Annotated in this window: 49 protein-coding genes, 3 tRNA genes, 1 rRNA gene and 1 pseudogene (1 of these 54 only partly in view); 30 read left to right on the top strand and 24 right to left on the bottom strand. The window is 67.3% G+C overall.

What is annotated here, in order from left to right; genetic code table 11:
- Positions 1-850, top strand: partial view of a saccharopine dehydrogenase family protein gene (locus tag BLR75_RS24160; RefSeq protein WP_084314591.1) — the 3' portion only. It extends 212 nt beyond the left edge of the window; only the last 850 of its 1,062 coding nucleotides appear in the window; the start codon falls outside the window, past its left edge; the stop codon is at positions 848-850.
- On the opposite strand, the gene BLR75_RS24155 is transcribed toward BLR75_RS24160, so the two are convergent.
- Complete coding sequence (locus BLR75_RS24155) at positions 847-1,740, bottom strand: LysR family transcriptional regulator ArgP (protein ID WP_090416162.1); 894 nt, start codon at positions 1,738-1,740, stop codon at positions 847-849. The genes BLR75_RS24160 and BLR75_RS24155 overlap by 4 nt on opposite strands.
- A gap of 95 nt (positions 1,741-1,835) precedes the next feature.
- Between BLR75_RS24155 and BLR75_RS24150 the strand changes: the two genes are divergently transcribed.
- The 3 genes from BLR75_RS24150 to BLR75_RS24140 all read left to right on the top strand — a co-directional run bounded on the left by BLR75_RS24150 (position 1,836) and on the right by BLR75_RS24140 (position 5,577).
- Positions 1,836-2,438: a LysE/ArgO family amino acid transporter gene (locus BLR75_RS24150; protein WP_084314593.1), complete on the top strand. Its 603-nt coding sequence runs from the start codon at positions 1,836-1,838 to the stop codon at positions 2,436-2,438.
- A 296-nt stretch (positions 2,439-2,734) separates the two neighbouring features.
- Positions 2,735-3,316, top strand: coding sequence for a superoxide dismutase [Fe] (gene sodB, locus BLR75_RS24145; protein WP_084314594.1), 582 nt, complete (start codon positions 2,735-2,737; stop codon positions 3,314-3,316).
- 179 nt (positions 3,317-3,495) lie between these two features.
- On the top strand, positions 3,496-5,577 hold the full coding sequence (locus BLR75_RS24140) for a putative bifunctional diguanylate cyclase/phosphodiesterase (RefSeq protein WP_084314595.1): 2,082 nt from the start codon (positions 3,496-3,498) through the stop codon (positions 5,575-5,577).
- On the opposite strand, the gene BLR75_RS24135 is transcribed toward BLR75_RS24140, so the two are convergent.
- Positions 5,553-6,461 (bottom strand): GIDE domain-containing protein, encoded by a 909-nt coding sequence (locus tag BLR75_RS24135; protein WP_084314596.1) that lies wholly within the window; start codon positions 6,459-6,461, stop codon positions 5,553-5,555. The two genes, BLR75_RS24140 and BLR75_RS24135, sit on opposite strands and share 25 nt — an antisense overlap.
- 7 nt (positions 6,462-6,468) lie before the next feature.
- A complete protein-coding gene (locus tag BLR75_RS24130) occupies positions 6,469-7,041 on the bottom strand; it encodes a LemA family protein (RefSeq protein WP_084314597.1) in 573 nt (190 codons plus the stop codon).
- A 178-nt stretch (positions 7,042-7,219) separates the two neighbouring features.
- On the opposite strand from BLR75_RS24130, the gene BLR75_RS24125 reads away from it, so the two are divergent.
- The 6 genes from BLR75_RS24125 to BLR75_RS24100 all read left to right on the top strand — a co-directional run bounded on the left by BLR75_RS24125 (position 7,220) and on the right by BLR75_RS24100 (position 17,037).
- Positions 7,220-8,557: an imelysin family protein gene (locus BLR75_RS24125; protein ID WP_084314598.1), complete on the top strand. Its 1,338-nt coding sequence runs from the start codon at positions 7,220-7,222 to the stop codon at positions 8,555-8,557.
- Between the two features lie 137 nt (positions 8,558-8,694).
- A complete protein-coding gene (locus BLR75_RS24120; protein WP_084314599.1) occupies positions 8,695-10,113 on the top strand; it encodes a di-heme oxidoreductase family protein in 1,419 nt (472 codons plus the stop codon).
- A gap of 15 nt (positions 10,114-10,128) precedes the next feature.
- Positions 10,129-11,190, top strand: coding sequence for an imelysin family protein (locus tag BLR75_RS24115; protein ID WP_084314600.1), 1,062 nt, complete (start codon positions 10,129-10,131; stop codon positions 11,188-11,190).
- 137 nt (positions 11,191-11,327) lie between these two features.
- Positions 11,328-12,422: a DUF1513 domain-containing protein gene (locus tag BLR75_RS24110; protein WP_084314601.1), complete on the top strand. Its 1,095-nt coding sequence runs from the start codon at positions 11,328-11,330 to the stop codon at positions 12,420-12,422.
- 444 nt (positions 12,423-12,866) lie between these two features.
- Positions 12,867-13,973: an efflux RND transporter periplasmic adaptor subunit gene (locus tag BLR75_RS24105; RefSeq protein ID WP_084314602.1), complete on the top strand. Its 1,107-nt coding sequence runs from the start codon at positions 12,867-12,869 to the stop codon at positions 13,971-13,973.
- A 1-nt stretch (position 13,974) separates the two neighbouring features.
- Entirely contained in the window at positions 13,975-17,037 is a 3,063-nt protein-coding gene (locus BLR75_RS24100; protein ID WP_084314603.1) for a multidrug efflux RND transporter permease subunit, read from the top strand.
- Positions 17,038-17,238: 201 nt separating this feature from the next.
- Here the strand turns inward: BLR75_RS24100 and hemH are convergent, their stop codons facing one another.
- A complete protein-coding gene (gene hemH, locus BLR75_RS24095) occupies positions 17,239-18,261 on the bottom strand; it encodes a ferrochelatase (RefSeq protein ID WP_084314604.1) in 1,023 nt (340 codons plus the stop codon).
- Positions 18,262-18,295: 34 nt separating this feature from the next.
- Positions 18,296-19,198, bottom strand: a complete 903-nt coding sequence (locus BLR75_RS24090) for a TIGR01777 family oxidoreductase (protein ID WP_084314605.1) — start codon at positions 19,196-19,198, stop codon at positions 18,296-18,298.
- Positions 19,199-19,455: 257 nt separating this feature from the next.
- On the opposite strand from BLR75_RS24090, the gene BLR75_RS24085 reads away from it, so the two are divergent.
- Both BLR75_RS24085 and BLR75_RS24080 read left to right on the top strand, forming a co-directional pair.
- Positions 19,456-20,439 carry an NAD(P)/FAD-dependent oxidoreductase gene (locus tag BLR75_RS24085; RefSeq protein ID WP_084314606.1) on the top strand — a complete coding sequence of 328 codons (984 nt, stop codon included), beginning with the start codon at positions 19,456-19,458 and terminating at the stop codon, positions 20,437-20,439.
- A gap of 184 nt (positions 20,440-20,623) precedes the next feature.
- A complete protein-coding gene (locus tag BLR75_RS24080) occupies positions 20,624-21,556 on the top strand; it encodes a MerR family transcriptional regulator (protein ID WP_084314607.1) in 933 nt (310 codons plus the stop codon).
- 243 nt (positions 21,557-21,799) lie between these two features.
- Here the strand turns inward: BLR75_RS24080 and BLR75_RS24075 are convergent, their stop codons facing one another.
- The 6 genes from BLR75_RS24075 to hemA all read right to left on the bottom strand — a co-directional run bounded on the left by BLR75_RS24075 (position 21,800) and on the right by hemA (position 27,145).
- Positions 21,800-22,321 (bottom strand): acyloxyacyl hydrolase, encoded by a 522-nt coding sequence (locus BLR75_RS24075; protein ID WP_084314608.1) that lies wholly within the window; start codon positions 22,319-22,321, stop codon positions 21,800-21,802.
- Between the two features lie 93 nt (positions 22,322-22,414).
- The gene (gene murI / locus BLR75_RS24070) at positions 22,415-23,209 is read right to left on the bottom strand and encodes a glutamate racemase (protein ID WP_084314609.1); all 795 of its coding nucleotides are present in this window, start codon (positions 23,207-23,209) and stop codon (positions 22,415-22,417) included.
- Positions 23,202-23,957, bottom strand: coding sequence for a molybdopterin-synthase adenylyltransferase MoeB (locus BLR75_RS24065; RefSeq protein WP_084314610.1), 756 nt, complete (start codon positions 23,955-23,957; stop codon positions 23,202-23,204). The genes murI and BLR75_RS24065 overlap by 8 nt, the downstream gene beginning before the upstream one ends.
- Positions 23,951-24,781 (bottom strand): peptide chain release factor N(5)-glutamine methyltransferase, encoded by an 831-nt coding sequence (gene prmC / locus BLR75_RS24060; protein WP_084314611.1) that lies wholly within the window; start codon positions 24,779-24,781, stop codon positions 23,951-23,953. Before prmC ends, BLR75_RS24065 begins: the two co-directional genes overlap by 7 nt.
- A 16-nt stretch (positions 24,782-24,797) precedes the next feature.
- Positions 24,798-25,880, bottom strand: coding sequence for a peptide chain release factor 1 (gene prfA, locus BLR75_RS24055; RefSeq protein WP_084314612.1), 1,083 nt, complete (start codon positions 25,878-25,880; stop codon positions 24,798-24,800).
- Positions 25,877-27,145, bottom strand: a complete 1,269-nt coding sequence (gene hemA / locus BLR75_RS24050; RefSeq protein WP_084314613.1) for a glutamyl-tRNA reductase — start codon at positions 27,143-27,145, stop codon at positions 25,877-25,879. The genes prfA and hemA overlap by 4 nt, the downstream gene beginning before the upstream one ends.
- 105 nt (positions 27,146-27,250) lie before the next feature.
- Between hemA and BLR75_RS24045 the strand changes: the two genes are divergently transcribed.
- The 14 genes and pseudogenes from BLR75_RS24045 (at position 27,251) to BLR75_RS23985 (ending at position 39,559) form a co-directional block, all read left to right on the top strand.
- Complete coding sequence (locus tag BLR75_RS24045; protein WP_174688585.1) at positions 27,251-29,044, top strand: tetratricopeptide repeat protein; 1,794 nt, start codon at positions 27,251-27,253, stop codon at positions 29,042-29,044.
- A gap of 4 nt (positions 29,045-29,048) precedes the next feature.
- Positions 29,049-29,678, top strand: coding sequence for a lipoprotein insertase outer membrane protein LolB (lolB, locus tag BLR75_RS24040; protein WP_084314615.1), 630 nt, complete (start codon positions 29,049-29,051; stop codon positions 29,676-29,678).
- A gap of 1 nt (position 29,679) precedes the next feature.
- Positions 29,680-30,528, top strand: coding sequence for a 4-(cytidine 5'-diphospho)-2-C-methyl-D-erythritol kinase (gene ispE, locus BLR75_RS24035; RefSeq protein ID WP_084314616.1), 849 nt, complete (start codon positions 29,680-29,682; stop codon positions 30,526-30,528).
- A gap of 31 nt (positions 30,529-30,559) precedes the next feature.
- Positions 30,560-30,634, top strand: a tRNA-Gln gene (locus tag BLR75_RS24030).
- A gap of 60 nt (positions 30,635-30,694) precedes the next feature.
- Positions 30,695-30,769 (top strand) — tRNA-Gln (locus tag BLR75_RS24025).
- Positions 30,770-30,822: 53 nt separating this feature from the next.
- Entirely contained in the window at positions 30,823-31,764 is a 942-nt protein-coding gene (locus BLR75_RS24020) for a ribose-phosphate pyrophosphokinase (RefSeq protein ID WP_084314617.1), read from the top strand.
- Positions 31,765-31,874: 110 nt separating this feature from the next.
- Positions 31,875-32,483 (top strand): 50S ribosomal protein L25/general stress protein Ctc, encoded by a 609-nt coding sequence (locus tag BLR75_RS24015; protein ID WP_084314618.1) that lies wholly within the window; start codon positions 31,875-31,877, stop codon positions 32,481-32,483.
- 38 nt (positions 32,484-32,521) lie between these two features.
- On the top strand, positions 32,522-33,106 hold the full coding sequence (pth, locus tag BLR75_RS24010) for an aminoacyl-tRNA hydrolase (protein ID WP_084314619.1): 585 nt from the start codon (positions 32,522-32,524) through the stop codon (positions 33,104-33,106).
- Between the two features lie 24 nt (positions 33,107-33,130).
- Entirely contained in the window at positions 33,131-34,231 is a 1,101-nt protein-coding gene (ychF, locus tag BLR75_RS24005; protein ID WP_084314620.1) for a redox-regulated ATPase YchF, read from the top strand.
- A gap of 415 nt (positions 34,232-34,646) precedes the next feature.
- Positions 34,647-35,165, top strand: a pseudogene (locus BLR75_RS24000) (isochorismatase family protein); the annotation flags it as partial.
- A 77-nt stretch (positions 35,166-35,242) separates the two neighbouring features.
- Positions 35,243-35,407 carry a putative antibiotic biosynthesis monooxygenase gene (locus tag BLR75_RS26830; protein ID WP_169720293.1) on the top strand — a complete coding sequence of 55 codons (165 nt, stop codon included), beginning with the start codon at positions 35,243-35,245 and terminating at the stop codon, positions 35,405-35,407.
- Positions 35,397-37,370: an amidohydrolase family protein gene (locus BLR75_RS23995; protein ID WP_084314622.1), complete on the top strand. Its 1,974-nt coding sequence runs from the start codon at positions 35,397-35,399 to the stop codon at positions 37,368-37,370. Before BLR75_RS26830 ends, BLR75_RS23995 begins: the two co-directional genes overlap by 11 nt.
- 31 nt (positions 37,371-37,401) lie before the next feature.
- Positions 37,402-37,959, top strand: coding sequence for an OprD family outer membrane porin (locus BLR75_RS23990; protein WP_084314623.1), 558 nt, complete (start codon positions 37,402-37,404; stop codon positions 37,957-37,959).
- 1 nt (position 37,960) lies between these two features.
- Entirely contained in the window at positions 37,961-39,559 is a 1,599-nt protein-coding gene (locus BLR75_RS23985; RefSeq protein WP_084314624.1) for an MFS transporter, read from the top strand.
- On the opposite strand, the gene BLR75_RS23980 is transcribed toward BLR75_RS23985, so the two are convergent.
- The 5 genes from BLR75_RS23980 to BLR75_RS23960 form a co-directional block, all read right to left on the bottom strand.
- A complete protein-coding gene (locus BLR75_RS23980; protein WP_084314625.1) occupies positions 39,556-40,545 on the bottom strand; it encodes a 2-hydroxyacid dehydrogenase in 990 nt (329 codons plus the stop codon). The genes BLR75_RS23985 and BLR75_RS23980 overlap by 4 nt on opposite strands.
- Before the next feature lie 11 nt (positions 40,546-40,556).
- A complete protein-coding gene (locus BLR75_RS23975) occupies positions 40,557-41,849 on the bottom strand; it encodes an MFS transporter (protein WP_084314626.1) in 1,293 nt (430 codons plus the stop codon).
- A 68-nt stretch (positions 41,850-41,917) separates the two neighbouring features.
- On the bottom strand, positions 41,918-42,868 hold the full coding sequence (locus tag BLR75_RS23970; RefSeq protein ID WP_084314627.1) for a sugar kinase: 951 nt from the start codon (positions 42,866-42,868) through the stop codon (positions 41,918-41,920).
- Entirely contained in the window at positions 42,861-43,640 is a 780-nt protein-coding gene (locus tag BLR75_RS23965) for an AP endonuclease (protein WP_084314628.1), read from the bottom strand. The genes BLR75_RS23970 and BLR75_RS23965 overlap by 8 nt, the downstream gene beginning before the upstream one ends.
- Positions 43,641-43,706: 66 nt before the next feature.
- Positions 43,707-44,729: a LacI family DNA-binding transcriptional regulator gene (locus tag BLR75_RS23960; protein ID WP_084314629.1), complete on the bottom strand. Its 1,023-nt coding sequence runs from the start codon at positions 44,727-44,729 to the stop codon at positions 43,707-43,709.
- A gap of 220 nt (positions 44,730-44,949) precedes the next feature.
- Between BLR75_RS23960 and BLR75_RS23955 the strand changes: the two genes are divergently transcribed.
- Positions 44,950-45,026: transfer RNA gene (locus BLR75_RS23955), tRNA-Met, on the top strand.
- Between the two features lie 147 nt (positions 45,027-45,173).
- On the opposite strand, the gene can is transcribed toward BLR75_RS23955, so the two are convergent.
- The 4 genes from can to BLR75_RS23935 all read right to left on the bottom strand — a co-directional run bounded on the left by can (position 45,174) and on the right by BLR75_RS23935 (position 47,833).
- On the bottom strand, positions 45,174-45,818 hold the full coding sequence (can, locus tag BLR75_RS23950; RefSeq protein ID WP_084314630.1) for a carbonate dehydratase: 645 nt from the start codon (positions 45,816-45,818) through the stop codon (positions 45,174-45,176).
- Positions 45,819-45,874: 56 nt separating this feature from the next.
- Positions 45,875-46,327: a ribosomal protein S18-alanine N-acetyltransferase gene (gene rimI, locus BLR75_RS23945; protein WP_084314631.1), complete on the bottom strand. Its 453-nt coding sequence runs from the start codon at positions 46,325-46,327 to the stop codon at positions 45,875-45,877.
- The gene (locus BLR75_RS23940; RefSeq protein WP_084314632.1) at positions 46,324-47,103 is read right to left on the bottom strand and encodes an energy transducer TonB; all 780 of its coding nucleotides are present in this window, start codon (positions 47,101-47,103) and stop codon (positions 46,324-46,326) included. Before BLR75_RS23940 ends, rimI begins: the two co-directional genes overlap by 4 nt.
- A gap of 124 nt (positions 47,104-47,227) precedes the next feature.
- The gene (locus BLR75_RS23935; protein ID WP_084314633.1) at positions 47,228-47,833 is read right to left on the bottom strand and encodes a hypothetical protein; all 606 of its coding nucleotides are present in this window, start codon (positions 47,831-47,833) and stop codon (positions 47,228-47,230) included.
- A 207-nt stretch (positions 47,834-48,040) separates the two neighbouring features.
- Here BLR75_RS23935 and mksB point away from each other — a divergent pair, with 207 nt between their 5' ends.
- From mksB to mksF, 3 genes are read left to right on the top strand one after another with little or no spacing between them, the layout of a single operon-like run.
- Positions 48,041-49,285: an Mks condensin complex protein MksB gene (mksB, locus tag BLR75_RS23930; RefSeq protein ID WP_090416158.1), complete on the top strand. Its 1,245-nt coding sequence runs from the start codon at positions 48,041-48,043 to the stop codon at positions 49,283-49,285.
- 60 nt (positions 49,286-49,345) lie between these two features.
- Positions 49,346-50,038, top strand: a complete 693-nt coding sequence (mksE, locus tag BLR75_RS23925; RefSeq protein WP_084314635.1) for an Mks condensin complex protein MksE — start codon at positions 49,346-49,348, stop codon at positions 50,036-50,038.
- Positions 50,035-52,869 carry an Mks condensin complex protein MksF gene (mksF, locus tag BLR75_RS23920; RefSeq protein ID WP_084314636.1) on the top strand — a complete coding sequence of 945 codons (2,835 nt, stop codon included), beginning with the start codon at positions 50,035-50,037 and terminating at the stop codon, positions 52,867-52,869. The genes mksE and mksF overlap by 4 nt, the downstream gene beginning before the upstream one ends.
- A gap of 64 nt (positions 52,870-52,933) precedes the next feature.
- Here the strand turns inward: mksF and BLR75_RS23915 are convergent, their stop codons facing one another.
- The 4 genes from BLR75_RS23915 to rrf form a co-directional block, all read right to left on the bottom strand.
- Positions 52,934-55,228 (bottom strand): PqiB family protein, encoded by a 2,295-nt coding sequence (locus BLR75_RS23915; protein ID WP_084314637.1) that lies wholly within the window; start codon positions 55,226-55,228, stop codon positions 52,934-52,936.
- Positions 55,221-55,844, bottom strand: coding sequence for a paraquat-inducible protein A (locus BLR75_RS23910; protein WP_084314638.1), 624 nt, complete (start codon positions 55,842-55,844; stop codon positions 55,221-55,223). The genes BLR75_RS23915 and BLR75_RS23910 overlap by 8 nt, the downstream gene beginning before the upstream one ends.
- Positions 55,831-56,487, bottom strand: coding sequence for a paraquat-inducible protein A (locus tag BLR75_RS23905; RefSeq protein WP_084314639.1), 657 nt, complete (start codon positions 56,485-56,487; stop codon positions 55,831-55,833). Before BLR75_RS23905 ends, BLR75_RS23910 begins: the two co-directional genes overlap by 14 nt.
- A 153-nt stretch (positions 56,488-56,640) precedes the next feature.
- A 5S ribosomal RNA gene (gene rrf, locus BLR75_RS23900) occupies positions 56,641-56,756 on the bottom strand.
- Positions 56,757-56,949 lie beyond the last annotated feature (193 nt).

Here is a 56,949-nt window from a genome sequence, read left to right as displayed (position 1 = left end):
GCTGGTCAACTGCGCCGGTCCGTTCTCCGCCACCGCCGCGCCCATGGTGGAGGCCTGCCTGGCCAGCGCCACGCATTATGCCGACATCACCGGCGAAATCGCGGTGTTCGAGCAGCTTCACGGGCTCGACGAGGTGGCCCGGGCCGCAGGGGTCGTGCTCTGCCCGGGCGTCGGCTTCGACGTCATCCCCACCGACTGCGTCGCCGCCTGCCTGGCCCGCGCCATGCCCGACGCGACCCGCCTGGCGCTGGGCTTCGACAGTTCCAGCGGCCTCTCGCCGGGCACTGCCAGGACCTCGGTGGAGGCGCTCAAGCTCGGCGGCAAGGTCCGCGAGGGCGGCGTGCTGCGCGACGTGCCGCTGGGCTACAGGCGCCGCGACATCGACTTCGGCCGCGGCCTGCGCCCGGCGGTGACGGTTCCCTGGGGCGACGTGGCGACCGCCTACTACAGCACCGGCATCGGCAACATCGAGGTCTACCTGCCCGCCCCCGCCGGCGTGGCGCTCGGCATGCGCCTGATCGATCCGCTGCTCGGGATGGACCGGGTCCAGGACTGGCTCAAGGAACAGGTGCGGCGCCGCGTCCAGGGTCCCGACGAGGCGGCCCGCGAGCACCAGCGCACCTGGGTCTGGGGCGAGGTGCGCAACGAGCGCGGCGAACGCCGCAGCGCGCGGCTGGAAACCGCCAACGGCTACGAAGTGACGATGCACGGCGCGCTGCTGGCGGTGCGGCGACTGCTCTATCACCGCGGTGGCGGCGGCTACTTCACGCCGTCGCAGCTCTTCGGCGAACGCTGCGTGGAGGAACTGCCCGGCAGCAGCAGGATCACTATCCGCGGGCGGGACACCTAGGGCACCAGCAGCTTCGCCGCATTCTTCAGCAGGTGCTCGGTAAGCGCGGCGAGCAGCTCGCCGCCATTGCGCCAGTGGTGCCAGTACAGCGGCACGTCGATCACCCGTCCCGGCAGCAGCTCCACCAGTTCCCCGCGCTCCAGTTCGCCGCGCACCTGCTGCTCGGGCACCAGCCCCCAGCCGAGGCCGCCGCTGGTGAGGCGCACGAAGCCTTCGGACGAGGGGCAGAGATGATGGACGAAGCTGCCGTCGACGCCGAGTTCGGCCAGGTAGCGGTGCTGCAGCTGGTCGTCCGGGCCGAAGACGATCGCCGGCGCCCGGGCCAGCGCCTCGGCGCGCACGCCATCGGGAAAGTGCCGGGCGACGAACGCCGGGCTGGCCAGACCGCGATAGCGCATCTTCCCCAGCGGCACGCAGCGGCCGCCCGCCACCGGCCGCGGGCTGGCGCAGACGCAGCCGGCCACCTCGCCGGCGCGCATGCGCTTGAGGCCGACTTCCTGGTCCTCCATCACCAGGTCCAGCAGCACGCCGCGCTCGGCGCAGAAACCGCCTACGGCGTCGGCCCACCAGGTGGCCAGGCTGTCGGCGTTCAGCGCCAGGCGCAGGCGTTCGGCGGCGCCGCCTTCGTCCAGTCCCGGCACCCAGCGCTGCAGGTCGCCCTCCAGCAGGCGCACCTGCTGCACATGGTTGAGCAGGCGCTGGCCCAGTTCGGTGGGTAGCGGCCGGGTCGAGCGCACCAGCACCGGCTGGCCGACCCGCGCTTCGAGCAGCTTGATGCGCTGGGAAATCGCCGATTGCGACAGGCCGAGCACCTGGGCGCCGCGCTCGAAGCCGCCCTGCTCCACCACGGCGGCGAGGGCAGCCAGCAGCTTGTAGTCGAACATGATCAGTTTTCCTAATGGGATATCAACAGGATTCGTTTTCCTTATAGCTCCGCCGACCGCAGACTGGCCAGCAATTCCCACCTCACACGAGTATTCCCATCATGTGGCAGAGCTACCTGAACGGCCTGCTGGTCGCGGCCGGCCTGATCATCGCCATCGGCGCGCAGAACGCCTTCGTCCTCGCCCAGAGCCTGCGCCGCGAGCATCACCTGTCGGTGGCCACGCTCTGCGTGCTGTGCGACGCGCTGCTGGTCAGCGCCGGGGTGTTCGGCCTGGCCAAGGTGCTGGCGGAAAGCCCCACCCTGCTCGCCGTGGCGCGCTGGGGCGGCGCGGCCTTCCTCATCTGGTACGGCGCCAAGGCGCTGCGCCGCGCCTTCGCCCCGCAGGCGCTGGAGCGCGACGGCGGGGCCGGGCCGCGCTCGCGCAAGGCGGTGCTGCTCGCCGCGCTGGCGGTGACCCTGCTCAACCCCCACGTCTACCTCGACACCGTGCTGCTGATCGGCTCCCTCGGCGCCCAGCAGGCCGCCCCCGGCGCCTACGCCATGGGCGCGGCCAGCGCCTCGCTGCTGTGGTTCTTCACCCTCGCCGTGGGCGCCGCCTGGCTCGCCCCCTGGCTGGCCCGCCCGGCCACCTGGCGGCTGCTCGACCTGATGGTCGCGGCGATGATGCTGGGCGTGGCGGCGCAGCTGGTGTTCGCCGGCTGAGGCGCGGACCCGCGGCGGAAAGTTCGAACCCCGCCCTGGCCCCGCGGTCCATCCGAGAGGGGAAGCGGACCGTCCGCGGCGCGCTGGCGCGAGGCTTTTCCCCTACAGTTGCTGCGTGGATATGCACGGGGACGGGTGCTATGATCCTGGCTTCGCGGCGCCGGGAGCCAACGCTCCCGGAGCCACCTTCGCTGTCATCGCAGCGACCCCGGATGCCGCGACCATCACCGAACCGGCCCCGTGCACCGGTCACGCGCTAGCCGCGCCAGCCCTGATGAAAAAATAGGAGAAACACCATGGCTTTCGAATTGCCGCCGCTGCCCTACGCGCAGAACGCCCTTGAACCGCACATTTCCGCGGAAACCCTGGAATACCACTACGGCAAGCACCACAACACCTACGTGGTGAACCTGAACAACCTGGTTCCGGGCACCGAATTCGAAGGCAAGAGCCTGGAAGACATCGTCAAGACCTCCTCCGGCGGCATCTTCAACAACGCTGCCCAGGTCTGGAACCACACCTTCTACTGGAACTGCCTGGCTCCGAACGCCGGCGGCCAGCCCACCGGCGCCCTGGCTGACGCCATCAACGCCGCCTTCGGTTCCTTCGACAAGTTCAAGGAAGAGTTCACCAAGACCGCCATCGGCACCTTCGGCTCCGGCTGGGCCTGGCTGGTGAAGAAGGCCGACGGCTCCCTGGCCCTGGCCAGCACCATCGGCGCCGGCTGCCCGCTGACCAGCGGCGACACCCCGCTGCTGACCTGCGACGTGTGGGAACACGCCTACTACATCGACTACCGCAACCTGCGTCCGAAGTACGTCGAGGCGTTCTGGAACCTGGTGAACTGGGACTTCGTGGCGAAGAACTTCGCCGCCTGATAGCCTCCCGGCGTCCAGCAGAAACCCGGCCCTGAGCCGGGTTTCTGCGTTTTCGCCGGGTGCAGGCCGGCGTGCGGAGATGGCGCCAGAAAACCGTCCGCAGGACCTTTGACGGCGCCCCGGCGATTACCAATACTCAGACCAGTCGTTCGCCGTTGGCGATGCACAAGGAAGCCCCCTTGAAACTGGCCCCCCGGCACAGCCTTTCACTCAAGTTGCTGCGCGTCGTGCTGCTCGCCGCCCTCGCCGTCGGCGTGGTGCTGAGCTGCGGCCAGATCGTGTTCGACGCCTACAAGGCGCGGCAGGATGCGCAGAACGAGTCGCAACGCATCCTGGCGATGGTCCGCGATCCGTCCACCCAGGCGGTCTACAGCCTCGACCGGGACATGGCCATGCAGGTGCTGGAAGGCCTGTTCCAGCACGAGGCGGTGCGCTACGCCGCCATCGGCCAGCCCGGCGAACCGATGCTCGCGGAGAAGTCGCGGCCGCTGCTGGAGTCGGCGAGCCGCTGGATGACCGACCCGATATTCGGCTCCGAGATGAGCTACTCGATTCCGCTCACCAGCCGCGACGGCAAGGAATACTACGGCGACCTGCAGATCACCATGGACACCGCGGCCTACGGCGCCGATTTCCTCACCACCTCGGCGGTGATCTTCATCTCCGGCATCCTCCGCGCCCTGGCCCTCGGCCTGATGATGTTCCTCATCTACCACTGGCTGCTGACCAAGCCGCTGCTCAAGCTCAGCGAACACCTCTCCAGCATCAACCCGGACCGCCCCGGCCAGCGCAAGCTGCCGATGCTGCGCGGCCACGAGCACAACGAGCTGGGCCGCTGGATCGACACCGCCAACCAGTTGCTGGAGTCCATCGAACGCAACGGCAACCTGCGCCGCGAGGCGGAGAACAGCCTGCTGCGGATTTCCCAGTACGACTTCCTCACCGGCCTGCCGAACCGCCAGCTGCTGCAGCAGCGCCTGGAACAGATCCTCGGCGAGGCGACGCGCCTGCAGCGCCGGGTGGCGGTGCTGTGCCTGGGGCTGGACGACTTCAAGGGCATCAACGAGCAGTACAGCTACCAGATGGGCGACCAGTTGCTGATCGCCTTCGCCGACCGCCTGCGCCTGCGCAGCGTGCATCTCGGCGCGCGGGCGCGGCTGGGCGGCGACGAGTTCGCCCTGGTGCAGGCCGACATCGAGCATCCCTACGAGGCGGCCGAGCTGGCCCAGCAGATCCTCGACGACCTGGAGACGCCGTTCGAGGTGGACCAGCGACAGATCCAGCTGCGCGCCACTATCGGCATCACCCTCTACCCGGAGGACGGCGAGACCGCCGAGAAGCTGCTGCAGAAGGGCGAGCAGACCATGACCCTGGCCAAGGCCCGCTCGCGCCACCGCTACCAGTTCTACATCGCCAGCGTGGACAGCGAGATGCGCCACCGCCGCGAGCTGGAAAAGGACCTGCGCGAGGCGGTGGCGCGCAACCAGCTGCAGCTGGTCTACCAGCCGCAGGTGGAATACGGCAGCCAGCGCGTGGTCGGGGTCGAGGCCCTGCTGCGCTGGCAGCACCCGACCCAGGGCTGGATCGCCCCCGACCTGTTCATCCCGCTGGCGGAACAGAGCGGCAGCATCGTCGGCATCGGCGAGTGGGCCCTCGACCAGGCCTGCCGGCAGTTGCGCGAATGGCACGACGGCGGCTTCGAGGAGCTGCGCATGGCGGTCAACCTCTCCGCCGTGCAGCTGCGCCACGCCGCCCTGCCGCGGGTGGTCAGCAACCTGCTGCAGATCCACCGCCTGCCGCAGCGCTGCCTGGAGCTGGAAGTCACCGAGACCGCGCTGATGGAGGACATCTCCACCGCCGCCCAGCACCTGCACAGCCTGCGCCGCGCCGGCGCGCTGATCGCCATCGACGACTTCGGCACCGGCTATTCGTCACTCAGCCATCTGAAGAGCCTGCCGCTGGACAAGATCAAGATCGACCGCAGCTTCGTCCAGGACCTGATGCTCAACGACGACGACGCCACCATCGTTCGCGCCATCATCCAGCTCGGCAAGAGCCTCGGCATGCTGGTGATCGCCGAGGGCGTGGAAACCGCGGAGCAGGAGGCCTACGTGGTCGCCCAGGGCTGCCATGAAGGCCAGGGCTACCTGTACGGCAAGCCGATGCCGGCGCGGGAGATGACCCAGTTGCTCAAGCAGGGACAGCGGCACGCCGAGGCCGACATCCGCCGCCTGCCTCAGAAGCCGCCCAGCCCCCGGTAGAACCAGGCGCCCAGCAGCGCCCCGCCCAGGCACAGCGCCGCGTGCCCGGCGGCCTGCCAGCGCAGCTTGCCGCCCAGTTCGTCCTCGCCATAGCTGGAGAGAATGAACGGCTGGCGCTCCGCCGGCCGGGCCAGGCGATGGCGGGTCGGCGCGGCGCTGCTGGCGCGGTGGCGATCCTCGGCCTCCAGCCGCGCGGCCAGGCGCACGCGCTGCCATTCGCGCTCGTCCAGCTGGCCGTCGCCATCGCTGTCGAAGCGTCCGAGCAGGCCGGCGAAGTCGCCCTTCCATTCGCGGATCACCGCCGCCTGCGCGCCGTCGATGTCCAGGCCCTGGCGGCCGCCGCCGCTGGAATGGAAATCGCCCAGCGCGTACAGCGGCTGGCCGGCCTCCAGGCGCTCCTCGGTATAGCGGTAGTGGCGGCCGCCGCCGAGCAGTTGGCCGAGCAGCCCCGGCGCCTTCGCCATGCCGCGCGGATGGCGTTCGCGGCCTTCCCAGCGCTCGCGGGTGAGCGGCCGCACATCGGCGCCGGCCGGGTCGATCAGGCACACGCCGGTGGCGTCGCGCAGGCCGAACCAGCCCTCGCTGACGCCCTTCTCCAGCGTGCGCCAGTTGCTGCGGCCCTTGTCATTGCGCTGCTCTTCCTCGATGCGGTAGCGCCACCACAGGCACGGCTTGCCGGTCAGCGGGCCGCGCAACGGCGCTTCGGGGCCTTCCTCGAGGATGCCGTAGAGCTCGGTGAAACCCTGCGCGGCGGAACGCACCTTCGAGGTCGGCACGTCGGCCAGCAGGCGCGCCCGGGAGAAGTCGCCGATGCAGCGCCAGCCGCCGTACAGGCTGGCGCTGCAGGCCATGGCGAGGAAAATCCACTGGCTGTCGAACTGCATGCCGCGCTCAGCCGAACAGGGCCTTGAGATCGACGTCGGCCTTCTCCGCCGCGCTCACCTGCAGCAGCTGCGCGGCCCTGAAGCCGAACAGGCGGGCCACCAGCAGGTCGGGGAACTGCTCGATGCGCACGTTGTTCAGGTTGACCGCCTCGTTGTACAGCTCGCGGCGGTCGGCGATGCCGTTCTCCAGCCCGCTGATGCGCTGGGAGAGGAACTGGAAGCTCTCGTTGGCCTTCAGTTGCGGGTAGTTCTCGGCCAGGGCGAAGAGTTGCCCGAGGCCGGCGCGCAAGCCGCCTTCGGCGCGGCCCAGGGCGCCGATGTCGCCACGCTCGCGGGCGCTGGCCACGGCATTGCGCGCGACGATCACCTGCTCCAGGGTCTGCCGCTCGTGCTGCATGTACTGCTTGCAGGCCTCCACCAGCTTGGGCAGTTCCTCATGGCGCTGCTTGAGCAGCACGTCGATGTTCGCCCAGGCCTTGCCGACGCCGTGCTTGAGGCGTACCAGGCCGTTGTAGAGCACCACCAGGTAGCCGCCCAGCAGCAATCCCAGCACACACAACGCAACCGCGAAAAGACTCATCGATGTTCTCCCTGAACCAACCCGGCATGGGTCGCTGGAATTCTAGCGGCAGCATCATGCCAGATGGCGACTGGCCGCATCTTCCACCCTTTTCAAAAATGCAAATCTTTCGCATTATGTGGCGGTTTTTTCGCGCAGTCCCCTTTCAGCGCCCCTCACTCACGCAAAGGAACCCCTCATGACTCGTACGTCCTGGGCTAGCGCCAGCCTGCTGGCAATCGCAATTTCCCTCGCCGGTTGCGGCGACGACAAGAAGGATGTCCCCGCCAGCCAGGCAGCCGCTCCGGCCGCCAGCACCCAGAGCGCACCGGCCGCGGCGAAGGTCGACGACGCCGCTGTGAAGGCCGTGGTGAAGAACTACGCGGACATCGCCGAAGCCGCCTACGGCGACGCCCTGAGCACCGCCAAGGCGCTGCAGGCCGCGGTCGACGCGCTGATCGCCAAGCCCGGCGAAGACACCCTGAAGGCCGCCCGCGACGCCTGGCTGGTCGCCCGCAAGCCCTACTCGCAGAGCGAGGCGTTCCGCTTCGGCAACGCCATCGTCGACGACTGGGAAGGTGCGGTTAACGCCTGGCCGCTGGACGAGGGCCTGATCGACTACGTCGCCAAGGACTACCAGCACGCCGAGGGTAACCCCGGCGCCGCCGTCAACATCATCGCCAACACCGAGATCCAGGTCGGCGAAGACAAGATCGACGTGAAGGAAATCACCGGCGAGAAGCTGGCCAGCCTGAACGAGCTGGGCGGCTCCGAAGCCAACGTCGCCACCGGCTACCACGCCATCGAGTTCCTCCTCTGGGGCCAGGACCTGAACGGCACCAAGCCGGGCGCCGGCGACCGCAAGTACACCGACTTCGTCCAGGGCGACGGCTGCAGCAACGGTCACTGCGACCGCCGCGCGCAGTACCTGAAGGCGGTCACCGACCTGCTGGTGGCCCAGCTGGAAGAGATGCACGGCAACTGGAAGGCCGGCGTCGCCGACAACTACCGCGCCAAGCTGGAAGCCGGCAGCGCCGACGACAACCTGCGCAAGATGTTCTTCGGCCTGGGCAGCCTGTCCCTCGGCGAACTGGCCGGCGAGCGCATGAAGGTGGCGCTGGAAGCCAACTCCACCGAGGACGAGCACGACTGCTTCAGCGACGACACCCACCACACCCTGTTCTTCGACGCCAAGGGCATCCGCAACATCTACCTGGGCGAGTACAAGCGCGTCGACGGCAGCGTGGTGAAGGGTCCGAGCCTGTCCGAGCTGGTCGCCAAGGCCGATGCCGCCGCCGACGAGACCCTGAAGACCGACCTGGGCAACACCGAGGCGAAGATGCAGGCCATCGTCGACCGCGCGGAGAAGGACAACGTGCACTTCGACCAGATGATCGCCCCCGACAACAAGGACGATCAGCAGAAGATCCGCGACGCCATCGCCGCCCTGGTCGCGCAGACCGGCGCCATCGAGAAGGCCGCCACTGCGCTCGGCGTGCAGGACCTCAAGCCGGACACCGCCGATCACCAGTTCTGATCGCCCCGGCAATGCGCGCAAGGCCCCGCTTCGGCGGGGCCTTGCCATTCACGGTCGACCGATACAGTTTTCCCGTTTGCCCATGCTGGCCAACTGATAAAATGCCACGCCTGCCTCTCGCCCTTCCGGATGCCCCGATGCCCTGCAGCCCGTACGCTTCGCGACTTGCCCTCCTGCTTGCCGCCCTGGCGCTCGGCGCCTGCAAACCCGCGCCGGTCGCCGAGCCTGGCGAAGAGCTGTCCGGCGGCGAAACCACCATCTTCCGCAGCGACCGCCTGGCCTTCTCGCTGCCGGCGAACAACCTCTCGCCGCAGAAACGCCTGGACTTCAGCGTCGGCGACAGCTTCTTCACCAGCCCCTGGGTGATGGCCCCCGCCACCACCACCGCGCGCGACGGCCTGGGCCCGCTGTACAACACCGCCGCCTGCCAGAACTGCCATGTGAAGGACGGCCGCGGCCATCCGCCGGAGCCGGACGCCAGCAATGCCGTGTCGATGCTGGTGCGCCTGTCGATTCCCGCCAGGCCCGGCGACGAACTCACCCTCGAACGCCAGGGCGTAGTGCCGGAGCCGGTCTACGGCGGCCAGTTGCAGGACGTGGCGATCCCCGGCGTGGCGCCGGAAGGCAAGGTGCGCATCGACTACCAGAGCGTGCCGGTGACCTTCAAGGACGGCACAGTGGTCAAGCTGCGCAAGCCGATCCTGCGCATCACCCGCCTCGGCTACGGGCCGATGCACCCGGACACCCTGTACTCCGCCCGCGTCGCCCCGCCGATGATCGGCCTCGGCCTGCTGGAAGCCATTCCGGAAGAAGCGATCCTCGCCCATGCCGACCCCGACGACCACGATGGCGACGGCATCCGTGGCCGCCCCAACAGGGTCTGGGACGACAGCCGCCAGCAGACCGTGCTCGGCCGCTTCGGCTGGAAGGCCGGCCAGCCGACGGTGGCGCAGCAGAACGCCCACGCCTTCCTCGGCGACATGGGCCTGACCAGCGACATGCTGCCCGACGAGGACTGCACCGAGTCCCAGCCGGCCTGCCTGCAGGCACCGGGCGGCGGCAAGCCGGAGGTCAGCCAGCGCATCTTCGAGCAGGTCGCCTTCTACACTCGCAGCCTCGCCGTGCCGGCCCGCCGCAACGTCGACAACGGCCGTGTGCTGGCCGGCAAGCAGCTGTTCAACGAGGCCGGCTGCGCCGGCTGCCACGTTGCGAAATTCGTCACCGGCAGCGGCGACCAGGTATCCGGCCAGGAAGTGGCAGGCCAGACCATCCGCCCCTACACCGACCTGCTGCTGCACGACATGGGCGACGGCCTCGCCGACAACCGCCCGGAATTCCAGGCCGGCGGCCGCGACTGGCGCACCCCGCCGCTGTGGGGCATCGGCCTCACCGAAGTGGTCAACGGCCACACCCAGTACCTCCACGACGGCCGCGCGCGCAACCTGCTGGAAGCCGTCCTCTGGCACGGCGGCGAAGCCGAAGCGGCCAGGCAGCGCGTGCTCGCCTTCGATGCCGGCGAACGTTCCGCGCTGCTGCAATTCCTGAATTCCCTCTGAAGGAGCCGATCCACGATGTTCCGTCCCCGCTTGCTGATCACCAGCCTCGCCATCGCCCTTGGCGCCTGCTCGCCGCAGGACCCGCAGGCGACCACCAGCGCCGCCCTGGCTCAGCAGGTGATCCTGCCGGCCTACGGCCGCTGGGTCGACGCCGACCGCAGCCTGGCCGCCAGCGCCCTGGCCTACTGCCAGGGCAAGGAAGACCTGGCCAGGGCGCGCGCCGACTTCCTCGCCGCGCAGAAGGCCTGGGCCGAGCTGCAGCCGCTGCTGGTCGGCCCGCTGGCCGAAGGCAACCGCTCCTGGCAGATCCAGTTCTGGCCGGACAAGAAGAACCTGGTGGCGCGCCAGGTCGAGCAGTTGCTCAACGCCAACCCGCAGGTCACCCCGGAGCTGCTGTCCAGGTCCAGCGTGGTGGTGCAGGGCCTGACCGCCTACGAATACATCCTCTACGACGCGAAGATCGACCTCGCCGACGCCGAGACCCGCGCCCGCTACTGCCCGCTGCTGGAAGCCATCGGCACGCACCAGCAGGCCCTGGCGGAAGACATCCTCGGCCGCTGGAAGAACGACGGCGGCATGCTCGCCCAGCTCAGCAAGTTCCCCAACGAGCGCTACGCCGATTCCCACGAGGCGATCGCCGAACTGCTGCGCGTGCAGGTCAACGCCCTCGACTTCCTCAAGAAGAAGCTCGGCACCCCGCTCGGCCGGCAGAGCAAGGGCATTCCGCAGCCGTTCCAGGCCGAGGGCTGGCGCAGCGACACCTCGCTGGCGAGCCTCGACGCCAGCCTCTCCGGCGCCCAGGCGCTGTGGAACGGCAACGACGGCAAGGGCCTGCGCGCCCTGCTGCCGAAGGAACAGCAGGACATCGCCGGCAGGATCGACGCCGCCTACGCCGACACCCATGGCAAGCTCGCCGCGCTGCAGCAGCCGCTGGGCGAACTGCTGAAGAACGAGGACGGCGTGCGCAAGCTGAACGAGCTGTACGACAGCCTGAACGTGGTGCACCGACTGCACGAAGGCGATCTGGCCAAGGCTCTCGGCGTGCAGCTCGGCTTCAACGCCAACGACGGCGACTGATCGGCTGCGCGTCGGCCATGCGTCGTTGGGGAGCCACGTCGAATTGCTCATTGGCTGGAGCCAACTCCGCATTCGCCGCGCCTCCCCGCCTCGCCTGGCTCTAGCTCGCTCGATCATTCACAGGAGAAGGAAAGGCAATGTTGCGACGTCACGTACTGGGCCTGGGCAGCCTGCTGCTCGGCGCCCTCACCCTCGGCGGCTGGACGCTGTCGCGCAAGGGCAGGGAGCCCCTGCTGCTGTCCGCCCGTGACGACGCGGACGGCAGACACTACGCGGTCGGCTACCGGCTCGATGGCACGCGGGTGTTCGCCACCGAGGTCGGCGTGCGCTGCCACGACGTCGTCCAGCATCCGCAACTGCCGCTGGCGCTGTTCGTCGCGCGGCGTCCGGGCCGGCACAGCTACCTGATCCATCTCGACGACGGCCGCCTGCTGCAGACCATCGACTCGCAGCCGGACCGGCACTTCTACGGCCACGGCGTCTGGCACAGGGACGGCGAGTGGCTGTACGCCACCGAGAACGACACCACCGATCCGGGGCGTGGCGTGCTCGGCGTCTATCGCTTCGACGGCGAGCAGCTTGTCCACAGCGACGAGGTTTCCACCCACGGCCTCGGTCCGCACCAGGTGTCGTGGATGCCCGACGGAGAAACCCTGGCGGTGGCCAACGGCGGCATCCGCACCGAGGCGGAAAGCCGCGTGGAGATGAACCTCGACGCCATGGAGCCGAGCCTGGTGCTGATGCACCGCGACGGCAGCCTGATGTCGAAGGAAACCCTGCCGCAGCAGATGAACAGCGTGCGTCACCTGGCGATCGCCGCCGACGGCACCATAGTCGCCGGCCAGCAGTACATGGGCGACGCCCACGACCACGCCGACCTGCTGGCGATCAAGCGCCCCGGCCAACCGTTCCAGCCCTTCCCGCTCGGCGAACAGCAGCGCCTGGCGATGGCCCAGTACACCGCCAGCGTGGCGATCCACAGCGACCTGCGCCTGGTCGCCCTGACCGCGCCGCGCGGCAACCGCTTCTTCATCTGGGACCTGGACAGCGGCGCCGTGCGCCTCGATGCGCCGCTGCCGGATTGCGCCGGCGTCGGCGCGGTGAAGGATGGCTTCGTCGTCACCTCCGGGCAGGGACGCTGCCGCCTCTACGACTGCCGCAGCGAACGCATCGCCGCCCAGCCGCTGGAGCTGCCGGCGGCGTTCTGGGACAACCATCTGCACATGGCCTGAGCGCCGGTTCCACGTAGGTACCGTGTCTCTACCCGTGGGGGCAAGGCCAGTGCGTAGGGTGGATCACGCTCCACCGATCCACCATGGCCGCGCATGCGGCCCCGCAATGGTGGATGAAAAGAGCCTCATCCACCCTACGTTTCTCTGGTCCCTGTGTTCCACGTAGGGCGGGTGCACCCGCCGCCCATTCTCGACACGAAGGCGGGTTTCACCCGCCCTACATCTATCGTTCCCCCCAAATTCCATTCCAATCCCCCCAGAAACAAGCCTTGTAACCCGCAGGACTTTGACGAACCGCAGCACTGGGACTAAGGTGCGCATCTGCCCCGCAACGGGGCACTTACAGGCTTCGAGGCCAGTCGAATGACAGGGACCCACGGGATCATCCGGCCACCCCGGACCCCGGCGAGTCGTCGACAGGCCCATACCAGGGAACAGGAACAGATGTTGCGCCGCATGCTGATCATGCTGGCCGTGGTTGCCGTTGTTCTAGCGGTACTCGCCGGCTTCAAATACCTTTCCATCCGCGAGCAGATCGCCATGTATTCCGCGCCGGTGCCGCCGGTCAGCGTGACCGCCGCGGCCGCGCAGGAACGCCTGTGGCAGAGCCGCCTGCCGGCCATCGGCACGCTGCGCGCCAACCAGGGCGTGACCCTCACCGCCGAGGTTTCCGGCACCGTGCGCGAGGTGCAGTTCGTCTCCGGCGACAAGGTGAAGGAAGGCCAGCCCATCGTGCAGCTGGAAAGCGCCGTCGAGGAAGCCACCCTGCGCACCGCCGAGGCGGACCTCGGTCTGGCCAGGGTGGAATTCGAGCGCGGCAGCAACCTGGTCAACCGCGGCGCCATCTCCAAGAGCGAGTACGACCGGCTTTCCTCCCAATACCAGCGCTCCGCCGCCACCGTCGCCCAGCTCAAGGCCGTGCTGGCGAAGAAGCGCATCCACGCGCCCTTCTCCGGCACCATCGGCATCCGCCAGGTGGATGTCGGCGACTACCTTTCGCCCGGCGACGCCATCGCCACCCTGCAGGATCTTTCCACCCTGCTGGTGGACTTCTTCCTGCCGGAACAGGACTTCCCGCTGCTCAAGCCCGGCCAGCAGGTCGCGGTGCGCGTGGCGGCCTATCCGGGTCAGGAATTCCACGCCCGCATCGAGGCGCTCAACCCGCGGGTGGACAACGAGACGCGCAACCTGCTGGTGCGCGCCAGCATGCCCAACCCCGACGGCAAGCTGCTGCCGGGCATGTTCGCCAACCTGGAGGTGCAGCTGCCGGACAGCGCCCGGCGCGTGGTGGTCCCGGAAACCGCGGTGGCCTTCACCCTCTATGGCAACTCGGTCTACGTGGTGACGCAGAAACAGGGCAAGGACGAGCCGGAGCTGGTCGTCGAGCGCCGCTTCGTCAAGGTCGGCGAACGCCGCGAAGGCCAGGCGGTGATCCTCGAAGGTCTCAAGGCCGGCGAGCAGGTGGTGACTTCCGGCCAGCTCAAGCTGGACAACGGCACCCACGTCACCGTGGTCGACCAGGGCCAGGCCCAGGCACAGCGGAGCGAGTGACATGCGATTCACCGATCCCTTCATCCGCCGCCCGGTGCTGGCGACGGTGGTCAGCCTGCTGATCGTCCTGCTCGGCATGCAGGCGTTCAGCAAACTGGTGATCCGCCAGTATCCGCAGATGGAAAACGCGCTGATCACCGTCACCACCTTCTACGCCGGTGCCAACGCGGAGACCATCCAGGGCTACATCACCCAGCCGCTGCAGCAGAGCCTGGCCAGCGCCGAAGGCATCGACTACATGACCTCGGTGAGCCGGCAGAACTACTCGGTGATCACCATCTACGCGCACATCGGCGCCAACACCGACCGCCTGGTGACCGAGCTGCTGTCGAAGATCGGCGAGGTGAAGACCCAGCTGCCGCCCGACGCCGAGGACCCGGTCCTCGACAAGGAATCCGCCGACGCCTCGGCGCTGATGTACATCAGCTTCTACAGCGAGCAGATGAACAACCCGCAGATCACCGACTACCTGTCGCGGGTGATCCAGCCCAAGCTCGCCACCCTGCCCGGCATCGCCGAGGCGGAAATCCTCGGCAACCAGCAGTTCGCCATGCGCCTCTGGCTCGACCCGGTGAAGATGGCCGCCTACGGCATCACCGCCGGCGACATCAACGACGCGGTGCGCCAGTACAACTTCCTCTCCGCCGCCGGCGAGGTGAAGGGCGAGATGGTGGTGACCAGCGTGAACGCCGCCACCGACCTGAAATCCCCCGAGGCCTTCGCCGCCATCCCGCTGAAGACCGTCGGCGACCGCCGCGTGCTGATGGGCGACGTGGCGCGCGTGGAACTGGGCGCGGCCAGCTACGACTCGATCAGCTCGTTCAACGGCATCCCCTCGGTGTACATCGCCATCAAGGGCACGCCGAGTTCCAACCCGCTGGACGTGATCAGGGAAGTGCGGGCGAAGATGCCCGAACTGGAAGAACAGCTGCCGCCGAACCTCAAGGTCTCCATCGCCTACGACGCCACGCGCTTCATCCAGGCCTCCATCGACGAGGTGGTGAAGACCCTCGGCGAGGCGGTGCTGATCGTCATAGTCGTGGTCTTCCTGTTCCTTGGCGCCTTCCGCTCGGTGCTGATCCCGGTGGTGACCATCCCGCTGTCGATGATCGGCGTGCTGTTCTTCATGCAGGCGATGGGCTACTCGATCAACCTGCTGACGCTGCTGGCGATGGTGCTCGCCATCGGCCTGGTGGTGGACGACGCCATCGTCGTGGTGGAGAACATCCACCGCCACATCGAGGAAGGCAAGACGCCGTTCGACGCCGCCATCGAGGGCGCACGGGAGATCGCCGTGCCGGTGGTGACCATGACCATCACCCTGGCCGCGGTGTATGCGCCGATCGGCTTCCTCAGCGGTCTCACCGGCGCGCTGTTCAAGGAGTTCGCCTTCACCCTGGCCGGCGCGGTGATCATCTCCGGCATCGTCGCCCTGACCCTGTCGCCGATGATGTGCTCGCGCCTGCTGCGCCACGACGAGAACCCCAGCGGCCTGGCGCATCGCCTGGACCTGATCTTCGAGGGCCTCAAGCGGCGTTACCAGCGCCTGCTGCATGCGACGCTGGACAGCCGGCCGGTGGTGCTGCTGTTCGCGCTGATCGTGATGGTGCTGATTCCGCTCATGCTGCTGCCGCAGTTCGTCAAGCGCGAACTCGCTCCCGAGGAGGACCAGGGCATCGTCTTCCTCATGTCCAATTCGCCGCAGACCGCCAACCTCGACTACCTGAACCGCTTCACCGCGCAGTTCGAGGAAGTCTTCAAGCGCTTCCCGGAGTACTACTCGTCGTTCCAGATCAACGGCTACAACGGCGTGCAGTCCGGCATCGGCGGCATGCTGCTGAAGCCGTGGGACGAGCGCGAACGCAGCCAGATGGAACTGCTCTTCGCGGTGCAGGCCGAGCTGGACAAGATTCCGGGGCTGCAGATCTTCGGCTTCAACCTGCCCTCGCTGCCCGGCACCGGCGAAGGCCTGCCGTTCCAGTTCGTGATCAACACGGCGAACGACTACCAGTCGCTGCTGCAGGTGGCCGAGCGGGTGAAGAAACGCGCCGAGCAGTCCGGCAAGTTCGCCTTCATGGACCTCGACCTGGCCTTCGACAAGCCGGAACTGGTGGTCGACATCGACCGCGCCAAGGCGGCGCAGATGGGCGTGTCCATGCAGGACCTCGGCATCGCCCTGGCCAGCCTGCTCGGCGAGGGCGAGATCAACCGCTTCACCATCGACGGCCGCAGCTACAAGGTGATCGCCCAGGTCGAGCGGCAGTATCGCGACAATCCCGGCTGGCTCGGCAGCTACTACGTGAAGAGCGAGAGCGGCCAGCTGGTTTCCCTGGCGACCCTGGTGCAGGTCCGCGAACACGCGCGGCCGCGCCAGCTCAACCAGTTCCAGCAGCTCAACGCGGCGACCATTTCCGGCATGCCGATGGTCAGCATGGGCGAGGCCATCGACACGGTGCGGCAGATCGCCGAGGAGGAAGCGCCGCGCGGCTTCACCTTCGACTACGCCGGCGCCTCCCGCCAGTACGTGCAGGAAGGCAGCGCGCTGATGCTCACCTTCGGCCTGGCGCTGGCGGTGATCTTCCTGGTGCTGGCGGCGCAGTTCGAGAGCTTCCGCGATCCGCTGGTGATCATGGTCACCGTGCCGCTGTCGATCTGCGGCGCGGTGGTGCCGCTGTTCCTCGGCCTGTCGAGCCTGAACATCTATACCCAGGTCGGGCTGGTGACGCTGATCGGGCTGATCAGCAAGCACGGCATCCTCATCGTCGAGTTCGCCAACCAGCTGCGCCGCGAGCGCGGCCTGCCGGTGCGCGAGGCCATCGAGGAAGCCGCGGCGATCCGCCTGCGCCCGGTGCTGATGACCACCGCGGCGATGGTCCTCGGCGTGATCCCGCTGCTGCTGGCCAGCGGCGCCGGCGCGGTGAGCCGCTTCGACATCGGCATCGTGATCGCCACCGGCATGAGCGTGGGCACGCTGTTCACCCTGTTCGTGCTGCCGTGCGTGTACACGCTGCTGGCGAAGAAGGAAATGAAGCCGGCCGGCGAGACGGTAGCGGTGCATTCGTAGGAGCGCACCTGGGCGCGACCGGTCGCGGGCATGGCCCCTACAGGTAATCCAGGGCCGCGATGCTTATCGTTCCCACGCTCCGTGGGAATGCAGCCCTCGACGCTCCCGCGTCGAGGGGACGCGGAGCGTCCCCGGATGGCTTCCCACGCGGGAGCGTGGGAACCATGAAATCCACCATCCCGCCGATCCGGCGCCTGCGTATCAAAGCGGCTCCGGCAACCGCTCGCACATCCGCGCCAGCGCCTGCGCCCAGGCGTCCTGGTCGTTCAGGCACGGCACCAGCACCAGTTCCTCGCCACCCGCCGCGCGGAACTGCTCGGCGCCGCGCTGGCCGATTTCCTCCAGGGTCTCGATGCAGTCGGCGACGAAGGCCGGGCACATCACCAGCAGGCGCTTCACGCCCTGCTTCGCCAGCTTGTCCAGCTGCGCCTCGGTGTAGGGTTCGATCCATTTCGCCCGGCCCAGGCGCGACTGGAACGACACCGACCAGCGCCCGTCCTCCAGCCCCGCGGCCGCGGCGAACTGCTCGGCGGTGCGCAGGCACTGGCTGCGGTAGCACAGCGCCAGGACGTCGTCGCGCACGTCGCGGCTGCTCATGGCGGCGAGGTCGTGCTGCGGGTCCTTGACCAGCTTGCTGATATGCCGCTCCGGCAGGCCGTGGAAGCTCAGCAGCAGGTGGTCGTGCGGCTGCGCCAGGTACGGCCGCACGCTGTCCACCAGCGCGGCACGGTACTCGGCCTGGTCGTAGAAAGGCGGCAACACCTCGATCTGCAGATGCATGCTGCGCTCGCGGATCACCCGCCGCGCTTCCTCGATGGCCGTGGTGGTGGTGCTTTCGGCGAACTGCGGGTAGAGCGGCGCGAAGGTCACCTTGCGCACGCCGTCGTCGCTCAGGCGCAGCAGTACCGATTCGATGGACGGCTCGCCGTAGCGCATGGCGAGTTCCACCGGCCCGTGCGGCCAGTGCGGGCGCATCGCTTCCTGCAGGCGGCGGCTGAGGACGATCAGCGGCGAGCCCTCCTCCCACCAGATCGAGGCATAGGCATGCGCCGACTCCGCCGGCCGCTTGCGCAGGATCAGCGACACCAGCAGCCGGCGCAGCGGCCACGGCAGGTCGACCACGTAGGGGTCCATGAGGAACTGGTCGAGGTAGCGGCGCACGTCCTCGACCCGGGTGGAAGCCGGCGAGCCCAGGTTGACCAGCAAGAGGGCATGATCGGTCATGCATCATCCTTAAGTGAGCGTTTTGCCGGCCCTCTCAACGATGTGACAGCACATCGGCGAGAGCCGCCGGCAGATCGTGGAAACGGAACTCGAAGCCCGCGTCCAGCAGCCGCTGCGGCACCACCCGCTGGCCGCCGAGCAGCAGCACCGACATCTCGCCGAGCAGCATGCGCAGGGCGAAGCCGGGTACGCCGAGGAGGGTCGGCCGCTGCAGGGCCTCGCCCAGCGCGCGGGTGAAATCGCGGTTGCGCACCGGCTGCGGCGCGCACGCATTATAAGGACCCTCGGCGTCCGCCCGCTGCAAAAGAAAGTCGATCAGCGCCACCTCGTCCTCTATATGCACCCAGGACATCCACTGCCGGCCATTGCCCAGCTGGCCGCCGGCGCCCATGCGGAAGGCCGGCAGCATCTTCTTGAGGAAACCGCCCTCCGGCGCCAGCACCAGCCCGGTACGCACCCGCACCACGCGGATGCCCAGCGCCTTGGCCTCGACCGCGACCTGTTCCCAGGCCAGGCACAGTTCGCTGGCGAAGTCCTCGCCGGCAGCGGCGCTGCCCTCGGTCAGCGGACGCTCGCCGGCATCGCCGTACCAGCCGACCGCCGAGCCGTTGATCAGCACCGCCGGTCGCTGGCTGCGCTGTTCCAGCCAGTGCACCAGGCGCTCGGTGAGGCGCACCCGGCTGTCCCACAGCAGCGCCTTGCGCTTGGCGCTCCAGGGCCGGTCGGCGATCGGTTCGCCGGCCAGGTTGACCACCGCGTCGAGCGTCTCGTCGCCGAACTCCTCGAAGCTGGCGATGCCGCGCACGTCCGCGCCGCACAGCTCCGCGACACGCTGCGGCCGCCGGCTGAGAACCGTCAGCCGATGGCCCGCCGCGCTCCAGTGACGGCACAGCCGCCGGCCGATCAGGCCCGTACCACCAGTCAACAGAATGTGCATGAGTACTCCTCCTTGCCTGCGCGCACTTACCATCAGTCTGGACGAGCGAACGAAGGTTGCATCGACATGCCTGATTAGCAACTGCCGCGTCTACGCTGTAGAAGGCCGGAAGCGCCGCCTCGTTCGCCGCGCGCAATCCCGGCCTTCGCCGAAGGCGGAGCGTGAACCCCGGTTGGCGAGACCTGTACAGATCGAAATCGCTGTACAACTCCCAGCAACTCGCTAACCTGAAAAAGAGAGACATGAAGAGGCACGTCATGAGCGCCCCCATCGCCATCATTGGCACCGGTATCGCCGGCCTTTCCGCCGCCCATGCCCTGCGCAACGCCGGACAGGATGTCCAGCTGTTCGACAAGGGTCACGGCACCGGCGGGCGCATGGCCAGCAAGCGCAGCGAGGCGGGAGTCCTCGACCTCGGCGCGCAGTATTTCACCGCCCGCGACCGCCGTTTCCTCGAAGCCGTGCAGAAATGGCGCGAGCAGGGCTGGGTGGCGGAGTGGACCCCGTCGCTCTACGAATACCGCGACGGCCACCTCAGTCCGTCCCCGGACGAGCAGCCGCGCTGGGTCGGCACGCCGCGCATGAGCGCGATCACCCGCGCCCTGCTCAACGACCTGACCGCCACCTTCTGCTGCCGCATCACCGAGGCCTACCGCGGTGAAGAGCACTGGCACCTGCAGGACGCCGAAGGCCAGACCCACGGGCCGTTCAGCCGCGTGCTGATCGCCACCCCGGCTCCGCAGGCCGCGGCGCTGCTGGCCGGTGCGCCGAAGCTGGCGGCCGCCGCGGCGAGCATCGCCATGGAGCCGTGCTGGGCCGTCGCCCTCGGCTTCGCCGAAGCGCTGCAGACGCCGGTACAGGGCTGCTTCGTCCAGGAAGGCCCGTTGTCCTGGCTGGCCAGCAACCGCTGCAAGCCGGGCCGCGACAACCAGCTGGACACCTGGGTGCTGCACGCCAGCAGCGCCTGGAGCCGGCAGCACATCGACATGCCGAAGGAACAGGTGATCGAGACCCTGCTCGGCGCCTTCGCCGAAATGATCGGCTGCTCGGTGCCCGCCCCCGACTTCAGCCTCGCCCATCGCTGGCTCTACGCGCGCCCGGCCGAGGCGCACCAGTTGGGCGCCCTCGCCGACGCCGGGCTGGGCATCTATGCCTGCGGCGACTGGTGCCTGAGCGGACGGGTGGAAGGCGCCTGGCTGAGCGGCCTGGAAGCCGCCCGCCGCCTGCTCGAACATCTCTGATCTGCCGCCATCGCCGGTCCAAAGGGCCGGCGATGGCATTTCAGCGGCACTTTCCTGTACATGCGGCTTCATCTGTACAGGAAGCTGCCCTTGCACTTGCTCCCCCTGATGGGAGGAGAGAGGCGTCCATGGAGTTCAGGCCCGGATTCGCCATCAGCCCCTGCCAGCCCGGCGGAATCTCCCCATGAGCAAGCGTGACGCCGTTCCCGCCGACAATCACCGCGACGGCGGCTGGCTGCCGATCCGCGAAGTGGCGCGGCGCACCGGGGTCAATCCGGTGACCCTGCGCGCCTGGGAACGCCGCTACGGCCTGGTGATCCCGCAGCGCACGGCCAAGGGGCACCGCCTCTACTCGCGCGATCACGTGGCGCAGATCCGCGACATCCTCACCTGGCTCAGCCGCGGCGTGGCGGTCAGCAAGATCCGCGACCTGCTGCAGAACGACGCGCCACAGGCCCCGGACAGCGCCTCGCCCTGGGCCGCCCTGCTCCAGCAGAGCCTCGACGCCATCGGCCGGATCGACGAGCAGCGGCTGGACGAGCTGTTCAATGCAGCCCAGGCCATCTACCCGGCGAGCACCCTGTGCGAACACTTCATGCAGCCGCTGCTGGAAGAACTCGAACGCCGCTGGCAGGGACAGTTCGGCAAGCAGATGGAGCGGGTGTTCTTCCTTTCCTGGCTGCGCAGCAAGTTCGGCACCCGTCTCTATCACCACAACCGCCAGCAGCCCGGCGCGCCGCTGCTGCTGGTGAACCAGTCGGACCTGGCGCTGGAACCGGGCCTGTGGCTCAGCGCCTGGCTGGCGAGCAGTTCCGGCTGTCCCATCGTGGTCTTCGACTGGCCGCTGCCACCCGGGGAACTGGCGCTCGCCGTGGAACGCCTGCAGGCGCGCGCGGTGCTGCTGTACTCCAGCCGCACGCTGAATCTCGCGCAATTGCAGCGCCTGCTGACCGGCATCGACTGCCCGCGGGTGATCGGCGGCGCGGCTGTGTGCATCCACGAACGGGAACTGGCCGAACTGGCCGGCAACAGCCCCGGCCTGCACCTGGCGCGCGACCCGCTCAGCGCATTGCAGGCACTGCGGGAGCTGCGGCTGCTGCAGAACATGGACGGTTGAGGGGGGCTATTTTGCCGATCCTACGGCTCGTCGCGGGCATGGCCCGCTCCTACAGGTTCGGCGGAGGCCGTTGTGGGTAGGGCGCATAACGCGCCAGCGTTATCCGCCATCCCAGCGGCACGGCCCCATCGGCGGATGAAGCGTTCCGCTTCATTCGCCCTACACCAGCAACTGCTGCAAGGGATCGAGCAGCCCCGCCGGAAAGAAGCCGGGCATGCAGCCCGGCTCCGCAAGCCACCCCGCTTACAGCGGCATGCTGTAGAACAGGCTGTACGACTCGATGCCGTCGTTGGGCTGCTTCAGGCCGGCATTGGAGTAATGCATGGCCCGTATGCCCACGGACTGGCCATTGCCGAACTTCATGCCGAAGCCGAGGCGATCCTCGAAGTTGAAGGCGACGCCGAGATTCTGCCCAGCCACGTCCGCATGGTTGAACGCCGCCAGACCGATGCCCGCCTCGATGAAGGGCTTCACCGAGTCGCCGGAGAACTCGTAGACGAATACCGGAGTGAGCGACACGGAGTGGCGGGCGCCGCTGCCATCGCCGGCTTCCCAGAAGGTGTAGCCGGCATCCCAGTAGCCGGTCAGGCGCCCGGTACTGCTCTCCCACCAGCTCCTGTCCCAGTCGTAGCCAAGTCCGAGCCTGAAGTTGTAGGTACCTTCACCGGTCGCTCCGACTGAGGTCGACAGATCGGCTGCCTGTACGCTGAAAGACTGACCGAGGAAAAGCGCCGTCAATGCAGTGCACGCGAGTACTTTCTTCATCGCAACATCCTTATAGAAAGCCGAACTAAAAAACGTGGCGTTTAGCTATCGATTAAAGCAGATAAACGACCATTTCCATGAGAACTATCCGAATCATCCCGCAAAGAAACTGACTCTTTCGTCAGATCCCCACAGCACCGGAATGACGCGCTCCATGGTTTCGACCGGGCCGGTCGTCCAGAACTCACTTTTTTTCGCCGGGCCGTCGGCAGCGAGCCGCCGCGCCAGCAATACGCGTTCGAGCTGGCGCGCCACTGCGGCGCCGGTATCGACCAGGGAAATCCCGGCAGGCACCAGTTCGCGCAGCAGCGGCTTGAGGAACGGATAGTGGGTGCAGCCGAGGATCAGCGTGTCGCAGCCCTCGGCCAGCAGCGGCTCGACGAAGCCCTGGAGCAGTTCGCGGGTCTGCGGGCCGGAAAGATCGCCGGCCTCGATGCGCTCCACCAGCCCCGGACACGGCCGGGTGATCACCCGCACGTCGCTGGCGAAGCGGTCGAGCAAGGCGGCGAAGCGCGCGCTTTTCAGCGTCCCGGTAGTGGCCAGCACGCCGACCACGCCGCTGCGGGTGGCCTCGGCGGCGGGTTTCACCGCCGGCTCCATCGCCACGATGGGCACGTGCGGATAAACCTCGCGCAGATCGGCGGCGGCCGCCGCGGTGGCGGTGTTGCAGGCGATCACCAGCGCCTTGGCGCCGCGTCCGAGAAGGAAGTCGGCGATGGCGTGGCAGCGCGCGCGGATGAATTCCGGAGTCTTCTCGCCATAGGGCACGTGGCCGCAGTCGGCGAGATAGATCAGCGATTCCTGCGGCAGGCGTGCATGGATCTCATGGAGGACGCTCAGGCCGCCGACGCCGGAATCGAACACTCCGATCGGCGCCGGGTCAGGCATGCGCGCCCCCGCATACCGGGCATTGCGGATCGCGCTTGACCCGCAACTCGCGGAAGCGCGTGCCGAGGGCGTCCACCAGCAGCAGGCGACCCACCAGCGGCTCGCCGAAACCGGCCAGCAGCTTCAGCGCCTCCAGCGCCTGCAGGCTACCGACCAGCCCCACCAGCGGGCCGACCACGCCGGCCTCGCTGCAGGTCAGCTCGGCTTCGCTGCCGTGGCCGTAGAGGCAGTGGTAGCAGGGGCTTTCGGCGCGACGCGGATCGAACACCGAGAGCTGGCCTTCCAGGCGGATCGCCGCACCGCTCACCAGCGGCTTGCCGGCGGCCACGCAGGCGGCGTTGACCGCCTCGCGGGTGGAGAAGTTGTCGCAGCAGTCGAGCACCACGTCGACCGCCGCCACCACGTCGGCCAGGGAGTCCTCGTCCAGCGCGCGCGGATGGGCGACCAGGCGGACTTCCGGATTCAGCGCGCCGAGGCGGGCGATGGCCGAGTCGACCTTGGTCTGCCCCACGCTCTGGCTGTCGTGGACGATCTGCCGCTGCAGGTTGGTCAGGTCGACGCTGTCGAAGTCCGCCAGGTGCAGTTCGCCGACGCCGGCCGCGGCCAGGTACAGCGCCACCGGCGAGCCGAGTCCGCCCAGGCCGACGATCAGCGCGCGGCCCTGTTTCAGGCGCAGCTGGCCGTCGACGTCGATCTGCGGCAGCAGGATCTGCCGGCTGTAGCGCAGCAGTTCGGCATCGCTCAGCATGACCAGCGCCCCAGGCTGATGCGTTCGTGGCCGCCGAGGTCGCGGCGGCTTTCCACCGCGGTGAATCCGCGGCCGAGCAGCAGGTCGCGCACCGCGGCAGCCTGGTCGTATCCGTGTTCGAGCATCAGCCAGCCCTCCGGCTCCAGATGATTCGGCGCCTGGTCGACGATCAGGCGGATGTCGTCGAGCCCATCGCGCCCGGAAACCAGCGCGCTCGACGGTTCGAAGCGTACATCGCCCTCGCGCAGATGCGGGTCCTCGCTGGGGATGTACGGCGGGTTGCTGACGATCAGCGCGAAGCGCTCGCCGGCCAGGACGGAGAACCAGTGGCTCTGGCGGAAGGCGACGTTGTTCAGGCGCAGGCGCGCGCGGTTGCGTTCGGCCAGGGCCACCGCCTCGGCGATGCGGTCGACGCCGGTGATGCGCCAGCTCAGCCGCTCGCAGGCCAGCGCCAGGGCGATGGCGCCGGTGCCGGTGCCGAGGTCGAGCACGCTGGCGGGACTGGCCGGCAGCAGCTGCAGCGCGGTTTCCACCAGCAGTTCGGTATCCGGACGCGGGATCAGGGTGTCCTTGCCGACTTCCAGGTCGAGGCTCCAGAAGCCCTGGCGGCCGAGGATGTAGGCCACCGGCTCGCCGGCGCGGCGGCGTTCCAGCCAGCCTTCGAAGCGCTCGCGCGCCTCGCGGTCGACCAGCCGCTCCGGCCAGGTGCGCAGGAAGCTGCGCGGCTTGCCCAGCGCCGCCGCCAGCAGCAGTTCGGCGTCCAGGCGCGGGCTCGGCGAGTCGGGCAGCCGCGCGTCGTTGAGCAGGGTGATGATGGTCGCCATGGCTGTCGTGAATCCGTCAATCGCCCAGGGCGGCCAGCTGGTCGGCCTGGTACTCCTGGAGCAGCGGCTCGATGACCTGTTCCACCGAGCCTTCCATCACTTCGCCCAGGGAATAGAGCGTGAGGTTGATGCGGTGGTCGGTCACCCGGCCCTGCGGGAAGTTGTAGGTGCGGATGCGCTCGGAGCGGTCGCCCGAGCCCACCAGCAGCTTGCGCGTGCTGGCGATCGCCTGCTGCGCGGCGGCCTGCTGCTGGTCGTTGAGCTTGGCCGCCAGCCAGGACATGGCCTTGGCGCGGTTCTTGTGCTGCGAGCGCTCTTCCTGGCATTCGACCACGATGCCGGACGGAATATGGGTGATGCGCACCGCCGAGTCGGTCTTGTTGACGTGCTGGCCACCGGCGCCGGAGGAACGGTAGGTGTCGACGCGCAGGTCGGCCGGGTTGATCTCGATGGCCGCCTGCTCGTCCGGCTCCGGCAGCACCGCCACGGTGCAGGCGGAGGTGTGGATGCGGCCCTGGGATTCGGTTTCCGGCACCCGCTGCACGCGGTGCGCGCCGGATTCGAACTTCAGCTTGGCGTAGACGTTGTCGCCCTCGACGCGGGCGATGACTTCCTTGAAGCCGCCGTACTCGCCCTCGTTCTCCGAGAGGATTTCCACCCGCCAGCCCTGGCGCTCGGCGTAGCGCGAATACATGCGGAACAGGTCGCCGGAGAAGATCGCCGCCTCGTCGCCGCCGGTGCCGGCGCGGATTTCGAGGAACACGTTGCGCTGGTCGTTGGGGTCCTTCGGCAGCAGCATGCGCTGCAGGCTGTCTTCCAGTCCGGCGATGCGCGCCCTGGCGCTGGCGACCTCTTCCTCGGCCATCTCGCGCAGGTCCGGGTCGCTGTCCTTGAGCAGCGCCTGGGCGCCTTCGAGGTCGTCCTGCACCTTGCGGAACTCGCGGAAGGCGAGGATCACCGGCTCGACTTCGGCGTATTCGCGGGAGTAGGCGCGGAACTTGGTCTGGTCGCTGATCACTTCGGCGTCGCCGAGCAGAGCGGTGAGCTCCTCGTAGCGATCGCTCAGGATGTCCAGCTTTTTCAGCAGGGAGGCTTTCATCGCTTGTCGGTGCCCTCCTCGAGGGCGAACAGTTCCTGGGCCAGGGTCAGCGCATCGATGCGGCCCTCGGCGGACAGTTTCTTCAGCTGCACGCTGGGCGCATGCAGCAGCTTGTTGGTCAGGCCGCGGGCGAGCTGGGCGAGGATTTCCTGCGGGTCGCTGCCGTTGGCCAGCAGGCGCTGGGCCTTCTGCAATTCCTCGTCGCGCAGGCGCTCGGCCTGCTGGCGGTAGGCGCGCAGCACGTCCACCGCGGCCAGTTCGCGCAGGCGCTGCATGAAATCGTCGACGCCGCTGCCGACCAGTTCCTCGGCCGCCTGCGCCGCGCCCTGGCGGCTCTTCATGTTCTCCGCCACGACTTCGTGGAGGTCGTCGACGCTGTACAGGTAGACGTCGTCCAGTTCGCCGACTTCCGGCTCGATGTCGCGCGGCACGGCGATATCGACCATGAACATCGGCTTGTGCCGGCGCAGCTTGAGCGCGCGTTCCACCGCACCCTTGCCGAGGATCGGCAACTGGCTGGCGGTGGAGCTGATGACGATGTCGCTGTGCACCAGCTCGTCGGGGATGTCCGCCAGCAGCACCGCATGCGCGCCGAACTGCTCGGCCAACTGGCTGGCGCGCTCGAGGGTGCGGTTGGCGACCACGATGCGCTTCACGCCCTGCTCGTGCAGGTGGCGGGCGACCAGGGTGATGGTCTCGCCGGCGCCGATCAGCAGCGCCTGGCTGCGGGTCAGGTCGGCGAAGATCTGCCGCGCCAGGCTCACCGCGGCGAAGGCCACGGACACCGGGTTCTCGCCGATGGCGGTGTCGGTGCGGATGGTCTTGGCGGTGCTGAAGGTGGCCTGGAACAGCCGGCCGAGCATCGGGCCGACGGTCCCGGCCTCGCGCGCCACGGCGTAGGCGGACTTCATCTGGCCGAGGATCTGCGGCTCGCCGAGGACCATGGAGTCGAGGCCGGCGGCCACGCGCATCATGTGCCGCACGGCGTCCGCGTCCTCGTGCACGTAGGCGCAGGAGCGCAGCTCGTCGACGGTCACGCGCTGGTAATCGGCGAGCCAGGCGAGGATTTCTTCCGCGTCGGGATGTTCCTGCTCCAGGTAGAGTTCGCTGCGGTTGCAGGTGGAGAGGATCGCCGCCTCGCGGCTGGGCGTGAGGCGGCAGAGCATCTGCAGCGCCTCGACCATCTGTTCGGGGGTGAAAGCCACGCGCTCGCGGACGGCCACGGAGGCGGTCTTGTGGTTGATGCCGAGAGCAATGAAGGCCATGCAGAATCGCTGAACTGATCGGGAAGCGGGCAATTGTCCTACGTCGACCGGGCGAGGACAACTACCAGCGATGCATCGCGCGCCCGAGCCGGGCCGGGTTTCCCCATGGGCTTGCAACTTTCCTTATGTCATGATGATCAACACCCTCGCAGGCAAGGCCATCTTCTTTCCTTTATGAACAAGTCTCTAGCGCTGCTGACCGCTCTGCTGCTGCTCGGCGGCTGCCAGTCGATGTTGCACAAGACCCAGGACGGTCCCTCCACGGCGAAGGAAAACGCCGCAGTCGCCGAGAAGCCCGAGAAGTACGGCTCGTTCAGCGAAGAGACCCTCTATTCCCTGCTGGTGGCCGAGCTCGCCGGCCAGCGCAACCGCTTCGACATCGCCCTCGCCAACTACGTCGAACAGGCCCGCGCGACCCAGGACCCCGGCGTCGCCGAACGCGCCTTCCGCATCGCCGAATACCTCGGCGCCGACCAGGAAGCCCTGGACACCTCGCTGATCTGGGCGCGCAGCGCGCCGGACAACCTCGACGCCCAGCGCGCCGCCGCCATCCAGCTGGCGCGCACCGGGCAGTACGACGAATCCATGGTGTACATGGAGAAGGTCCTCAACGGCCAGGGCGACACCCACTTCGACTTCCTCGCGCTGTCCGCCGCGGAAACCGATCCGGATACCCGCGCCGGCCTGCTGCAGAGCTTCGACCGGCTGCTGAAGAAATACCCGGACAACGGCCAGCTGCTGTTCGGCAAGGCGCTGCTGCTGCAGCAGGACAACCGCCCGCAGGAAGCGCTGCAGCTGCTCGAGGACAACGCCGCCAGCCGCCACGAAGTCGCCCCGCTGCTGCTGCGCGCGCGCCTGCTGCAGAGCATGAAGCGCAGCGAAGACGCCCTGCCGCTGCTGAAGAACGGCATCAAGGAGCACCCGGACGACAAGCGCGTGCGCCTGGCCTATGCGCGCCTGCTGGTGGAACAGAATCGCCTGGACGACGCCAAGGCGGAATTTTCCGCGCTGGTCGAGCAATTCCCCGATGACGACGACCTGCGCTTCTCCCTGGCGCTGGTGTGCCTGGAAGCCCGGGCCTGGGACGAGGCGAAGGTCTACCTGGACGAACTGGTGGAACGCGACAGCCACGTCGACTCCGCGCACTTCAACCTGGGCCGCCTGGCCGAGGAACAGAAGGACCCGGAACGCGCGCTGCGCGAATACGCTCAGGTCGGTCCGGGCAACGACTTCCTTCCGGCGCAGCTGCGGCAGACGGAAATCCTCCTCGCCGCCAAGCGCGTCGACGAAGCCTCCCGGCGCCTCGCCGAAGCCCGCGACCGCCAGCCCGACTACGCCATCCAGCTCTACCTGATCGAGGCGGAAGGCCTGTCCAACCGCGGCGAAGTCGAGCGCGCCTGGCAGACCATAGAAAAGGCCACCCGGCAGTTCCCGGACGATCTCAACCTGCTCTACACCCGCTCCATGCTCGCCGAGAAGCGCAACGACCTGGCGCAGATGGAGAAGGACCTGCGCTTCATCATCGATCGCGAGCCGGACAACTCCATGGCGCTGAATGCCCTCGGCTACACCCTGGCCGACCGCACCACCCGCTACGCCGAAGCCCGCGACCTAATCCAGAAGGCCCACCAGCTGAACCCGGAAGACCCGGCGATCCTCGACAGCCTGGGCTGGGTCAACTATCGCCTGGGCAATCTCAGCGAGGCGGAAAGCTATCTGCGCCAGGCCCTGGAACGCTTCCCCGACCACGAAGTCGCCGCCCACCTGGGCGAAGTGCTCTGGGCCCAGGGCAAGCAGGGCGAAGCCCGCAAGGTCTGGGCGAGCGCGCTGCAGAACCAGCCCGACAGCACCGTACTGCGCGACACACTGATCCGCCTGACCGGCTCCGGAACCCTGTAAGACCATGCGCTTGAAGAATCTCCTCGCCGCCGCCGCCCTCCTCACCCTGGCCGGCTGCGCCGGCATCGGCACCCAGGAAGCCCTGCAGGGCCAGGGCGATGCCGCCACCTGGAAGGCCCACAAGATGCAGATCGCCGCCCTCGACGGCTGGCAGATCGACGGCAAGGTCGGCATCCGCGCACCGAAGGATTCCGGCAGCGGCACGCTGTTCTGGCTGCAGCGCCAGGGCTACTACGACATCCGCCTGTCCGGCCCGCTGGGCCGCGGCGCGGCGCGCCTTACCGGCCGCGAAGGCGCGGTGACCCTGGAAGTCGCCGGCCAGGGACGCTTCCAGGCGGTCTCGCCGGAAGCGCTGCTGGAAGAACAGCTCGGCTGGCGCCTGCCGGTGTCCCACCTGCTCTGGTGGATTCGCGGCCTGCCCGCGCCGGACAGCAGGAGCCGCGTGACCCTCGACAGCGACAGCCGCCTCGCCCACCTGGAACAGGACGGCTGGCAGGTCGAATACGGCAGCTACAGCCAGCAGGCCGGCTACTGGCTGCCGGAGCGCATGAAGCTGCACGGCCAGGACCTCGACGTGACCCTGGTGATCAAGGCCTGGCAGCCGCGTCAGCTCGGCCAGCAAGCGAAGCAATGACATGCAGCCCCGCCTGACCCTGCCGGCCCCGGCCAAGCTCAACCTGTTCCTGCACATCCTCGGCCGCCGTCCCGACGGCTACCACGAGTTGCAGACGCTGTTCCAGTTCCTCGACCACGGCGACGAACTGCACTTCGCCCTGCGCGAGGACGGCGAAATCCGCCTGCACAGCGACATTCCCGGCGTCCCCCACGACAGCAACCTGATCGTCCGCGCCGCGCGCCGGCTGCAGGAGCAATCCGGCTGCGCCCTGGGCGCCGACATCTGGCTGGACAAGCGCCTGCCCATGGGCGGTGGCATCGGCGGCGGCAGCTCCGACGCGGCCACCACCCTGCTCGGCCTGAATCACCTGTGGAAACTCGACTGGAGCGAGGACCGCCTGGCCGAACTCGGCCTGACGCTGGGCGCCGACGTACCGGTGTTCGTGCGCGGACGCGCGGCCTTCGCTGAAGGGGTCGGCGAGAAGCTCACTCCGGTCGAGCTGGAGGAGCCCTGGTTCCTCGTCGTTGTGCCGCAAGTCTTTGTCAGCACAGCAGAAGTTTTCTCCGATCCCGAGTTGACACGGGATACTCCGCCCATTAAAGTTCGCAGCCTTCTCGGGGTGGACGGTCATAACGACTGCCAGCCGGTCGTCGAGAAGCGTTACCCAGATGTACGTAACGCGCTGATCTTGTTGAATAATTTCACATCAGCTAAATTGACCGGCACCGGAGCTTGTGTGTTTGGGAGCTTCCCAAACCGAGGCGATGCTGATAAAGTTCGCCGCCAACTTCCGGCCACTCTGCCGAGTTTCGTCGCCCAGGGTCGCAACATCTCGATGTTGCATCGCAAGCTTCGGAGCCTGGCCTGAGAAGAATGCATTGCATTCGGTTTTACGATACAGGGGCGTCGCCAAGCGGTAAGGCAGCAGGTTTTGATCCTGCCATGCGTTGGTTCGAATCCAGCCGCCCCTGCCATTATCCTTCTGGGTTTCACGTACAGCGTAACGAAGGCACTGCACCGCGAGTTAAAGATACAGGGGCGTCGCCAAGCGGTAAGGCAGCAGGTTTTGATCCTGCCATGCGTTGGTTCGAATCCAGCCGCCCCTGCCATTTTCCTTCTGGCTCAACCGGGCCTACCTTCAAGCCGACACAGGTACTGCAGCGTGTCCAAAATGATGGTTTTCACGGGGAACGCCAACCCCGATCTGGCACGCCGTGTCGTTCGCCAACTGCATATTCCCCTCGGTGACGTTTCCGTCGGCAAGTTCTCCGACGGCGAAATCAGTGTCGAAATCAACGAGAATGTCCGCGGTAAGGACGTCTTCCTGATTCAGCCGACCTGCGCACCGACCAACGATAACCTGATGGAACTGGTGGTGATGGCTGACGCCTTCCGCCGCTCCTCGGCTACTCGTATCACTGCAGTGATCCCCTACTTCGGCTATGCCCGCCAGGACCGCCGTCCGCGTTCCGCCCGTGTGGCGATCAGCGCCAAGGTCGTCGCCGACATGCTGACCGTCGTCGGCGTCAACCGTGTTCTCACCGTTGACCTGCACGCCGACCAGATCCAGGGCTTCTTCGATATCCCGGTAGACAACATCTACGGCTCGCCGGTACTGGTGGACGATATCGAGGACCAGCGCTTCGAGAACCTGATGATCGTTTCCCCGGACATCGGTGGCGTGGTGCGCGCTCGCGCCGTCGCCAAGTCCCTGGGCGTCGATCTGGCGATCATCGACAAGCGTCGTCCGAAAGCCAACCAGTCCGAAGTCATGCACATCATCGGTGATGTCGAAGGCCGTACCTGCGTACTGGTCGACGACATGGTCGATACCGCCGGCACCCTCTGCCACGCCGCCAAGGCGCTGAAGGAGCACGGCGCCGCCAAGGTCATCGCCTACTGCACCCACCCGGTGCTGTCCGGCCGTGCCATCGAGAACATCGACAAATCCGTGCTGGACGAGCTGGTGGTGACCAACACCATCCCGCTGTCCGCCGCTGCCCAGGCCTGCGGCCGCATCCGTCAACTGGACATCGCTCCGGTCGTCGCCGAAGCCGTACGCCGGATCAGCAACGAAGAATCGATCAGCGCCATGTTCCGCTGAGGAACATGCCCTGACGAGAAGTGCTCCGCCCTCGTGGCGGAGTTTTTTGCAGATTCGCCCGAACGCTGGTCGCAAGCGCTCGGGCGATCTTGTCATTCTGGAGATACAAAATGGTTGAGTTTGTTCTGAATGCCCAAGCGCGTTCCGATCTGGGGAAAGGTGCGAGCCGCCGCCTGCGTCGTAACGCCGGTCTGGTTCCGGCTGTGATCTACGGTGGCGACAAGGCCCCGGCATCCGTCACCCTGGAACTGCGCGAAATCGCCAAACTGCTGGAAAACGAGGCTGCCTTCAGCCACGTGATCAACCTGAACGTCGATGGCGTCAAGGAAACCGTACTGATCAAGGCTCTGCAGCGCCACCCGGCCAAGGGCTTCGTGATGCACGCCGACTTCCTGCGCGCTGTTGCCGATCACAAGCTGACCGCCCACGTTCCGCTGCACTTCATCAACGAAGACGTAGCCGTTGGCGTCAAGCAGGGCGGTGGCGAGATCTCCCACGTCATTTCCGAAGTCGAAGTTTCCTGCCTGCCGAAAGACCTGCCGGAATTCATCGAAGTCGACCTGGCCAAGGTGGAAGTCGGCCAGATCGTTCACCTGTCCGACCTCAAGGTCCCGGCCGGTGTCGAACTGGTTCAGCTGGCCCACGGCAATGACCTGGCCGTAGCCAACATCCACGCTTCCCGCGTGGTGAAGGAAGAAGGCGAAGGCGCCGCCGAGTAATCCGTTACTCGCCAGCCTTTGAGGAGAGGGCCCCCGTCGTGACTGCCGTACAACTGATCGTCGGCCTGGGTAATCCAGGCCCCGAATACGACCAGACCCGGCACAACGCGGGGGCCCTTTTCGTTGAGCGCCTGGCCGACGCGCAGCGCGCCAGCCTCAGCGTCGAGAAGAAATTCTTCGGCCTGGTCGGCAAGTTCAGCCATCAGGGCCGCGACGTTCGTCTGCTCATCCCCACCACCTACATGAACCGCAGCGGCCAGGCCGTGGCGGCGCTCGCCGGTTTCTATCGCATTCCGGTCGAAGCCATCCTGGTGGCCCACGACGAACTCGACATGCCTCCCGGCGTCGCCAAGCTCAAGAAGGGCGGCGGGCACGGCGGGCACAACGGGTTGCGCGACATCATCGCCCAACTCGGCAACCAGAATTCGTTCCACCGCCTGCGGCTTGGCATCGGCCATCCGGGGCACAGCAGCCTGGTTTCCGGCTACGTACTCGGCCGCGCCCCGCGCAGCGAGCAGGAGTTGCTGGACACCAGCATCGATTTCGCCCTCGGCGTGCTGCCGGAAATGCTCGCAGGTGACTGGACCAAGGCGATGCAGAAGCTGCACAGCCAGAAGGCCTGACCCGTTCCCCCAGAGGTAGACAGCATGGGCTTCAACTGCGGCATCGTCGGCTTGCCCAACGTCGGCAAATCCACCCTGTTCAACGCCCTTACCAAGTCCGGTATCGCGGCAGAGAACTTCCCCTTCTGCACCATCGAGCCGAACAGCGGCATCGTGCCGATGCCCGATGCGCGCCTGAACGCGCTGGCGGAGATCGTCAAGCCGGAACGCGTGCTGCCGACCACCATGGAATTCGTCGACATCGCCGGCCTGGTGGCTGGCGCGTCGAAGGGTGAAGGCCTGGGCAACAAGTTCCTCGCCAACATCCGCGAGACCGACGCCATCGCCCACGTGGTGCGCTGCTTCGAAGACGAGAACGTGATCCACGTTTCCAACAGCGTCGATCCCAAGCGCGACATCGAGATCATCGACCTCGAACTGATCTTCGCCGACCTCGACAGCTGCGAAAAGCAACTGCAGAAGGTCGCCCGCAACGCCAAGGGCGGCGACAAGGAAGCCCTGGCGCAGAAGGCCCTGCTGGAAAAACTCATCCCCCACTTCAGCGAAGGCAAGCCGGCGCGCTCGCTGCTGAAGAACCTGGGCGACGAGGAGAAGCGCCTGGTGCGCAGCTTCCACCTGCTGACCAGCAAGCCGGTGATGTACATCGCCAACGTCGCCGAGGACGGCTTCGAGAACAACCCGCACCTCGACGTGGTCAAGGCCATCGCCGAGGAAGAAGGCGCCATCGTGGTGCCGGTGTGCAACAAGATCGAGGCGGAGATCGCCGAGCTGGAAGACGGCGAGGAAAAGGACATGTTCCTCGAAGCCCTCGGCCTCGAAGAGCCCGGCCTGAACCGCGTGATCCGCGCCGGCTACAGCCTGCTCAACCTGCAGACCTACTTCACCGCCGGGGTCAAGGAAGTCCGCGCCTGGACCGTCCGCATCGGCGCCACCGCCCCGCAGGCCGCCGCGGTCATCCACACCGACTTCGAGAAAGGCTTCATCCGCGCCGAAGTGGTCGCCTACGACGACTTCATCCAGTACAAGGGTGAAAACGGCGCCAAGGAAGCCGGCAAATGGCGCCTGGAAGGCAAGGACTACATCGTCAAGGACGGCGACGTGATGCACTTCCGCTTCAACGTCTAAGCCACCCCCGCTCCCGCCGGAACCGCTGGACAACGAACCCCCGAACGATTTCGATCTTCGGGGGTTTTGTTTTTCCGGCGGCGGTCAGTTCCAGGTACGGTAGAAAATCAGCAAAGGCTAAAACTGCATGAACCGGCCGCCGTCATGCGCAACGCCGATCAGGGACGCGCCGGTCATGTAGTCAGCGACAAGGAAGCAGTAACCATGCAGAAGAGCACAGAGGCCGCGCAACGCGGCTCGGGGAACGGATCGCACAGCTGGCAGCTCAGGGGCACCCGCTATGCGATCCAGCGCAGCCGGGAAGAGGCGCCGGACCCCGGCAGGATTCTCGACATCCCCTGCGCCGACAGCTTTTCGGTCATCGTCCAGTTCCAGGACTTCGCCGCGCACCGGCTATGGCGCGGCAAGCGCCTGGCGTTCAAGGGCGGCCATGCCAGGGAAAGCCTGTCCATCGCCTACCTCGGCGACGAAGTGCGCTGCCAGCTTCTCCGGCCCCATCTTCGACGAGATCCGTTCGGTCTTCCCCGACCACACGCCGATCGACCGCACCACCATGAACACCTGGGAGGATGAGCGCATCGCGGTCGAGGTGAACAGGTTCGGCAAGGACAAGATCGTCTTCGCCGGCCTGTGGACCTCGGTATGCATCGTCGGCCCCGCCCTCTCGGCGCTGGACCAGGGCTTCGAGGTCTACGTGATCGCCGATGCCTGCGGCGACGTTTCCGACGAAGCCCACGAGCGCGCCATGGAACGCATGATCCAGCAGGGCGCCCGGCCGATGACCTCCCTGCAGTACCTCCTCGAACTGCAGCGCGACTGGGCACGCGGCGAGACCTACGACGAAACGGTGCAAACCTCCGTCGCCCACGGCGGCGCCTACGGTCTGGGCCTGATCTACGCCAAGACCATGTTCAACGCCTCCGAAGGTCACTGAGCGGATGCGCCGGCTATCCGCCGGCGCACTCCCCATCACCGACTAGCATGCACTGATCGCCTCCACGGAGTACCGCCATGGATGCCGAAAAGCCCAACGATGTGGTGACCCTGCTGGTGCGCCATCGCCTCCACCCGGGAATGTCCGACGACTACGAACGCTGGCTGCGCCGCACGGTGCAGACCGCCAAGGGCTACCCCGGCCATGGCTCAACGCGCGCTGAGGTGTGCCATGTCCGGTGAACCTGAAAACCCCAGTCGGCGGCAATTCCTTGTCGCCTCGTCCGTGCTTGGCGCCGCCGGAGCGCTGTGGTCCGCGCTGCCAGGGCTCGCCAATGCACAAAGCGAAAAGTCCGGAGTCCCCATGAACGCCGATCTGATCCTGCACAACGGCCGCATCCACACGGTGGACCGGCAGAAACCAAGCGCCACCGCCGTGGCGATCAAGGACGGCAAGTTCGCCGCCGTCGGCAGCGACGCCGAGGCCATGGCCTTGCGCGGCGAGGCAACGCAAATCATCGACCTGAAGGGCCGCACGGTCATCCCCGGGCTCAACGACTCGCACCTGCACCTGATCCGCGGTGGCCTCAACTACAACCTCGAACTGCGCTGGGAAGGCGTGCCCTCGCTGGCCGACGCCCTGCGCATGCTCCGCGAGCAGGCCGAACGCACGCCGACGCCGCAATGGGTGCGGGTGGTCGGCGGCTGGAGCGAATTCCAGTTCGCCGAAAGGCGCCTGCCGACCCTTGACGAACTCAACCAGGCCGCGCCGGATACCCCGGTGTTCGTCCTCCACCTGTACGACCGCGCCCTGCTCAACCGCGCCGCGCTGAAGGTGGTGGGCTACACCCGCGACACGCCGAACCCGCCCGGCGGCGAGATCCAGCGCGACGCGAAGGGCGAGCCCACCGGCATGCTGATCGCCCGGCCCAACGCGCTGATCCTCTACGCGACCCTGGCCAAGGGACCGAAGCTGCCGCTGGAGTACCAGGTCAACTCGACCCGCCAGTTCATGCGCGAGCTGAACCGCCTCGGCATCACCAGCGCCATCGACGCCGGCGGCGGCTACCAGAACTACCCCGACGACTACCAGGTGATCGAGGAACTGGCGCAGCAGAGCCAGCTCAGCGTGCGCATCGCCTACAACCTGTTCACCCAGAAGCCGAAGGAGGAACTGGCCGACTTCCGCAACTGGACCTCCAGCGTGAAGTACGGCCAGGGCACCGACTTCTTCCGCCACAACGGCGCCGGCGAGATGCTGGTGTTCTCCGCCGCCGACTTCGAGGACTTCCTCGAACCGCGCCCGGACCTGCCGTCGAACATGGAGCCGGAGCTGGAAGCGGTGGTGCGCCACCTGGTCGAGCAGCGCTGGCCGTTCCGCCTGCACGCCACCTACGACGAGTCCATCTCGCGCATGCTCGACGTGTTCGAGAAGGTCGACCGCGACATCCCGTTCAACGGCCTGCCGTGGTTCTTCGACCACGCCGAAACCATCTCGCCGAAGAACATCGAGCGGGTGAAGGCCCTCGGCGGCGGCATCGCCATCCAGGATCGCATGGCCTTCCAGGGCGAGTACTTCGTCGAGCGCTATGGCGCCAAGGCCGCCGAACACACCCCGCCGATCGCCCGCATGCTCGCCGAAGGCGTGCCCGTGGGCGCCGGCAGCGACGCCACCCGGGTCTCCAGCTACAACCCCTGGACCTCGCTGTACTGGCTGGCCAGCGGCAGGACAGTGGGCGGCCTGGAGCTGTATCCCCAGGCGCTGTCGCGGGAAACCGCGCTGGAGCTGTACACCCACGGCAGCGCGTGGTTCTCCAGCGAACAGGGCAAGAAGGGGCAGATCAGGGTCGGCCAGCTCGCCGACCTGGCGGCGCTGTCGGCGGACTACTTCAGCGTCGAGGACGAGGCGATCAAGTCCATCGAGTCGGTGCTGACCGTGGTGGACGGCAAGGTGGTCCATGCCGCGGCCGAATTCGACAAGCTCGGCCCGCCGCAACTGCCGGTGCTGCCGGACTGGTCGCCGGTGGCGAAGGTGCCGGGCCACTGGAAGCCCGTCGCCGCGCCGCTGCAGGCCGCCGTGCACCAGTGCGCCGGAGCCTGCGCGGTGCATGGCCACGGCCACGAGCGAGCGCGCCAGTCCAACGTTCCGGTGAGCGACTACCAGGGCTTCTGGGGCGCCTTCGGCTGTTCCTGCTTCGCCTTCTGACCAGCGCGAGCGAGCCGGCCACCCGGCTCGCTTGCTTGCCAGGGAGACCGGCCGGCATGGCAGTGAAAGCCCAACCTCTTGCCCTGCTGGCGCCACGTACACCGGCGACTCGCCGTTCGGCGCCGCGCTCTATGCCTCGCAGTTGGACGACACCTGGCGCCAGGGCTATCTCAACCTGGGTTACCGGCAGGACGCCCTGACCCTCGATGGCAACCTCTACCGGACGCTCGACCAGGGCGACGCCCGCGCCGGCGCCACCGACACCCTGGCCTGGAGCCTGCTGGCGAAGTACCGCATCGGCAACCAGGCCCTCACCCTCGCCTTCCAGAAGGTGCGGGGCGACACGCCGTTCGACTTCGTCGGCGGCGACTCGATCTACCTCGCCAACTCGATCAAGTTCGCCGACTTCAACGGCCCGCACGAGCGCTCCTGGCAGGCCCGCTACGATCTCGACCTGGCCCCGCTCGGCGTCCCCGGCATGACCTTCATGACCCGCTACGTCAGCGGCCGCGGCATCGACGCCCAGGCCGCCGCCGACATCGACCGTCTATACCTGATTCTCGAATACCCCCTGAAAGGCTGGTTCTGACATGACCGCACCCACCACCTCGCCCTGGAGCCCACTGCGCCAGGCCACTTTCCGCTGGCTGTGGCTGGCCAGCATCGCCTCCAACATCGGCACCTGGATGCACGAGGTCGGCGCCGGCTGGCTGATGACCTCGCTCTCGGCCAGCCCGCTGAACGTGGCGCTGGTGCAGGTGGCCGGCTCCCTGCCGATGTTCTTCCTGGCGCTGCCGGCCGGCGCCCTGGCGGATATCGTCGACAAGCGCCGCTACCTGCTCGGCGTGCAGTTGTGGATGGCTGCAGTGGCGACCCTGCTGGCGGCGCTCACCCTGCTCGGGCTGACCACGGTCTGGCTGCTGCTGGCGCTGACCCTGTGCATGGGCATCGGCACGGCGCTGATGATGCCGGCCTGGAGCGCGACGACGCCGGAGCTGGTGGGCAAGGACGAACTGCCGGCGGCGGTGGCGCTGTCCAGCGTCGGGGTGAACCTGGCGCGGGCGGTCGGCCCGGCCATCGCCGGGGTGCTGGTGAGCCTGGTCGGCCCCTGGCTGACCTTCGCGCTGAACGCGGTGTCGTTCTTCGCGGTGATCGGCGTGCTGCTGGCCTGGAAGCGCGAGACCAGCCCGCCGGTGCTGCCGGCCGAGCGCCTGTTCGGCGCGCTGCGCGCCGGCTGGCGCTACAGCCGCAGCTCGCGGCCGCTGCAGGCGGTGCTGATGCGCGCGCTGGCGTTCTTCATCGGCGCCAGCGCCGGCATGTCGCTGCTGCCGCTAATCGTGCGCGGCGAACTGCAGGGCAGCGCCACCGACTTCGGCCTGCTGCTGGGCAGCGTCGGCGTCGGCGCGGTGGCCGGCGCCGCCCTCCTCCCGAACCTGCGCCAGCGGCTCGGCAGCGAGCGCCTGATGCTGCTGGCCAGCGTGCTCTACGCGCTGGTGCTGGTGGCCCTGGCGCTGCTGCGCAATCTCTACCTGCTGGTGCCGGTGATGCTGCTCAGCGGCGCGGCCTGGATCGCCGTGCTGTCCAGCCTGCAGGTGGCGGCGCAGACCTCGGTACCGGGCTGGGTGCGGGCGCGGGCGCTGGCGGTGTACATCCTGGTGTTCTTCGGCAGCATGGCCGCCGGCGGCACCCTCTGGGGCCTGGTCGCCAGCCGCCTGTCGATCCCCGTCGCGCTGCTCGGCGCCAGCCTTCTGCTGCTGCTCGGGCTGGCCGCCGCGCTGCGCTTCCGCCTGCCGGTCACCGCGGCGGAAGACCTGGCGCCCTCGCTGCACTGGCCGGCGCCGATCCTCGCCGAAGGCATGGATCATGAGCGCGGGCCGGTGGTGGTCGCCCTCGAGTACGACATCGATCCCGCCCAGGCGCCGGCCTTCCAGGCCGCCATGGTTGACGTCCAGGGCATGCGCCGGCGCAACGGGGCGATTTCCTGGAACCTGGTGCAGGACAGCGAGAACCCGCGCCTGTGGCTGGAGTTCTTCATCGACGAATCCTGGCTGGAACACCTGCGCCACCACCAGCGGGTCACCCGCGGCGAACTGCGGATCGAGGCGGCGGCGCGGCAGTTCCAGACGCCCGGCGTGGAAATCCGCATCCGCCACTACCTGCAGGGCGCGGCGGAGCGGCTTGCACGCTAGGTTGCCGTGCGTGCTCTCCAGGCCACCGGGTTCACCAGGTTCGCCGGTCGCTCGCCGGCCAGCGCGGCGAGCAGGTTATCCACCGCACAGCGCGCCATCGCCTCGCGCGTCTCGTGGGTGGCGGAGCCGATGTGCGGCGTCGCCACCACGTTGTCGAGACGCAGCAGTGGCGAGTCCGCCGCCAGCGGCTCGCTGGCGAACACGTCCAGCCCGGCGCCACGGATGCGCTGCTGGCTGAGCGCCTCGATCAGCGCCACCTCGTCCACCACCCTGCCGCGGGAGATGTTGACGAGGATGGCGCCGGACTTCATCAGGGCGAGTTCGCGGGCGCCGATCAGACCTTCGGTGGCGGCGGTCAGCGGCAGCGTCAGGCAGACGAAATCCGCCTGCGCCAGCAGTTCGTCCAGGCCGAGATGGCGGGCGCCATAGCGCGCCTCCACCTCCGGCTTCGGCCGCTGGCTGTGGTACAGCACGCGCATGCCGAAGCCCGCCTGGGCGCGCCGCGCCAGCGCCTCGCCGATACGCCCCATGCCGACGATGCCGAGGGTCTTGCCCTGCACGTCGCAGCCGAAATGCTCCGGCCCGAGGTTGGCCTGCCAGTGTCCGGCGCGCACCCAGCCGGCCAGCTCGACGACCCGCCGCGCGCTGGCGAGGATCAGCGCGAAGCCGGTGTCGGCGGTGGTTTCGGTGAGCACGTCGGGGGTGTTGGTGAGCAGCACGCCGCGGCGGGTCAGCTCGTCGATGTCGTAGTTGTCCACACCCACCGACACGCTGGACATCACCTCCAGTTGCGGCGCCAGGTCGAGCAGGCCGGCGTCGATCCGCAGGCTGGCGCCGAGCAAGCCGTGGGCGCCGGGCAGTACGTCGCGCAGGCGGGCCAGGCCGTCGCGCTGCGGATCTTCCACCAGGGTCATCTCGACATGCGCCTGCAGGCGCGCCATCAGTTCGGCGGAAAGGGTCTTGTAGAGGACGACACGTTTCTTCATGCCAGGGCTCCTTATTGGCTCGTCGCCAGGCGCGGTTCACGCCCCTTGGCGCGGCCGGAATTCGACGAGGGATTGAGGACGGCGGTGAGCACCACGGCGACCAGCAGCGCGCCGCACATGAACAGGTAGGACGCGCCCGGCCCGCCGGTGGCGCCGTTCAGGTAGCCGACCAGCCAGGAACCGGCGAACGAACCCAGCGCGCCCATGCTGTTGATCAGCGCCATGGCGCCGCCGGCGACGTTGCTCGGCAGCACTTCCGGCACGATGGCGAAGAACGGCCCGTAGGGCGCGTACATGCAGGCGCCGGCGATCACCAGCAGCGCGTAGGACAGCCAGAAATGCTCGCCGCCCAGCGCATAGGAGCCGTAGAACGCCAGCGCGGCGATCAGCAGCGGCGGCCAGACGAAGCGCTTGCGCCGCTGCAGGCGGTCCGAGGCCCAGGACACGCCGATCATGGCGATCACCGCGGCCAGGTAGGGCAGCGCCGACAGCCAGCCGGCCTCGACGATATCGAGGTTGGCGGCCTGCCTGAGGATCGACGGCAGCCACAGCACGAAGCCGTATACGCCGATGCTCCAGCAGAAGTACTGCAGCGAGAGGATGATCACCTTGGGCGAGCGGAACGCCTCGCGGTAGTTCTTCACCGGCTTGATGCCCTGCTGCTCGGCGGCCAGGGCCTGTTCCAGGCGGGACTTCTCCTGCTCGCTCAGCCAGTCGGCCTGGGCCGGGCGGTCATCCACCAGGCGCCACCAGAAGAACGCCCAGATCACCGCGGGCAGGCCCTCGATGATGAACATCCAGCGCCAGTCGAACTGCTGGATCAGGTAGCCGGACACCACCGACATCCAGAGGATGGTCACCGGGTTGCCGAGGATCAGGAAGGTGTTGGCCCGCGAGCGTTCGGCGCGGGTGAACCAGTGGCAGAGGTAGATCAGCATCGCCGGCATCACCGCCGCCTCCACCACGCCGAGCAGGAAACGGATGACGATCAGCAGGCGCACGTCGCTGACCATGCCGGTCAGCGTCGCCAGGCCGCCCCAGAGGATCAGGCTGGCGAAGATCAGTTTTTTCACGCTGCGCTTCTCGGCATAGATGGCGCCGGGAACCTGGAAGAAGAAGTAACCGAGGAAGAACAGCGCGCCGAGCAGCGAGGACAGCGCCGGGGTGATCTGCAGGTCGTCGGCCATCCCGGAGGCGGCGGCGAAACCGTAGTTGGCGCGGTCGAGGTACGCCAGGCTGTACGTGATGAACACGATCGGCATGATGTACCACCAGCGGCGCGGGGCGAGGCGGGTCGTTTGCATGGTTTTCTCCTGAGCTTCTTGTTCTTGTGGCAACAGGCGCCGGCCGGGCCGGCGGATTTTCGAGGGAATCAGGCGCTCCTGCGCTGGCTGTGCTCCGTCAGTTCGTGGCGGAGGGGCAGCCCTTCCATGTCGCCGCGGGACTGCACCGCCCGGCTGCCGCACCAGGCGCCGCGCGCCACCGCGTCCGGCAGGCCGCGGCCTTCGAGCAGCGCGCTGACCACGCCGACGGCGAAGGCGTCGCCGGCGCCCACGGTGTCCACCACCTTCGGCACCGGAACGGCGGGCACCCAGCCGTCGCCGTTGCAGCTGCGGAAGTAGGCGCCGGCACCGCCCAGCTTGATCACCACCAGCTCCACGCCCCGCTCCAGGTAGAAGGCGGCGATGTCGGACGGCTCGTCGCGGCCGCTGAGCAGGCGGCCTTCCTCCAGCCCCGGCAGCACCCAGTGCGCCTTGCACGCCAGCGCGTTGATCTCGCGGATCATGCTGGCGCGGTCCGGCCACAGCGAGGGGCGCAGGTTGGGATCGAAGGAAACGCTGCGGCCGGCGGCGCGCATGGCATCGATCAGGGCATGGGAAAGCTCCCGGCAGCTCGGCGACAGCGCCGGCGGAATGCCGGTGGCGTGCAGATGGCGCGCCTGCAGCAGCTGCGGACGGATCAGCGCCGGCGACATGCGGCTGGCCGCCGAATTGCGGCGGAAATATTCCACCGCCGGGTCGCTGCCGTCGTCGCAGCGCGCCTTCATCTGGAAGCCGGTGGGATGCGCCGGGTCGATCTCCACGGACGCGCAGTCCAGCCCTTCCTGGCGCAGGCTGGCGAGCACGAAGCGACCCAGCGAATCGTCGCCCACCCGGCTCAGCCAGCGCACGCTGAAGCCGAGCCGCGACAGGCCGATGGCCACGTTGCTGTCGGCGCCGGCGATGCGCTTGCCGAACTGCGCCACGTCCGCCAGTTCGCCGGTCTGCTCGGCGACGAACATGGCCATGGTTTCACCGAAGCAGAGCACGTCATGTTCACGCATGGCTCACCTCCCGCGCATGGCCGAGACGGGCCAGGCGCTCGACCTGGGCGCGGGTCAGCGCCAGCAGGTCATCGCCGTCCAGGGGATATTCGACGGCGCGCGTCACGCCGGGCCTGAACCAGCCCAGCAGGCATTCCCATTCCTCCAGATCGGCCGCGTCCGGCGGGACGGCGACCAGGCGGCCATCGGCGCGGTGGCGCACGGCCTTGCAATGCACGTAGCGCACCCAGCGCCCCAGCTCGCGGGCCCCCTGCTGCGGGGATTCACCCTGCCAGTGCCAGTTGCCGATGTCGAAGGTCATCCCCAGCGGCAGCGCCAGCTCCTCGGCGCGCCGGAAGAACTGCAGCAGCGGCTCGATGCGCCCGCCTTCCTGGGTCTGGTCGTTTTCCACCAGCAGCGCGGGCCCGTCCTCTTCCAGGAATGCGTACAGCGCCGCGACATCGCAGCCCGCACAGTAGTGGCCCAGCGAGACTTTCAGCGCCACGGCGCCAAGCTCACGCGCCAGCTCCAGCCGGCCGGGCAGGCGCGGGTCCAGCTGGCCTTCGGCGGTCCACAGCGCCAAGGGCGAGGAGTACAGGCACTCCAGCTGCAGCGCGCGCATGGCGGCGGCAAGCGCCGCGGTGTCGGGCGCGGCGTCGAAGAGTTCCTCGCGCAGCTCGGCCCGGGTCACGCCGGCACTGGCCAGCAGGCCGAGGAAATCCTGCTGGCCGCGCTGCCGGACCAGATCGGCGCCGTAGCTGGAAAGGCTGATGGAAACGGGGCTCGGGAGCATTGTTGTTATTCCTCTGAAACCGGTTTCATTTTCGACCGAACGCAGGATGCAATCGCCTCCTGCGATTCAGTCACGTGGGTGGGTGGAACCTCGGATGATGAGTTCGGCCTTGAAGTCGATCCGGCTCGCCGCCGCGCCCTCGCCGCGCAGCCGCTGCAACAGGCATTCGAACGCCGCCACGCCGATGCGCTCGATGGGCTGGGCCAGCGCCGTGATGCCGCTGCCGACCAGGGGATACCAGTCCAGTTCGTCGAGCGCGATCAGCCCGACATCCTCGAACAGCCGGCAGCCCAGCTCGCGCAGGGCCCGGGTGGCCGCCAAGGTGGCCACGCCGTTGCAGGTGAAGATCGCCTGCGGCCCGTGGCCGCTGGAGCCGAGGAAGGCGGACAGGCGCGTTTCCAGGTCGCCGGAAATTTCCAGCACCTGCCCGCGCATGCCCGGACGGCGGTCGATGGAGATATTGAATGCCTGCACGCGTTCGAGACGGGAACTGGTGCCGTCGAGCGCTTCGCTGACCGCCAGGATGTCGCGGTAGCCGCGTTCCTGCAGGTGATCCAGGGCCTGCTCGATGGCATCGGCGTTGTCCAGGCCGACCAGATCGACATTCAGCTCGGGCAACTGGCGATCCACCAGGACCATGGGAATCTCGCGATGCAGGCTGAGCAGCTCGCCGGGATGGTGGCCGAGGGTATTCACGATCAGCCCCTCGACGTTGTAGGACTGCAGCGCCACCAGATGATGGCGCTCCTGCTCGTCGTCGCGATTGGTGTTGCACACCACCAGGCTGTAGCCGTGCTGGCGGCAGGCGGTTTCCACGCCATGCATCACCGCGACCGAATAGGGATTGAGGATATCCGCCACCAGCATGCCGATCAGCCGCGTCTGCCCACGCTTCAAACCGCGGGCCATCTGGTTCGGACGATAACCGAGACGGGCGATGACTTCCTCGATGCGCTGCGCGGTGGCATCGGCCAGCAACTGGCGGTCGCCGCCGATATAACGGGACACCGTCGCCTTGGACACCCCAGCGGCCCGCGCCACTTCACTGATGGTCACCCGCTCGCGAGCAGGGGAAGGCATGTCGTTCATCGGTGGTCCCGTTGTCGTTGTTCTGTGGGTCGATCTATGAAACCGGTTTCAGAAAACTAGGCGAGCCCCACCGACCTGTCAATCCCCGGATTTCCCCCTGGCACGGCCACCCGCCATCAGCCGACGATCGGCATCCTGCCTAAACGATTGAAAGATCAGAAAATTATCGAAGAAAGGGGGTTGACACACCCCGGAAAGATACGGAAAATGCGCGCCACTCGGCTACATAGCTCAGTCGGTTAGAGCGCAGCATTCATAATGCTGATGTCCCAGGTTCAAGTCCCGGTGTAGCCACCATCTCCAGAAAGGGAGTCAGCGCAAGCTGACTCCCTTTCTGCTTTGGGCGACTGACTACATCGCATTCACGCCCCACCTTCCCTCCCGCACAAAAAAGGCCCCGCATCCGCGAGGCCCCGTTTCAACACTACCGCACTCTCAGCCCTACTACTCCATCGGCCGCAGCCGATACTGCGGCGGAAGCTGCTCCAACCCGCTCACTGTCACGTTGAGGTCCTTCCAGCGGCCGTCCTTGATGCCGTAGATGCAGCCGTGCACGGACAGCGGCTGGCCGCGGTGCCAGGCGTTCTGGATGATGTTGGTGTGGCTGACGTTGGCCACCTGCTGGATCACGTTGAGTTCGCAGAGGCGGTCGACGCGCTCTTCCTCGCTGGCGAACTGGCTGAGGTGGTCGCGGTATTCATAAGCGAGGTCGCGGATGCTGCGCAGCCAGCCGTCGATCAGGCCGAACTGGCGGTCCTGCAGGGAGGCGCGGACACCGCCGCAGCCGTAGTGGCCGGTGACCAGGATGTGTTTCACCTTGAGTACGTCCACCGCGTACTGGATCACCGACAGGCAGTTGAGGTCGGTGTGCAGCACGACGTTGGCCACGTTGCGGTGGACGAACAGGTCGCCGGGCAGCATGCCGACGATCTCGTTGGCCGGCACGCGGGCGTCGGAGCAGCCGATCCACAGGTACTCGGGAGCCTGCTGGCGCGCCAGTTTGGCAAAGAAATCCGGGTCTTCCTGATTGATCGCCTCGGCCCAGCGGGCGTTGTTCTCGAACAGCTGTTGCAGGTCGCTATCGCTCATCATTAGTCCTCCAGTTCGCTGCGGCACCTTACACAAGAGGGCGCCTCGTGGCGAGTTCAGTCGAACAGGGTGCAGGCCATGACCAGGGCATCTTCCCGGCCATCGACCGCCGGATAGTAGCCGCGGCGGCGGCCGACTTCATTGAAACCGTAGCGCTCGTAGAGTCGGTAGGCCGACTGGTTCGACTCGCGCACTTCGAGGAAGCACTCCACCGCGTTCTGCTCGCGGGCGCTCTGCATCAGGTGTTCGAGCAGGCGCAGGCCGAGGCCGCGGCCCTGGCTTTCCGGCTTGACGGTGATGTTCAGCAGGTGCGCCTCGTCGAGGATGATCTGGATGACGCCGTGCCCCACCTGCTGGCTGCCTTCGAACATCAGCCAGCAGCGATAGCTCTGCAGGGCGTCCTGGAAGATGCCGCGGGTCCAGGGATGGCTGAAGGCGGCGTATTCGATCTTCAGTACGGTTTCGAGATCCGCCTCGGTCATCGGGCGGAAGGAAATGGCATCGGTCATGCTTCGCTACGACTCATCCAGCGCTGCCGCACGCGGCGCATGGCGCGCCAGAGTTCGGCCTTGAGCGACGGCTCTTCGATCAGGCTTTCCAGCCCCGGTACGGCCCAGACGGCACCAAGGCCGTCGACCTGCAATTCACGGTTGAACGCCTTGGCATCGGCCTCGCCGGCGAAGCGTACCGCCGGCAGCCCCACCAGCCACAGGCAGGCGCACGGGCCGCTTTCTTCCAGTCGTGCGGCGACGAAGCCCTGGACGAAATCCCGCGCGGCCTGCGGTCCCTGGTCCATGGCGCCATTGGCGAACAGCGGCCAGCGCACCGGTTCGCCGAGGTGTTGCGGGCTGTCCGGCAGGCCGGCCGCGCGCAGCAGATCCTTCAGCAGCAGATAGGCCGGATCGCGGCTGCCCAGCGGTTCACCGGTGGGCAGCTCGACCAGCAGGGCGCATTCGCCGGCCCGCAGCAGTTGCAGGGCGAAGCGCGGCGGCGGTTCGGCGGGCGCACGCGGTTGCACGGGCTCGCTCGCCGGTTCGACTGGAGGCTTGGCAGCCACCTTCGGGGTCACGACGGGAAGCGGTGGGCGCTCCTGCACGGTTTTCGCGACGACTTCCGGCTTCCGCGGCGCAATCACCGGCGCTTCGGCCGGTTCGACCTTTTCAGGCTCGGGCGGCGCGAGCAGTTCCGGGCGCGACGGCGCGGCGAACGGCAGCGCCACGCGTGGCAGCCAGGAGGCGACCTGCATGGCAGCGAGATAGGCGCGGCGGCGGGCTTCTTCGATCAACGGGGTACCTGTGAACGGAATTCGGATGCGCGGCGAGACGGCGGCATCGAGACAAGGGCGAATTGTGGCGTGAAACGCGCGCCACGGAAAGGCCGCGGGCCGCGCCCGGTCGGAAGGAGCGGATTCAGGCGTGGCGGAACAGTCCGATCAGGCAGTCGGCGATGGTGCCCTTGACCGCCTCCAGGTTGACCCGCGAGCGCGAAGCCAGGCGCGCCGGGTTGAGCCGGTGCAGGTGCAGCGACGGCAGCCGCGCCTCGTACTCGCGCAGGTCGCCCTTCACCAGTACCGGCAGGAAGTGCTCGCCGCGCATGCGGTAGCGGTTGATCAGCAGCTTCAGGCCATCCTGGAACGGCTTCTCGGTGGATGCGGCCAGCCGGTGCGTGCCGGGAATCTTCATATACAGGCCGTTGCGGCCCATGGTCTCGCCCGGCAGCAGGTGGATGCCGGTCGGCTCCACGGCGTCGGCCGGAATGTCGTGGAAGGTGCCGAACCAGGCCTGCTCGTCGGGCAGGATGGTGATGCCGCCGCCCGGCTGCTCGGGGATCACGAAGCTGTAGCGGCTGTAGAGGGTTTCCACGTAGGGCGAATAGATGCACAGCCGGCTCTCGAAGCGACGCAGGAAGGCGATCGCCTCGCTGCGATCGACGATGGCATCGAGATCCCAGTCGAGATCGCTGAGTTCTTCCAGTTCGGCCCAACGGGCGGTGGCGAGAGCGGCGTCGTAGGTCATGGTGCGAGTTCTGCTGCGGACCCGAGCGGACTCGCAGAAAACATGCCAGGAATTTCGGACAATTCCGGCATTCCCAGCGTGAAGCACATCACAACCCACCGGGCGCCCCGTCGCAAAGTGCCGCGTTTCGTCACCCGGTCGGCCAGCACCGGACCTTTGCAGTACAATCGGCGCCTTTCTTTGCCTGGCACAACGAGCGGCTTTCCGATGATCGATCCCCGACGCGTACTGCGTGCCCTCGCCGAACACTGGCCCCTGCTGGAACCGCTCTGCGAGCGCTTCGACAGCGGCACCCTGGGCCTGGCGGAACTGCGTGGCCAACTCGGCGCGCAACTGCCCGACAGCACCCCGGCGGACATCACCGCCCTCCTCGACCAGTGGATCCGCCTGGACATCCTGGTCCCGGTGGCCAAGAGCCCCAATCGTTTCGAACTCAACGCGCAAATCCACGACTTCCTCGCATACCTGCGTCAGGAACACCGCCTCGGCCTGTGCCTGGAGATCGAGGCCTACCTGCGCCACCTGGAACGCCTCGCCGGCTACATCCGCGACGCCTTCGAAGTGCGCGACGGCCAGGACCTGGCGCGCCAGCTCCGTCTGCTCGACATGCGCGTGCGCGACGTGCTGAAGAAGCTGGACAACGACGAGCAGGCGCTGGTCGCCGTGGCCGAACGGGCCAAGACCAGCGACCGGCAGATTCCGCTGCGCCAGCGCTATGCGGAAGTCCTCGCCACCTGGGACGAATACGTCGAGCCGATGATCCAGCTGGTCAGCGCCGACGGCGCCTTCGAGCAGGGCGTGCGGCGTGTCGAGCAGGTCCTGCTGCGCCTGCTCGGCGAACAGGCGCGGCTCGGCCAACTGGTGGACGACGACCTGCTGCTGCGCACCCACGCGCGCATCCTCGAGATGCAGACCACCGCCCAGTTGACCCTGCGCCGCGCCCGCGAACTGCTGCTGCCGCTGCGCGAGGAAGCGCGCCGGCACAACGCGATCACCCGCGGCGCGGCCATGGCGCTGTCGCTGATCCGCCGCAAGGGCCTCGACGCCGTGCCGCAGGCCGCCCTGCCGCTGTTCACCCGGCCGCAGAGCAACTTCCTCGGCAGCGCTTCGCAGGTCGAGAGCTACGTCTTCGCCCTGGCGCGCTTCCAGCCCAAGCCGGCGCACTTCCCCAAGGCCAGCGGCTCGCGCAAGAGCGACGGCCCGCAGCGCGCGCCACGCACCGCGCGGGAAATGCTCGACCGCTGCCAGGCCGCCCTGCCGCTGCCGGACCTGATGCTCTGGCTGGTTGAGCAGGAACCGGAGGGCGCCACCGACGAGTTGCTCTACTGGTTCTCGCGCCTGTCCCGCGACGGCCGCTTCCAGCGCGAACGCCTGGAGCGCCGCGACTACCTCACCCGCGAGCACCAGCTGAACCTGTGCTCCTACGCGCTGGTCAGCCCCGAAAATGCCTGAGGCCCGCGCCCTGAAAACCTCGGCGGAAAACGCCCCACGGAATTCCCTGCGAGTGACCGCATGAATATCGACCTGAAAGAACTCACCCAGCTCGCGCCGATCTTCCGCGAGCTGTTCAAGGGCTTCCACATCAGCCGCCGCGACCCGGAGCTGTACAGCCAGCTGTCCAACCAGCAGGACCAGTACCGCACGCTGTTCCGCGCGCTGGGCTTCGAGCTGGTCTGCGACACCCGCGGCTTCTATTACTTCGTCCCCGAGCAGATCGGCGCGCAGGTGAACAAGACCGCCCAGCGCCTGGCGCTGTTCACCTTCATCCTCGTCGAACACCTCGCCGACCAGGGCCGCGACCCGCTTGCAGTGCTCGACGGCGGCAGCCTCGGCCGCGACGAACTGCCGCCACTGCTGGAGAAATACCGCGACCTGTTCCTCCAGGCTGAAGTGACCACCCAGGAAGAACTGGAAGAGAAAGTCATGCGCCGCCTGACTCAGCTCGGCTTCGCCGCCGAGGAAAGCGGCGTGTACCGCTTCCTCCCGCCGATCCACCGCTTCCTCGACGTCTGCCTCTCCGTGCAGCAGGACCGCGATCTGGCCGCGAGCCTGCACGCCGGCGAACTGGAACTGGCGGCGCCGGTGCTGCAGGAAGAAGAGGATGACGCGCCGCTGGCCATCGACCTCGACGAGGAAAGCGACGAAGACGCCCTCGCCCGCGCCATCGCCGAAGAACAAGCAGCCGAGCTGGAGGCTCAGGAATGACCCAGGAACGCTACGGAATCCGCCGCTTCGCCCTGCTCAATACCGCCGGCTACAGCCTCGGCATCTTCCCGCTGGAGCAGCCGCTGTCGGTCTACGGTGCCAACAACCTCGGCAAGAGCGCCTCGATCAACGCCCTGCAGTTCCCGATCCTGGCGCGGATGTCGGACATGAGCTTCGGCAAGTACAGCCTGGAGCAGTCGCGCAAGTTCTACTTCGCCACCGACACCAGCTACATCCTCATCGAACTGCAACTGCCCCACGGCCGCCACGTGATCGGCTGCGGCGGGCGCGGCCCGGGCGGCGGCTTCGGCCACCAGTTCTTCGCCTACCAGGGCGAACTGGACCTCGACCACTACCAGAAGAACGGCACCTGCCTGCGCCTGCGCGAACTCTACGCCAGCCTGGAACGCGCCGGCCTCAAGGCCTACGAACTGAAGCCGGACGAGCTGCGCCGCCTGCTGGTCGGCGGGCACACCTCGATTCCGCTGGACCTCACCCTGATCCCGCTGCGCTCCACCAGCGAGCAGAGCCTGAAGACCTTCCGCGCGCTGTTCATCAACCTGCTGCACATGCGCGAGATCACCGCGGCCAAGCTCAAGCAGCTGTTCCTCGACGCCTTCGAGCACAGCCTGCGCTCCGGCAGCGTCGACTACATCGCCGCCTGCGAGGAAGCCTTCCGCGACGTGCGCCGCATGGAAGGCGACTACCAGGCGCTGGTCGCCGCCGGCCCTCTGGTGGAGGCGCTGGCCAATGGCGTGGCCCAGCGTGAATTCCTGCGCGGCAAGATGCATCGCCTGTCGCCGCTGCTCGACAGCCTGCTCGGCACCTGGGAAGACTATTCCGGCGCGCGCAAGGAAGAGCTGGTCATCCAGTCCGAGCACTATCGCCGCGAGCAGGACGGCCTGCAGAACGAACAGCGTGGCAGTACCCAGGAACTGATGCGCCTGGAGCGCGAGATCAGCGAAGCCCAGCGCTGGGTGGGCGAACTGGCGGTGCTGAAGAATCGCTTCGCCCTGGTCGAGGACGCCAAACAGCTGGAGCAGCAACTGCTCGCCGCCAAGGATGCCCACGACGAACTGGCCGGCGCCCTGGCGCACTCGCGGCAGTTCTCCAGCGAGGACCTCGACGAGCGCGTGCGCGATCTGGAGAAACGCCTGAAAGGCGTTCGCCAGCAGCTCGAACACGCCGACAACAACAGCTATGCCCGCCTGCGCGAGGAGTTCTCCCAGCAGGACGTGGAACGCCTGATGCGCCTGTTCAACGGCGCGCTGTTCAGCCTGCCGCTGGGCGAAAAGGGCGTGAGCCTCGATGAAGACGGCCAGTGGGTAGCCAGCGTCGAGAAGATTCTCGACGGATTCAAGGGCGAGCGCTTCGAAGTGCCCGGCCTGTCCATCGACCTCAGCCATATCGAACCGCCGGCCCTGCAGGCCCTCGCCGACCGCGCCGCCCTGCGCGACCAGAAGGAGCGCCTGGAGAAGGAACTGAAGCAGCTCAAGGCCCAGCAGAGCGTGGCCGCCGACCGTGGCGCAAGCAAGGCGCAGGCGGACAGGCTGTATCAGGAAGTGCTCGACGCGCAGAAGGCGCTGGAAGACTTCCGCCGCAGCCAGACTCTTTCGGCCGAGGAACCAGCCAAGCTGGAACAGCTCGCCCAGGCGGAAGCCGCCCAGGACGAACTCAAGCGCTCGGCCGACGCCTTCACCGAACGCGTCCAGCAGCTGTCCGCCAAGCTGCAACTGGTCGGCCGCCAACTGGCCGATCTGGAAGCCAAGCAGCGCACCCTCGACGATGCCCTGCGCCGCCGCCAGCTGTTGCCGGCCGACCTGCCGTTCGGTACCCCCTTCATGGAGCCGGTGGACGACTCGCTGGACAACCTGCTGCCGCTGCTCAACGACTACCAGGACACCTGGCAGCAACTGCAGCGCATCGACGGGCAGATCGAGGCGCTGTATGCCCAGGTCCGTCTGAAGGGCGTGGCCAAGTTCGACAGCGAGGACGATCCGGAGCGCCGCCTGCAACTGCTGATCAACGCCTACGCACACCGGCAAGACGAGGCCCTGACCCTGGCCAAGGCGCGCCGCGCGGCGGTCACCGACATCGCCCGGACCCTGCGCAACATCCGCAGCGACTACGACAACCTCGAACACCAGCTGGCGCTGTTCAACCGCGAGATCAACCGCCGCCAGGTTTCCAACCTGCAGAGCTTCCGCATCGTGCTGGCGCCGAACCGCGAGGCGCTCAGGCACATCGACCAGATCATCCACAGCGCCGGCCAGTACGAGGAAGGCGAGAACCTCTCGGTGTTCGACCTGACCCAGAGCGCCGAGCAGGATGCGAAGAACGAGGAAGCCAAGGACTACCTGTCGCGTCTGGTGGCGGCGAACAATAACCAGCTCGGCCTGAAGGACCTGTTCGAACTGGCCTTCGAGATCACCAAGGTCGGCGGCCAGCCGATCGTCCACACCGACATCGACGGCGCCGCGTCCAACGGCACCACCATGACCATCAAGGCGCTGACCAACATGTACCTGTTGCTGCACCTGATGGACCGCGAGCAGGCCGGCCGCGTGCGCCTGCCCTATTACCTCGACGAGGCGGCGGACATCGACGAGCGCAACCAGTCGGCGCTGCTGGAGACCAGCCTGCAACTGGGCTTCGTGCCGATCCTGGCCAGCGTGAAGCCGCAGGTTTCGGCAGAAGTGGCGATCGATCTGGAAGGCGGCAGCGGCCCGAACGGCATCTACATCGACGAAGCGGACTGGAAGTACATCCGCCGCCGCGAGCCGGAGAAGGTAGCGGTCAGAGCCGAAGAAGAAAGCGCCGAGCCGGCGTAAACGACAAGGGCCGCAATGCGGCCCTTGTTCATGGGGGCGGTTGCACCCGCCTACTCGGGTGCGATTACTTCGCCCCCAACCGGATCTTCGGCGCCCACTGCAGCCATTCCTCGTTGGCCTCGTCGAACAGCGCGAAGGTCTGCCCTGGCCGCGCCAGCGCGCCCATCTCGGCATTGTTCGGCGTGGCGAACGCCACCCCACCGCTGAGGATGGTCTCGATCGACTCGGTGCGCACCTTCACCCCCTTGAACAGGCTGGCGTCCACGCCCACCCCGCTGGCGTTCCAGAAGCGGCTGCCGCTGCGCACCAGCGCCGCGTAGCGCGGCTCGATGAGGATGTGGATAAGTACCCGGTCGCCCTGCTCGCCCAGTTCGAAGGAGGTCACCTTGCCGACCTGCACCTCGCGGTAGGTCACCGGCACGCCCGGCTTCAGCGATCCACGCCGCGGGGCGCTGAGCACCAGGCTGAGGCCCTTTTCCCGGCCCAGCAGGTTCGGAGCCTTGGCGAGAAGATCGAAATGCTCCCTGCGCTTGCCCGGCTTCGAGGCCGGCAGCACCTCGATGTATTGACCACCGACCAGGGTGCCGAGGTTCTCCACCCCGGACAGCCCCACCACCGGCTTGACCGCCCAGAACTGGGTGCCCTCCCGGGCGATGACACTCTCGGCCTTGGTGATCCGTGCCTTCAGGATCACTCCGCTGAGGTTCTTCTCCAGGGCGATATCTTCCACCTTGCCGACTTCGAGTCCCTTGAAGCGGATCGGAGCGCCGACATTCAGGCCGTCGGCGCTGGTCGCGCAGATTTCCACCAGGGTTCCCTGCGCCAGGGCCATGTCTTCCTGGTCGAACAGCACGAAGCGCCGCACTTTCGTGACCGGGGGTGCCTTCGGATTCGGCGTGTCGAAGGCGATGCCGCCGGTGATCAGGGTCTGCAGCGACTCGCTCTTCACCTGCACGCCACTCAGGTTGCCGGTCAGCGTGATGCCGCTGACGTTCCAGAAGCGCGTCGAATCGTTCACCAGATGCGCGTATTCCGGTTCGATGTGCACACCGATCACCACCCGCTTGCGGTCACGCGACAGTTGGTAGCTCTGCACGCTGCCGACTTTCAGTTGGCGATAGAGAATCGGCGTGCCGACTTCCAGCGAGCCGAGCTTGTCGCTGGTGAGGACGAGGTGCAGGCCGGGGGAGTCCAGGTTCAGCGGCGGGGCCTTGGGGCGAATGGCGAAGTCGCGGGTAGGCGACCCTTCCTTGGCGAAACGCACCGCGATGTAGTTGCCCTTCACCAGGGCCTCGAGGCCGGTGATGCCGGCGAGGGAAATGCTCGGCTTGACCACCCAGAACTCGGTGCTGGTATTGAGCAGTTCGTCGGTGCGCGGGTCCATGGACAGCACGGCGGTCGCGCCGCTGAAGTCCTGGTTCATGTTGATGCTCTTCACCGTGCCGACCTGCACGCCGTTGTAGATCACCGGCGTGCTGCCCGGCGTCAGGCCACTGACGTCGGTGACCTTGAGGTTCACGCTGAGGCCGGCCTGGGCGGCGTCGAAGTCCTCGTAGAGGCGGAACGGCTTGCTCGGGTCGGTGGGCGGGCTGTCCGGATAGTTTTCCGAGGTGGCGAAGGCAATGCCGCCGGCGGCGATGCTCACCAGCGACTCGGTGCGCAGTTTCAGGCCGGACAGGCTGCCGCTCAGGCTGATGCCGCTGGCGTTCCAGAAGCGCGTGTGCTTGCGCACCAGGTTCGCGTAGGCCGGCTCGATATGGATCTTCACTTCGACGATCTTCTGGTCATCGGCCAACTGGTAGCTCTTTACCTGGCCGACCTTGATCTGCCGGTAGTACACCGGGCTGCCCTGCTCCAGCGAGCCCAGGCGCTCGGCACGCAGGGTCAGGTGCAGCCCGGGCAGGCTGTCGGAGAGCGGGGGCGGCTCCATCAGCGCGGTGTATTCAGTATGCAGGGGTCCCTGCACCGGATCGATGGCGATATAGATGCCGGACACCAGGGTTTCCAGGCCCGTCACCCCGGCCAGCGAGACCCGCGGCTTGACCAGCCAGAAACGGGTGTCCTTGCTCAGGTAGGGAGCGGCTTCCTTGCGCATCTCGATGGTCGCGATCACGCCCTTGACGTCGGTGGTGACATGCAGGTCGGTGACCTTGCCGATGGGAATGCCCTTGTAGACCACTTCGGTCTTGTTGACCTGGATGCCGTTCCCCGTTTCGAAATGCACCTGGATATCGACGCCGGCCTGGTCGTAGGCCCTCCAGGCAAGCCAGGCGCCGATCGCCAGGGCGATCAGCGGGAGAATCCAGATCGCCGACCAGTTCGAGGTCTTGCGGGTCTTCGGGGCGGGCAACTCACTCATTGGTTTCGTCCGTGTACGTGTTATCCCAGATCAACCGGGGATCGAAGGTCACTGCGGCCAGCATGGTGATCACCACCACGCTGGCAAAGGCGGCGGCGCCGAGATTGGCTTCGATGCTCGCCAGATTGCCGAAGTTCACCAGGGCGACCAGGGTGGCGATGACGAAGATGTCCAGCATCGACCAGCGTCCGATCCATTCGATGAAGCGGTACATCACGATCCTCTGCCGCGCCGACATCGGCTGGTGGCGCTGCACCGAATAGAGCAGCAGCGCGATGCCGACCAGCTTGAAGGTCGGCACCAGGATGCTGGCGATGAACACGACCGCGGCGATGGGGATCATGTCCGCATGAATCAGTTCGGTCACACCTTCCATGATGGTCGCGGGCATCCCGGCGCCCAGGAAGTTGACGGTCATGATCGGCAGGACGTTGGCCGGGATGTAGAGAATCGCCGCGGTGATCAGCAGGGCCCAGGTCCGGGCGATGCTGTTCGGCCGGCGCTCGTGCACCAGCGCGCCGCAGCGGCTGCAGTGCACGGGCTCGTCATCGGCAGTGCGCCGGTTGAGCTGATGGCATTCGCCGCAGACCAGGATTCCGGCGTCAATGGCCCGCATCGTCGGCCTCCCCGGAAAGCAGCTCCCAGATCTGGTGCTCCGACATGGTCACTTCGAGCCATACCTGCGAGAACAGCAGAGCGACGAAGCAGGCCAGCCCGAATCCGGGGTGCAGTTCGGCCAGGTCCAGCAGCTTGACGATGGAAACCAGGATGCCCATCAGATACACCTCGAGCATTCCCCATTCACGCAGGTAGTGATAGCTGCGATAGAGCATCATGCCCAGACCGCGCCCGACGCGCAGGCGGATGCTCAGCAGCACGTACAACTGGCAGAGGAGCTTCGCCAGCGGAATCAGCATGCTGCACAGGAAGACCAGGACGGCGACGCCTTCCATGCCCGATCGGAACAGGCCGAGGACGCCACTCCAGACGGTGTCGGTGCTGGTCTGGCCGAGAATGGTGATATGCATGATCGGCAGGAAATTCGCCGGGATGTACAGCAACAGGGCGGTCAGCACCAGCGCCAGGCAGCGCTTGACCATGTGCAGCCGGTGAGCGGCGAGTTCGAAGCCGCAGCGCGGGCAACTGGCCTTGTGCCCCGCTTCCAGATGCAAACGCCGCATCAGCAGATCGCATTCGTGACAGGCGACAAGCTCCTCCAGCGGCAGGTCCTTCAGGGCACCACTTTCGACATCGGACATGGATTGGCTCACTCGCGTTTATCGCTATTGTAGATGAGCGCACCGGCAATCGAAGGTAATGGGACGAATCCGGCAACGGGCTCGTATTGCACTTTTTTTCGCGCGCAAAAGCAAAACCCCCGGCCATCGCTGGCCAGGGGTTTCGGGATAGGTGCTTGACGATGACCTACTCTCACATGGGGAGACCCCACACTACCATCGGCGATGCGTCGTTTCACTGCTGAGTTCGGGATGGGATCAGGTGGTTCCAACGCTCTATGGTCGTCAAGCAATTCTTTCGGACGCTCGTGGCTTTCGCTCACGCTCATCCAGATTCGGGTATGTGATGTAATTTGCGGTTCTCACGAACTTTCGGTTCGTCGACTTCACCATCACCGCACAATCTTCTCAGATTGCTTGGGTGTTATATGGTCAAGCCTCACGGGCAATTAGTATCGGTTAGCTCAACGCCTCACAGCGCTT

It is taken from the genome of Pseudomonas jinjuensis (assembly GCF_900103845.1).
GTDB classification, from domain to species: Bacteria; Pseudomonadota; Gammaproteobacteria; order Pseudomonadales; family Pseudomonadaceae; genus Pseudomonas; species Pseudomonas jinjuensis.
Note: the sequence above shows the minus strand (reverse complement) of the source record. Positions and strands in the feature narration are given on the sequence as shown.

Bases quoted from the DNA above. Each gene is read 5' to 3' on its own strand.
- BLR75_RS23985 (WP_084314624.1), top strand. From the start codon at position 37,961: ATGACCGCACCCACCACCTCGCCCTGGAGCCCACTGCGCCAGGCCACT.
- ispE (WP_084314616.1), top strand. From the start codon at position 29,680: ATGCAGCCCCGCCTGACCCTGCCGGCCCCGGCCAAGCTCAACCTGTTC.
- BLR75_RS24015 (WP_084314618.1), top strand. From the start codon at position 31,875: ATGGTTGAGTTTGTTCTGAATGCCCAAGCGCGTTCCGATCTGGGGAAA.
- BLR75_RS24100 (WP_084314603.1), top strand. From the start codon at position 13,975: ATGCGATTCACCGATCCCTTCATCCGCCGCCCGGTGCTGGCGACGGTG.
- BLR75_RS24120 (WP_084314599.1), top strand. From the start codon at position 8,695: ATGCCCTGCAGCCCGTACGCTTCGCGACTTGCCCTCCTGCTTGCCGCC.
- BLR75_RS24085 (WP_084314606.1), top strand. From the start codon at position 19,456: ATGAGCGCCCCCATCGCCATCATTGGCACCGGTATCGCCGGCCTTTCC.
- BLR75_RS23980 (WP_084314625.1), bottom strand. From the start codon at position 40,545: ATGAAGAAACGTGTCGTCCTCTACAAGACCCTTTCCGCCGAACTGATG.
- BLR75_RS24135 (WP_084314596.1), bottom strand. From the start codon at position 6,461: ATGCAGTTCGACAGCCAGTGGATTTTCCTCGCCATGGCCTGCAGCGCC.
- BLR75_RS24080 (WP_084314607.1), top strand. From the start codon at position 20,624: ATGAGCAAGCGTGACGCCGTTCCCGCCGACAATCACCGCGACGGCGGC.
- BLR75_RS23915 (WP_084314637.1), bottom strand. From the start codon at position 55,228: ATGAGTGAGTTGCCCGCCCCGAAGACCCGCAAGACCTCGAACTGGTCG.
- murI (WP_084314609.1), bottom strand. From the start codon at position 23,209: ATGCCTGACCCGGCGCCGATCGGAGTGTTCGATTCCGGCGTCGGCGGC.
- ychF (WP_084314620.1), top strand. From the start codon at position 33,131: ATGGGCTTCAACTGCGGCATCGTCGGCTTGCCCAACGTCGGCAAATCC.
- mksB (WP_090416158.1), top strand. From the start codon at position 48,041: ATGATCGATCCCCGACGCGTACTGCGTGCCCTCGCCGAACACTGGCCC.
- BLR75_RS24130 (WP_084314597.1), bottom strand. From the start codon at position 7,041: ATGAGTCTTTTCGCGGTTGCGTTGTGTGTGCTGGGATTGCTGCTGGGC.
- rimI (WP_084314631.1), bottom strand. From the start codon at position 46,327: ATGACCGATGCCATTTCCTTCCGCCCGATGACCGAGGCGGATCTCGAA.
- BLR75_RS23970 (WP_084314627.1), bottom strand. From the start codon at position 42,868: ATGCGTGAACATGACGTGCTCTGCTTCGGTGAAACCATGGCCATGTTC.
- BLR75_RS23935 (WP_084314633.1), bottom strand. From the start codon at position 47,833: ATGACCTACGACGCCGCTCTCGCCACCGCCCGTTGGGCCGAACTGGAA.
- lolB (WP_084314615.1), top strand. From the start codon at position 29,049: ATGCGCTTGAAGAATCTCCTCGCCGCCGCCGCCCTCCTCACCCTGGCC.
- BLR75_RS24075 (WP_084314608.1), bottom strand. From the start codon at position 22,321: ATGAAGAAAGTACTCGCGTGCACTGCATTGACGGCGCTTTTCCTCGGT.
- BLR75_RS23910 (WP_084314638.1), bottom strand. From the start codon at position 55,844: ATGCGGGCCATTGACGCCGGAATCCTGGTCTGCGGCGAATGCCATCAG.
- BLR75_RS24150 (WP_084314593.1), top strand. From the start codon at position 1,836: ATGTGGCAGAGCTACCTGAACGGCCTGCTGGTCGCGGCCGGCCTGATC.
- BLR75_RS24065 (WP_084314610.1), bottom strand. From the start codon at position 23,957: ATGCTGAGCGATGCCGAACTGCTGCGCTACAGCCGGCAGATCCTGCTG.
- BLR75_RS23975 (WP_084314626.1), bottom strand. From the start codon at position 41,849: ATGCAAACGACCCGCCTCGCCCCGCGCCGCTGGTGGTACATCATGCCG.
- can (WP_084314630.1), bottom strand. From the start codon at position 45,818: ATGAGCGATAGCGACCTGCAACAGCTGTTCGAGAACAACGCCCGCTGG.
- BLR75_RS23995 (WP_084314622.1), top strand. From the start codon at position 35,397: ATGTCCGGTGAACCTGAAAACCCCAGTCGGCGGCAATTCCTTGTCGCC.
- BLR75_RS23905 (WP_084314639.1), bottom strand. From the start codon at position 56,487: ATGTCCGATGTCGAAAGTGGTGCCCTGAAGGACCTGCCGCTGGAGGAG.
- BLR75_RS24090 (WP_084314605.1), bottom strand. From the start codon at position 19,198: ATGCACATTCTGTTGACTGGTGGTACGGGCCTGATCGGCCGGCGGCTG.
- BLR75_RS24125 (WP_084314598.1), top strand. From the start codon at position 7,220: ATGACTCGTACGTCCTGGGCTAGCGCCAGCCTGCTGGCAATCGCAATT.
- BLR75_RS23960 (WP_084314629.1), bottom strand. From the start codon at position 44,729: ATGAACGACATGCCTTCCCCTGCTCGCGAGCGGGTGACCATCAGTGAA.
- prfA (WP_084314612.1), bottom strand. From the start codon at position 25,880: ATGAAAGCCTCCCTGCTGAAAAAGCTGGACATCCTGAGCGATCGCTAC.
- hemH (WP_084314604.1), bottom strand. From the start codon at position 18,261: ATGACCGATCATGCCCTCTTGCTGGTCAACCTGGGCTCGCCGGCTTCC.
- BLR75_RS24110 (WP_084314601.1), top strand. From the start codon at position 11,328: ATGTTGCGACGTCACGTACTGGGCCTGGGCAGCCTGCTGCTCGGCGCC.
- BLR75_RS26830 (WP_169720293.1), top strand. From the start codon at position 35,243: ATGGATGCCGAAAAGCCCAACGATGTGGTGACCCTGCTGGTGCGCCAT.
- BLR75_RS23965 (WP_084314628.1), bottom strand. From the start codon at position 43,640: ATGCTCCCGAGCCCCGTTTCCATCAGCCTTTCCAGCTACGGCGCCGAT.
- hemA (WP_084314613.1), bottom strand. From the start codon at position 27,145: ATGGCCTTCATTGCTCTCGGCATCAACCACAAGACCGCCTCCGTGGCC.
- mksF (WP_084314636.1), top strand. From the start codon at position 50,035: ATGACCCAGGAACGCTACGGAATCCGCCGCTTCGCCCTGCTCAATACC.
- mksE (WP_084314635.1), top strand. From the start codon at position 49,346: ATGAATATCGACCTGAAAGAACTCACCCAGCTCGCGCCGATCTTCCGC.
- BLR75_RS24105 (WP_084314602.1), top strand. From the start codon at position 12,867: ATGTTGCGCCGCATGCTGATCATGCTGGCCGTGGTTGCCGTTGTTCTA.
- BLR75_RS24115 (WP_084314600.1), top strand. From the start codon at position 10,129: ATGTTCCGTCCCCGCTTGCTGATCACCAGCCTCGCCATCGCCCTTGGC.
- sodB (WP_084314594.1), top strand. From the start codon at position 2,735: ATGGCTTTCGAATTGCCGCCGCTGCCCTACGCGCAGAACGCCCTTGAA.
- prmC (WP_084314611.1), bottom strand. From the start codon at position 24,781: ATGGCGACCATCATCACCCTGCTCAACGACGCGCGGCTGCCCGACTCG.
- BLR75_RS24045 (WP_174688585.1), top strand. From the start codon at position 27,251: ATGGGCTTGCAACTTTCCTTATGTCATGATGATCAACACCCTCGCAGG.